The sequence below is a fragment of the Vibrio sp. 10N.247.310.98 genome, assembly GCF_041467395.1.
Taxonomy (GTDB): Bacteria; Pseudomonadota; Gammaproteobacteria; order Enterobacterales; family Vibrionaceae; genus Vibrio; species Vibrio crassostreae_C.
Genome location: NZ_JBFSUL010000013.1, coordinates 1 through 57,671, shown reverse-complemented (window position 1 = coordinate 57,671; position 57,671 = coordinate 1). Strand labels below are relative to the sequence as shown.

The window sequence follows — 57,671 nt, the reverse complement described above, 5'->3', positions numbered from 1 at the left end:
TGAACGAGAACATGTGGATGCTTTACGCTTCTTGTGCGTACAGCTGCATTTACCACACTATCTCTGAAGAGCAGAAGCGTCTTATCGAAGACGATCTTCTGAAGCAAATGATCGAAATGTTCGTTGTTACTTACGCACACGACTTCGATATCGTACACAACCACGGCTTATGGGCAGTGGCGGCGGTAGGTATCTGTGGTTACGCGATCAACGATCAAGAGTCTGTAGATAAAGCACTTTACGGCCTGAAATTGGACAAAGTAAGCGGCGGTTTCCTAGCGCAACTTGACCAACTGTTCTCGCCAGACGGCTACTACATGGAAGGTCCTTACTATCACCGTTTCTCTCTGCGTCCAATCTACCTGTTCGCAGAAGCGATTGAACGTCGTCAGCCAGAAATCGGTATTTACGAATTTAACGATTCAGTGATCAAGACAACGTCTTACTCAGTATTCAAAACTGCATTCCCAGACGGCACATTGCCTGCTCTGAACGATTCATCGAAGACGATTTCTATCAACGATGAAGGGGTTATCATGGCGACGTCTGTGTGTTACCACCGTTACGAGCAGACTGAAACTCTGCTTGGTATGGCTGATCACCAAAAAAATGTTTGGGTTCATGCTTCTGGTAAAACACTGTCTGATGCGGTTGATGCAGCAGACGACATCAAACCATTCAACTGGGGTAGCCTGTTTGTAACAGACGGGCCTGAAGGCGAAAAAGGCGGCGTAAGCATCCTTCGTCACCGTGATGTGCAAGACGACGACACAATGGCGTTGATCTGGTTTGGTCAGCACGGTTCAGACCACCAGTACCATTCTGCGCTAGACCATGGTCACTACGATGGCTTGCACCTAAGCGTATTCAACCGTGGCCACGAAGTGCTGCACGATTACGGCTTCGGTCGTTGGGTAAACGTTGAGCCTAAGTTTGGCGGTCGTTACATCCCGGAGAACAAGTCTTACTGTAAGCAGACGGTTGCTCACAACACAGTAACGGTTGATCAGAAAACGCAGAACAACTTCAACACAGCATTGGCTGAGTCTAAGTTTGGTCAGAAGCACTTCTTCGTAGCAGACGACCAGTCGCTACAAGGTATGAGCGGCACAATTTCTGAGTACTACACTGGCGTAGACATGCAACGCAGCGTGATTCTTGCTGAACTACCTGAGTTCGAAAAACCGCTAGTAATTGATGTGTACCGCATCGAAGCTGACGCTGAGCACCAGTATGACCTACCAGTTCACCACTCTGGCCAGATCATCCGTACTGACTTTGATTACAACATGGAAAAAACGCTTAAGCCGCTAGGTGAAGACAACGGTTACCAACATCTATGGAACGTGGCTTCAGGCAAAGTAAACGAAGAAGGTTCTTTAGTAAGCTGGCTACATGACAGCAGCTACTACAGCCTAGTAACTAGCGCGAATGCGGGCAGCGAAGTGATTTTTGCTCGCACTGGTGCTAACGATCCAGACTTCAACCTTAAGAGTGAGCCTGCGTTCATCTTACGTCAGTCTGGTCAAAACCACGTGTTTGCTTCTGTACTAGAAACGCATGGTTACTTTAACGAGTCTATCGAAGCCTCTGTAGGCGCTCGTGGTCTAGTTAAATCAGTATCTGTTGTGGGCCATAACAGTGTCGGGACTGTTGTTCGCATTCAGACTACTTCTGGTAACACTTACCACTACGGTATCTCAAACCAAGCTGAAGACACGCAGCAAGCAACTCACACTGTTGAGTTCGCGGGTGAGACATACTCGTGGGAAGGATCATTTGCTCAACTGTAAATGATTGACACGCAAGTTATTTAACGATGGCTTGTGTTGATGTGGTGCTTTGCGGGAACGAAGCGTCACATTGAATTCAGTCGTGATTGCAAAATCGTTCGTTGATACCAACAACGACTGAATACATCGGGAATAAGTCAAACCGAGTAACTCATTGCGAGTTGCTCGGTTTTTTTATGCGTGTAGGAAACAGAATAGAACGTTTCAACAAACGAAAAGCCTACTCAGTGAGTAGGCTTTGATCTTAGCTAACCGTCTATTTGACGTTGTTTTTAGTATTTAGATAAGGGCTTTTCTTGCTTTGGCTGCCACCCATTCAGAGAAGATGACCGTCACTAGAATCGCACAGAAAATGACAGTCACTTGAGGCCATGCCAGCATTGCCATCGACTCTTGCAGTTTTAAGCCGATACCGCCAGCGCCCACCAAACCTAAGACGGTAGACTCACGAATATTGATATCCCAGCGGAACAAGCTCGTGCCGATGAAACTTGGCATCACTTGCGGAAGAATACCGTAGTTCAATACCTGCAGCGGAGAAGCTCCAGTCGATTGGATTGCAGACATCTGTGTTGCATTCACTTCTTCAATCGCTTCATACATTAACTTCGCCACAAAACCAATTGAACGTAGCGCTATCGCAATGATACCGGCCAACAAGCCTGGGCCGATGATTGCTACCAATAACAATGCCCAAATTAACGAGTTAATTGAACGACTTGCCGCGATGATGAACAGCGCGATAGGTCTGATAAACGTCATGCTTGGCGTTGTATTACGTGCCGCTAAGAACGCTACTGGAAACGCGAGTACGATCCCTAACAGTGTGCCAAGTGTCGCGATGTTAATGGTGTCCCACAACGGGCTCCAAAGTTAATCTAAGTAGCTCCATCTCGGCGGCCACATACGTGAAGATATATCAGCAAGTTGATTCGGTGAGTCAGTCACAAAGTACCAAATCGTATCTTTGTTCATGACTTGCCATGCGAATACTGTCAAAGCAACAAAGCAAAGCCAGCCTAGCCAAAGCATGAGGCTCTGTTTACTGTCGTAACGCTGCCATTGGGTACGATTGATGGCGCTTGTCGGTGTTTCATTTAGCGTGCTCATTGGTCGTTCCTTACTGCACATGCTTACGGATGATGGTTGAAAGGTATTCACACAACATCATAATCACGATAATAATCAATAGAATAGCGGCTTCTGCACTGTATTCGTAACGGTCCATTGCTGTGTTTAACGTTGCGCCGATACCACCTGCGCCAACAATGCCAATCACGGCTGACTCACGAAAGTTGATGTCGAGTCGGTACATCGAAAGTCCGATGAAGCGCGGCATTACCTGCGCTTGAATCGCGTAATTGACCTGTTGTAACCAACTCGCGCCCGTTGCGCGCATTGCGGTGAGTGGTGCTGGGTCAATGGCTTCAATTTCATCAGCAAACAGTTTTGCGAGAAAGCCGATGGTGGCGAAGGTGAGCGTGACAAAGCCCGCAAACGTACCAAAGCCAAATAGAGCAACACACAGAATCGCTACGATGATTTCTTGTAAGCTACGCGCAACCGAAATAAACGCACGACAGAATAAGTAAACAGGCGTAGGGGCAAGGTTTTTCGCTGCGCCTAATCCGAATGGGATTGAAAGAAGGACACCCGCCACGGTCGATGTCAGGGTCATGGTTAAACTTTCAATCAAACCTTGTGAGATGTTGTTCCATCGTCCACCAAAATCTGGGTTCATGAAAGCCAAAATGAACTGCCAGCCGCGTTCGCTGCCTTCGTAAATTCGAGTCCAGTTGACGTGTACCGATTGAGTCGCAAAGTACAAGTAAACTGCGACAATGATGATTAAGCTCCAGCGTAGCCATGGGCTAGAAATCAGTGGCGGCTTTGTCCACTGTGTCGGGTATTGTTTGGAATTCTGTTTTCCTGACTTTAAATGTTGTTGTGCTGACTTTAAATGCTGATGAGCTTGATTTGGATATGGTTGAGTCATATTGTTGCCTCAGACAGGCGAGGGCTCGTGATGATGAGGTCATCGGCCTCTTCTTCTGCTTGTTGACTCCAGTCTTCTTCACCGTAGATTTGCGTTAAAACATCTTCAGTGAGCAGGTTTGGTTTGTCATCAAATACGACACAACCTGCATTTAATCCGACCACACGGTCAACAAACTGCTTTGCTAATTGAACATCGTGAATATTGATGATGGCAGGGAGCTGTTGCTCTGAACAAATCTCACTGATCAGTCGCATGATTTGGCGCGCTGTACGTGGATCAAGTGCGGCCGTTGGTTCATCAATCAACAGTAATTTCGGTTTCTGAGCAAGTGCACGTGCAATACCAACACGTTGACGCTGACCACCCGACAGAGCATCGGCCCTTTTATTGGCGTGTTCTAACAACCCAACACGGTCGAGTAGCGCATAAGCGGCTTGGATATCCGATTCAGGGAAACGACGAGTAAAGCTCTGCCTGAAGTTCACGTAACCCAAACGCCCTGAAAGTACGTTTTCCATCACCGTTAAACGCTCAATCAGCGCGTACTCTTGGAAAATCATCCCGATTTCACGGCGTGATTGTCTCAGTTGTCGCTTAGACAGCGTTTCTAGATTGGTATTGGAAAAGATCACTTCGCCGCTGGTGGGCTCGGTGAGCCGATTAATACAACGGATAAGCGTTGATTTACCCGCACCAGATGGACCAATTAAACCAACCACTTCACCGGCATTGACCGACAAGCTAACGTTGGTAAGGGCTTTATCAGAACTGGAGTAGTGCTTGGTAAGCCCTTTAAGGGTAAGAGTAGACATAGAATTCCTATAAGAGCGGTGTACTAAGAGTTCGCCTGAGACAGGCATGGAAAGTAAACCGGAAAGAGTGGTGAATAACTGCAGGCGATTACACCTGTAGTTAGTTTTATCGGTGTGTGATTGGCTTTTTAGTTCGGTTGAACTTAGCTACACGTGTAAGAGACTTTATTGGCTGTATCGATAGTGCGGATCACTTCCCAGTGCTCTTGGTAAGTGATCGGAACGAACTTCGCTTCACCGTTACGCTCAAATTCTTCTTGAAGCTTTGTGCCTTCCCAGTCGAAAGTGAAGAACGCTTTTTGAATCTTCTCTTGAAGCTCTGGTGTTAGGTTGTGCGCTGTGCCGTAAGCTGTTGTTGGGAAGGTTTGTGACTTGTAGATGCTCTTGATTTGACCTTCTTTAACGACTTCACGTGAAAGCATACGGTTCAATACTGAGTTAGCGACGGCTGCTGCGTCATAATCTTTGTGTGCCACACCCAAAATAGAGTTGTCGTGCGCGCCAGAGAAAGCCGGTTTGAAATCACGTTCAGGTTGAAGCTGGTATTCAGCATCCAGAATCGCAGAAGGGGCTTTGAAACCAGAGTTTGACGTTTGCGATGTGAATGCTAGGTTTTTGCCTTTTAGGTCTTCAACCTTTTCGATGCCTGAACTTGGGTGCGTGATGATTTCCATTTCGTAACCGAAAGAGCCATCTTCAGCCGCCATCATGGTGAATGGAGCAAAGCCAGCACAGTTAACTGCTAGTGGCGTTGAACCTGTGTTGAAACCTGCGATATGCAGACGACCTGAACGCATTGCTTCAATTTGAGCTGCGTTATTTTGAACAGGGAAGAAACGAACCGTTTTTTCCGTTGTTTTTTCAAGGTGGCTCAAAAACTCGCTCCACACATCAGCGTATACTGCTGGATCTTCAACTGGCGTGTAAGCAAAAATTAGCGTGTTTGGATCCACCCATTGTGATTCATCTTGAGGTACATCGGCGACCAAGTTACCAGAGCGGTCTTCGTATCGTGTATCCATTGCTAATGCAGAACCAGAAAAAATCAGCGCAGCAGTAATAGCGCTCTTAAGCGTGAGATTTGTTTTTGTCGGTTTCATTATTTCAGTCCAATTGAGTGATTTTTTGGGAAGGGAGTATAGAAATCGAGGATGACAGAACCGATGCGTTTTAATGACGGATTTATGAATGGTGTAACATAATGTTTCTAGCTGTGTGGAGTTAGATGCTTTATAAGTGTTTGATTCATTGAGTAAATTAATAGAACGCGACTCGTTGCTAATTTACTCAATTGGCGCTAGGTTGAAATCCTGTTATAGTGATCCTTAAATAATACATAAACATAACATATAAAATAAGTGAACTTATGGTTAGCACTTTTAATTCAATCTCGGGCTCGAAGCGCAGCCTGCACGTGCAAGTAGCGCGTGAAATCGCTCGTGGAATCTTGTCTGGTGAACTGCCACAAGGTTCTATTATTCCTGGTGAAATGGCGCTGTGTGAACAGTTTGGTATCAGCCGTACGGCACTTCGTGAAGCAGTTAAACTACTGACTTCTAAAGGCCTGTTAGAGTCCCGCCCGAAAATCGGTACTCGTGTAGTGGATCGCGCATACTGGAACTTTCTTGATCCTCAACTGATTGAATGGATGGATGGTCTAACCGACATAGACCAATTCTGTTCTCAGTTTTTAGGCCTTCGCCGTGCGATTGAACCTGAAGCGTGTGCATTAGCTGCAAAATTTGCGACTGCTGAGCAACGTATCGAGCTTTCAGAGATCTTCCAGAAGATGGTAGAAGTGGATGCTGCTGAAGTATTTGACCAAGAAAGTTGGACAAACATCGACATTCGTTTCCACAGCTTGATCTTCAATGCAACAGGTAACGATTTCTACCTGCCATTCGGCAATATTCTGACGACCATGTTCGTTAACTTCATCGTGCACTCTTCTGAAGAGGGCAGCACATGTATCAATGAACACCGTAGAATCTATGAAGCGATTATGGCTGGCGACAGTGAAAAAGCTCGTACAATGTCAGCGGCTCACTTGCAAGATGCTAACCACCGTTTAGCCACTGCAAGCTAAACACGGTTTTCAACTTCATTTGAACCAGTCAAAAAGGTATGCCAAGTGCATGCCTTTTTTTTTTTTAGAAAGCGTGTTGCACCATGTGTGGCACTGTTTTGGTTCACCCCCGCTTAACTCCTTCTTAAGTCAGTTCCTTCTTGTATACGCCTAGCGGTCGTTCTCTTTACCATCAAAATAAAAATAATATTACGCTCGATATTCGTTTTAGACACTCGAGCTCCCCCCAAATAATTATGCGTCATCCATGATTTTTCATTTTTGTATATTTTTAATCCGCCATCGTTTGAACAGGATATGCCGCTTCAATATGGATTAATTTAAGTTGAATTCTAATGAAATTGTCCACTCTCAATAGATAAAAACACTGGTTTATTGTGTGATAAATGAGGGGGATTTAGCTCAGATTTGGCTTTTATTATTTTTGAGAATTTTATATTTATATGTGTTTGGTTGTATTTGTTAATAAGTGTGCAAAGTCTCGCTTTTTTATAAGTCTTTGATTTTAATGGGTGTGATGTTCTTTGGTCTTGGTTTTTTGAGTTTTCATCTCAAACACCAGTAATTTCCTTAATGGATTGGCCATATTCCATCCTATGTCATATATATAATTAACTTAATCAATCAAAATAAGATCGCCATCACTTATTTGGATTATTGTACTACAAATAAAGTTTGAGATTTCCTATAGTCCTCGTAACAAAATACAACGGACAAAGGATACACGATGGAACTCAACACGATTATTGTCGGCATTTATTTCCTATTCTTGATTGCGATAGGTTGGATGTTTAGAACATTTACAAGTACCACCAGTGACTACTTCCGCGGGGGCGGTAACATGTTGTGGTGGATGGTTGGTGCAACCGCCTTTATGACCCAGTTTAGTGCATGGACATTCACCGGTGCGGCAGGTAAAGCGTATAACGATGGTTTTGCAGTAGCGGTCATCTTCGTAGCCAACGCATTTGGTTACTTCATGAACTTCGCATATTTTGCTCCAAAGTTCCGTCAACTACGTGTAGTAACGGTAATCGAAGCAATTCGTATGCGTTTCGGTGCGACTAACGAACAAGTGTTCACTTGGTCTTCAATGCCAAACAGTGTTGTTTCTGCCGGTGTATGGTTAAACGCACTAGCAATCATCGCTTCTGGTATCTTCGGTTTCGACATGACAGCAACTATCTGGATTACCGGTTTGGTTGTATTGGCAATGTCTGTAACGGGTGGTTCATGGGCGGTAATTGCATCTGACTTTATGCAGATGGTTATCATCATGGCAGTAACCGTGACATGTGCTGTTGTTGCTGTTGTTCAAGGTGGCGGTGTTGGTGAAATCGTGAATAACTTCCCTGTAGCGGAAGGCGGTTCTTTCCTTTCTGGTAACAACATTAACTACTTAAGCATCTTCAGCATTTGGGCATTCTTCATCTTCGTGAAGCAGTTCTCTATTACTAACAACATGCTTAACTCTTACCGTTACCTAGCGGCTAAAGACTCAAAGAACGCGAAGAAAGCAGCGCTACTAGCGTGTGTGCTAATGCTTTGTGGTGTATTTATCTGGTTCATGCCTTCTTGGTACATTGCAGGTCAAGGTGTCGACCTAGCAGCAGCTTACCCAGATGCAGGTAAGAAAGCGGGTGACTTTGCCTACCTATACTTCGTACAAGAGTACATGCCAGCAGGTATGGTTGGCCTTCTAGTTGCGGCGATGTTTGCAGCGACAATGTCTTCAATGGATTCTGGTCTAAACCGTAACTCGGGTATCTTTGTTAAGAACTTCTATGAACCAATCGTTCGTAAAGGTACGGCTAGCGAAAAAGAACTAGTAACGGTTTCTAAGATTACTTCTGCCGTGTTTGGTATTGCTATCATCCTTATTGCACAGTTCATCAACTCGCTTAAAGGTTTGAGCCTGTTCGATACCATGATGTATGTAGGCGCACTGATCGGCTTCCCAATGACAATTCCTGCATTCCTTGGCTTCTTTATTAAGAAGACTCCGGACTGGGCTGGTTGGGGTACGCTAGTGGTTGGTGGTTTTGTTTCTTACTACGTGGGTTTCGTTGTTAACGCTGAAATGGTCTCTTCAATCTTCGGTCTAGAAGAGCTAACAAGCCGTGAATGGTCTGATGTTAAGGTTGCTATCGGTCTGATTGCTCACATTACGCTGACAGGTGGTTTCTTCATCCTATCAACTCTGTTCTACAAGCCATTAACTGAGAAGCGTCAAGCAGACGTTGATAAGTTCTTCGGTAACCTGTCTACTCCATTAGTTGCGGAGTCAGCAGAACAGAAAGTACTGGATAACAAACAGCGTGAAATGCTTGGTAAACTGATTGCGGTAGCGGGTGTCGGTATCATGCTAATGGCTCTACTTACTAACCCAATGTGGGGACGTCTAGTCTTTATCCTTTGTGGTGTGATTGTTGGTGGTGTTGGTGTGCTATTGGTTAAAGCGGTCGATGACGGCGGCAAGCAAGCGAAAGCAGTAACCGAAAGCTAATATAGAGAAAACGTTTATAATAGAATGCGACGACTCGAAAGGGCGTCGCATTTTTTGTTCTGCGAAACGGAAAAACTGTCAGGTGGAAGATATCTGACCTAAATCACGAAAACTGTACAAAATGGTTCAATCGAACCGAAATAGATTCAATTGTCCTACAATAAGACGTATATTATTGCTAATTCCTTTCAATCAACTTGAAAAATAAGTGAGTTAGAATGAGCGACCAAAAATCTCTTGATGCAATCAGGAAGATGAAGCTGGAGAATGATACTTCAGCAGGTAATCTTGTAGACCTACTCCCTATCGAAGTCCAAACACGTGACTTCGACCTATCATTCCTAGACAACTTGAGCGAAGCACGTCCACGTCTTCTTGTTCAAGCAGATCAGTTAGAAGAATTCAAAGCGAAAGTGAAAGCTGATGAAGCTCACTGCATGTTTGATGATTTCTATAACAACTCGACAGTTAAGTTCCTTGAGACTGCTCCTTTCGAAGAGCCTCAAGCGTACCCAGCTGAGACGGTAGGTAAAGCTTCTCTATGGCGTCCTTACTGGCGTCAAATGTACGTTGATTGCCAAATGGCACTGAACGCGACACGTAACCTAGCAATTGCTGGTGTTGTGAAAGAAGACGAAGCGCTAATTGCTAAAGCAAAAGCTTGGACTCTAAAACTGTCTACGTACGATCCAGAAGGCGTGACTTCTCGTGGCTATAACGATGAAGCAGCTTTCCGTGTTATCGCGGCTATGGCTTGGGGTTACGACTGGCTACACGGTTACTTTACAGATGAAGAACGTCAGCAAGTTCAAGATGCTTTGATTGAGCGTCTAGACGAAATCATGCACCACCTGAAAGTGACGGTTGATCTATTGAACAACCCACTGAACAGCCACGGTGTTCGTTCTATCTCTTCTGCTATCATCCCAACGTGTATCGCGCTTTACCACGATCACCCGAAAGCAGGCGAGTACATTGCATACGCTCTAGAATACTACGCAGTACACTACCCACCATGGGGCGGTGTAGACGGCGGTTGGGCTGAAGGTCCGGACTACTGGAACACACAAACTGCATTCCTAGGCGAAGCATTCGATCTATTGAAAGCATACTGTGGCGTAGACATGTTCAACAAAACATTCTACGAAAACACAGGTGATTTCCCGCTTTACTGCATGCCTGTTCACTCTAAGCGCGCGAGCTTCTGTGACCAGTCTTCAATCGGTGATTTCCCAGGTCTAAAACTGGCTTACAACATTAAGCACTACGCAGGTGTTAACCAGAAGCCTGAGTATGTTTGGTACTACAACCAACTGAAAGGCCGTGATACTGAAGCGCACACAAAATTCTACAACTTCGGTTGGTGGGACTTCGGTTACGATGATCTTCGCTTTAACTTCCTTTGGGATGCACCTGAAGAGAAAGCACCATCGAATGACCCACTGTTGAAAGTATTCCCAATCACGGGTTGGGCTGCATTCCACAACAAGATGACTGAGCGTGATAACCATATTCACATGGTATTCAAATGTTCTCCGTTTGGCTCAATCAGCCACTCTCACGGTGACCAAAACGCATTCACGTTGCATGCATTCGGTGAAACGCTAGCGTCAATCACTGGCTACTACGGTGGTTTCGGTGTTGATATGCACACTAAATGGCGTCGTCAAACGTTCTCTAAGAACCTTCCACTATTTGGCGGTAAAGGTCAGTACGGCGAGAACAAGAACACGGGCTACGAAAACCACCAAGATCGCTTCTGTATCGAAGCGGGCGGCAACATCTCTGATTTCGACACTGAATCTGATGTGAAGATGGTTGAGGGTGATGCAACGGCATCTTACAAGTACTTCGTTCCTGAAATTGAATCTTACAAGCGTAAGGTCTGGTTTGTTCAAGGTAAAGTATTCGTAATGCAAGACAAGGCAACGCTTTCTGAAGAGAAAGACATGACTTGGCTAATGCACACAACTTTCGCAAACGACGTGGCAGACAAGTCTTTCACTATCCGTGGCGAAGTTGCGCACCTAGACGTAAACTTCATCAACGAGTCTGCTGATAACATCACGTCAGTTAAGAACGTTGAAGGTTTTGGCGAAGTTGACCCATACGAGTTCAAAGATCTTGAAATCCACCGTCACGTTGAAGTGGAATTCAAGCCATCAAAAGAGCACAACATCCTTACGCTTCTTGTTCCTAATAAGAACGAAGGCGAGCAAGTTGAAGTGTCTCACAAGCTTGAAGGCAACACGCTAATGCTAAATGTTGATGGTGAAACGGTTTCAATCGAACTGTAATTCGCTGAAGCAACAGAAGCTAGATACTAAAAACTCCGAGTGAAAGCTCGGAGTTTTTTTGTTTTGTTAGCTAGCAAGTTGGATACTCAGTTAAATTGTATTAGTTGGCAAAGTTGGGAACCCCATCAGGTTGAAACGAAACTAATTGGCTGAGAAATCAATCGCTTCTCGATGCCAAGTCAGTAGATCGAGGGCTAAACCTGGAAGTTGATACACACAAAGACTGTGTATGTACTTAGCCACTATGCTTAATGAAAGGTGCAGGAGTAGTATACGAGACCTATATTTATCGTTCTGTTAAAAGAATAGGGCGCCAACCCCTTTTTCGTAAAAACTGATATGACTTACTTCTGCGTGAACAGTCTAATCACTGGCTGAGTAGGGGAGTCGTGAACTATACATAGGTAAAGGCGTAGCTTGTGCTTACTAATCGTATGACATTTAACGTATGTTATTTCATCAATAGACGGTTTTTAAACTGGCAAATAGTTCCTGTAAGTACAAAGCGTGCCCCATATTTTCTCGTAAAGTGAACCCCCGTCACAACTTACGTCTAACCGTTAAATCAATGCCCTAAAACTATTGCGTAACGAGAAAGACGTAGTTATTATAATGACCATATAATCATACAATACTATATTTGGAGTTTGAACATGACTAAACCTGTAATCGGTTTCATTGGCCTAGGTCTTATGGGCGGCAACATGGTTGAAAACCTGCAAAAGCGCGGCTACCACGTAAACGTAATGGATCTAAGCGCTGAAGCTGTTGCTCGCGTTACAGATCGCGGCAATGCGACTGCATTCACTTCTGCTAAAGAACTAGCGGCTGCAAGTGATATCGTTCAGTTTTGTCTTACAACTTCTGCTGTTGTTGAAAAAATCGTTTACGGCGAAGACGGCGTTCTAGCTGGCATCAAAGAAGGCGCAGTATTAGTAGACTTCGGTACTTCTATCCCTGCTTCTACTAAGAAAATCGGCGCAGCTCTAGCTGAAAAAGGCGCGGGCATGATCGACGCACCTCTAGGCCGTACTCCTGCACACGCTAAAGATGGTCTTCTGAACATCATGGCTGCTGGCGACATGGAAACTTTCAACAAAGTTAAACCTGTTCTTGAAGAGCAAGGCGAAAACGTATTCCACCTAGGTGCTCTAGGTTCTGGTCACGTTACTAAGCTTGTAAACAACTTCATGGGTATGACGACTGTTGCGACTATGTCTCAAGCTTTCGCTGTTGCTCAACGCGCTGGTGTTGATGGCCAACAACTGTTTGACATCATGTCTGCAGGTCCATCTAACTCACCATTCATGCAATTCTGTAAGTTCTACGCAGTAGACGGCGAAGAGAAGCTAGGTTTCTCTGTTGCTAACGCTAACAAAGATCTTGGTTACTTCCTTGCTCTTTGTGAAGAGCTAGGTACTGAGTCTCTAATTGCTCAAGGTACTGCAACTAGCCTACAAGCTGCTGTTGACGCAGGAATGGGTAACAACGACGTACCAGTAATCTTCGACTACTTCGCTAAACTAGAGAAGTAATCGACGTACGACCTCGCTAGGGTATTGCCTGTCTTTTTAGGCGGCGATACCTCAGCGAGGTTCGTTTTTATCTGCCATACCCAACCCTTTGTTCCCTCGTTAAACTCTTCTACTTCTACTTCCTCAGCTACACCTACTCAAAACTCTGTTCAACTTTGTTACTGCCTCAATTCCTATTTTTGTTTCTATATCTATATCTATATCTATATCTATATCTATTTGTAAATTCAAAGCCTTCTAGCACCAACTCACTCACTTTTCCTCGCAAGCTTAAACCAGTGCACTTAACTGATTGTTGGCGATGGCTTAACACCGCTCGTATATCGGGTCTGAAAAGAAAGTAAAAAAAACCCACACAGCTGGTGACTGTATGGGCATGTTCGGACGAGCCGTCTGGAAAAACAAATGATCAATAGAAAGTGAAAAAACGAATAACGAGATCCCCCGACAGTTTCTACGTTAAACGAGTTCAATGACCTTAAAGCGGCTGCTTCAATTATCACTTTGAACTGAACAAAAGCATCCAGAAAGAACTTAAGTTATGATTCAAATACACCATAACTTAAGGCTTATTGTATTACAAATAAATTTTAAGATTGAATGCCTTGAGTGAATGGTTGGTTAGTGAAAATGTGACCTAAGGCTCACTTTCCTAGTCAGGTGACCGAAAGTGATATGAATAATTTGAGTGGAGGCATTATCGGCGAAGTTGTGAGGTAATCATCTGAAAGTTGATCATTTTTAATTGGTTAATTATTCCTTTCTAATCATGTTAAAAGTTCAAACTCATAAATGATACCTATGTCACAGGGTGATTTTAACCAGTTTTGATATGTCAAGATTGCTCACAGAAAGTGCAGTCAATTAAACATACAATATTAATTAAATTGATGGTTGTGACGATGGAACGGCATGAACAAGTTTTGCTTCCCGTATCTTCGAATATCTAAAAAATGACCATTTCATTCGGATAAAAATAATAGACATAGGTTGATATGGATTATGAGTTTTATGAATTCAAAATTGTCTCTAGGGTTTAAAGGAAAATTGATTTTAATGGTGGCGATCGTCAGTTCCAGTGCCTTGGCATTTACGAACTGGTTCACGCTTAACTTGGCGACTGATCAAGTAAACCAAACGATTTATAACGAGATTGATCACTCGTTAACGATAGAAATTAATCAGATTGAAAGCACCGTCCAGCGCACCATCGATACGGTCAATTCCGTTGCACAAGAGTTCATGAAATCCCCATACCAAGTACCAAACGAAGCGCTGATGCATTTTGCCGCTAAGCTCGGTGGTATTGACAAGATTGTAGTGGGTTTTGATGATGGTCGTTCTTACACTTCTCGTCCTTCAGAGTCTTTCCCAAACGGTGTTGGAATCAAAGAAAAATACAACCCAACGACTCGTCCTTGGTATCAACAAGCGAAATTGAAATCAGGTTTATCTTTTAGTGATCTGTTTTTCACCAAGAGTACTCAAGTACCTATGATTGGTGTGACTTACACCTATCAAGATCGCGTCATCATGGCAGACATTCGATTTGATGATTTGGAAACTCAGCTCAAACAGCTAGATAGCATCTACGAAGCCAAAGGTATCATCGTGGATGAGAGAGGGATGGTAATTGTATCCACAATAGAAAACGTGCTTCCACAGAGCAATATATCTTCTGCTGACGCCTTAATGAAACTCAATGAAGCTATTGAACTACCTGACCAATTCATTGAAGGTATGATTGATGGTAATCAGCGAATCTTGATGGCTAAGAAGGTCGATATTGGCAGCCAGAAAGAGTGGTACATGATTTCTAGTATTGATCCTGAACTTGCGCTCGATCAGCTGAATGGTGTGATGTCGGATGCTCGAATGCTGATTATTGCCTGTGTGTTGGGGTCGGTCATATTGATGACTTTAATCCTGAATCGTTTCTACCGCCCAATCGTGTCATTGCGTAAGATTGTTCACGACCTTTCTCAAGGTAATGGCGACCTGACCCAAAGGCTCGCAGAGAAAAGTAATGACGACCTAGGACACATCGCCAAAGACATCAACTTGTTCATCATTGGCTTGCAAGAGATGGTTAAAGACGTGAAATTCAAGAACTCAGATCTTGATACCAAGGTATTAAGTATTCGAGAAGGCTGCAAGGAAACCAGCGATGTACTGAAAGTTCATACCGATGAAACGGTTCAGGTGGTCTCTGCGATTAATGGATTGTCCGAGGCTTCAAGTGAAGTCGAGAAGAACTCACAGTTTGCGGCAGAAGCAGCGCAAGATGCGGCCGTGTCCAGTGACGAGACTAAGCAAATTAACACTGTGACCGAAACGTACATCAGTGATCTTGAGAAGCAAGTTTGTACGACGTCGGATGATATTCGTTCTATGGCCAATGAAACACAGAGCATCCAGTCGATAGTGTCTGTGATTGGTGGTATTGCTGAGCAAACCAACTTGCTTGCGCTGAATGCATCCATTGAGGCGGCGAGAGCAGGCGAGCATGGTCGAGGTTTTGCTGTCGTGGCTGACGAAGTCCGTGCGCTAGCAAACCGAACTCAAATCAGCACCTCTGAAATCGAAGAGGCGTTATCTGGGTTGCAATCTAAATCGGATGGCTTGGTTAAATCGATCGAGTTAACGAAGAGCAATTGTGAGATGACTCGTGCTCAAGTTGTGCAAGCGGTAAACATGCTAGCGAAGCTGACGGAACAGATGAAAACCGTGAGTCGTTTCAACAACGATATCTCTGCTTCTTCTGTCGAGCAAAATGCCTTGATTCATAGTATCGCTAAGAACATGCATAAGATTGAAAGCTTCGTTGAGGAACTCAATAAGCTAAGCCAAGATCAACTGACAGAGTCGGCTGAAATCAAAACACTGAATGGCAGCGTTAGCGAGCTAATGAGTAGCTTTAAAGTCTAACGTTTCTATTAATAAACACTAAAAATCAATGTTTTAATTGTGGCTTTTAGCCTGAGAGCCACTCCAAACCTGTCGAGTTTAGAGTGGCCTTTCTGCGTTGTTTTTGTCTCTAAATCCTCGGTAGCGCCACCTCATATCACCTCATTTGTCGCATCTCACATTATGATAAATAGATAATTGACATAAAATAGTACAAATATATCTTATCACTCTACTCTTATGGATAAGTGAGATAAATGTGAATAAGCCAACCCTCATCGTCGCTCTCGCTTCACTCACCTATGGCTGCGGTTGAAGCAGTTCAAATAGCTCAAGTGATAGCGATGACCCTTCTGATAACACCAGTCCAGGAACGTCTTATGGCGTTGTTGCGCCTTATGATATTGCTAAGTATCAAAACATCCTCTCCAGTTCTGACCTTCAGGTATCGGATCCTAACGGCACAGAGGGCAACAAAACCTCTGAAGTGAAAGATGGCGATTTCGATGGTTACATCAGTAATTACTTTTACGCAGATGAAGAGACGGAAAACCTAATTTTTAAAATGGCGAACTATAAGATGCGTTCTGAGGTTCGTGAGGGAGAAAACTTCGATATCAATGAAACGGGTGTAAGACGAAGCTTGTATGCGGAAATAAGCTTACCTGATATCGAGCATGCAATGGCGAGTTCACCTGCCGACCATGATGAAGTGACGTTGCTGCAGATACACAATAAGGGGACTGATGAGAGTGGCACCGGTTACATTCCTCATCCATTATTGCGTGTGGTATGGGAGCAGGAGAGGGACGGCCTTACCGGTCATTATTGGGCGGTCATGAAGAGCAATGCGATTGATTGTAGCAGTGCGGCTGACTCTTCGGATTGTTATGCCACGTCATACAATCGCTACGATTTAGGTGAGGCGGAATTGGACAGTTTTACCAAATTTGATCTTTCTGTTTATGAGAACACACTGTCGCTCAAAGTGAATGATGAAGTAAAAGTGAATCAAGACATCGCTTACTGGCAGCATTTATTGAGCTACTTCAAAGCGGGTATCTATAACCAATTTGAGAATGGTGAAGCGATTGCTTACTATCAGGCGTTGAGATACACCACGACTCAAATCGATGGATCAAACGATTGGGACATTAATGATTGGAAGCTGACTATTCCACCGAGTAAGAATGATTGGTATGGAAGCGGTGGTGACAGTGCTGCTGAGTTAGAACCAGAACGTTGTGAATCGAGTAAAGATCTTCTTTCAAATGACAGCGATGTGTACGACAGTGATATTGATCTTTCTTACTTCAATACTGATGAAGGAAGAATGCACTTTAGAGCGGATATGGGATACGGCACCTCTACCCAAAACTCTAGCTATATTCGCTCTGAGCTCAGGGAGTTGTATCAAAGCAGTGTTCAACCGGATTGTAGCACCAGCGATGAAGATACAAGTTGGTATTTGGACGACACTAGAACGAACGCTACCAGTCACGAGTTAACCGCAAGCTTGCGAATTGAAGATTACCCGAACATCAACAATCAAGATCCAAAAGTGGTACTTGGACAAATCCATGGTTGGAAGATCAATCAAGCATTGGTGAAACTGTTATGGGAAGGCGAGAGTAAGCCAGTAAGAGTGATACTGAACTCTGATTTTGAGCGCAACAACCAAGACTGTGATCATTGTGACCCGTTCAGTGTCGAGTTAGGGACTTATTCGGCAAGTGAAGAGTGGCGATATACGATTCGAGCCAATCCAGAAGGTATCTACTTGGCGACTCATGATTTAGATGGAACCAACACCGTTTCTCATTTAATCCCTTGGGGACAAGATTACACAGATAAAAATGGGGACACGGCCTCGTTGACGTCAGATTGGACATCGACAGATATTGCTTTCTATTTCAAAGCGGGCATTTACCCTCAATTTAAACCTGATAGCGGCTATGCTGGTGAGGTGTTCGATGTCAGCTTTAGTTCTCTTAGAGCGGCACACTATTGATTGAGTCGAGATTTAAGCCGCCCCTACATTAAATTAAAAGATCACATTAGCTATTGGTAATGTGGTCTTTTTGGTTTTTAGGGAGAGATAAATCGGCGTTTTCTGATTGCTGGGAACTCGTCTTATTGAGTTTATAGCGCGCACATTCTGTGGAGGAGAGCCGTAGATGACGAGCCTATTTTGTATTCTAAATTTCTATATATTGTCTTTTATCAATAGGAAGTGTGATCCAGTTAAAGTATGAAAGATCGGAAAGTGTCCTCAGTCTCATTTATTCAACGAAATGTTTTATTTGTATTATAAGACTACGTAATATTTTCATGTTATCGCAAATACTGAGAGGGGAATCGCCTTATAGCTCGTGTTTGCTGATTGATGCTTTCACTTACGAACGCTGTCTTTGTATTATAATAATGGATTAAATATGAAACAAATCACTCTAAAAACCTTACTCGCTTCTTCTATTATGCTTGCCGTTGGTTGCGCGACTACAAGCACAACCAACGCAGACTTCCCTAACAACAAAGAAACGGGTGAAGCGCTTCTTACTCCGGTTGCTGCTACCGCTAGCAGTCACGATGGAAATGGCCCAGATCGCCTCATTGACCAAGACCTAACAACACGTTGGTCGTCAGCGGGTGACGGTGAGTGGGCAATGCTAGATTATGGTTCAGTACAAGAGTTTGACGCTGTTCAAGCATCCTTCAGTAAAGGTAATGAGCGCCAATCTAAATTTGATATTCAAGTGAGTGTCGATGGTGAAACCTGGACGACGGTACTTGAGAACCAACTCAGTTCTGGTAAAGCTATCGGCCTTGAGCGTTTCCAATTTGAGCCTGCGGTGAAAGCACGTTACGTAAGATATGTTGGTCACGGCAACACCAAAAACGGTTGGAACAGTGTGACTGGGTTAGCAGCGGTTAACTGTAGCATCAACGCTTGTCCAGCGAGTCACATCATCACTTCAGACGTGGTGGCTGCAGAAGCGGTGCTTATTGCTGAAATGAAAGCAGCGGAAAAAGCGCGTAAAGCAGCACGCAAAGATCTACGCTCAGGTAACTTCGGCGTAGCAGCAGTTTACCCTTGTGAGACTTCAGTTAAATGTGACACTCGCAGCGCGCTACCTGTTCCGACAGGCCTACCAGCGACACCCGTTGCCGGTAATGCACCGAGCGAAAACTTCGACATGACTCACTGGTACCTGTCTCAACCATTCGACCATGACAAAAACGGTAAGCCAGATGATGTATCCGAGTGGAACCTTGCAAACGGGTATCAACACCCAGAAATCTTCTATACCGCGGACGACGGTGGTCTAGTGTTCAAGTCTTACGTGAAAGGTGTACGTACATCTAAAAACACTAAGTACGCGCGTACCGAGCTTCGTGAGATGATGCGTCGTGGTGACCAGTCTATCAGTACGAAAGGTGTTAATAAGAACAACTGGGTATTCTCAAGCGCACCTGAAGCTGATTTAGAAGCTGCGGCTGGTATCGATGGCGTTCTAGAAGCAACATTGAAAATCGATCATGCGACAACAACGGGTAATGCGAATGAAGTAGGTCGCTTTATCATTGGTCAGATTCACGATCAAAACGATGAGCCGATTCGTTTGTACTACCGTAAACTGCCAAACCAACCAACGGGCGCAGTTTACTTTGCACACGAAAGCCAAGACGCGACCAAAGAGGACTTCTATCCTCTAGTGGGAGACATGACGGCTGAAGTAGGTGAAGATGGTATCGCACTTGGTGAAGTGTTCAGCTACCGTATTGACGTTAAAGGCAACACGATGACGGTAACGCTAATGCGTGAAGGCAAAGACGATGTTGTACAAGTGGTTGATATGAGCAACAGCGGCTATGACGTTGGCGGCAAGTACATGTACTTCAAAGCCGGTGTTTACAACCAAAACATCAGCGGCGACCTAGACGATTACTCACAAGCGACTTTCTACCAGCTAGACGTATCGCACGATCAGTATCAGGAATAATGAATAAGTTGAATTTACAACTAAAATGGCAGCTATTATTAGCTGCCATTTTTTCATTACCGATAGGACTACTTTTATTTAATCCTAAGGCTTCGCTCTACAAGTTTTGGGTTTAGGATACTTCGTCAATAAAAAAGGTTCAACGCGGATTAGCGGGAACTAAAAAAAACGGCAGTAAGTGATATGGTTTAGTCGCCAAACAAAAACCATACACAAACGACCGTTTTCATGCCGAATCATACTTTCCTACCTTCATTCTGGGAAGGTTTTCAAATAATAAAGTCTCATCAGACAGCATCACTTATTACCCTGATTCTTAAACCTAACTCTGAGGCTAAGTGCCTTTGTGGTATCGAGGCCGAGGCTATTCATGAGTATCAATGGCGTCATGTAAAAGAGACCATGTTGCTCGGTGTTCTTGTTGAACTTTCTGTTTAAACACGAAGAATTAAGTGTCGTAACTGCGGCATAAAAACAGAATCTCTATCTTGGTTGGAGCTTTAAGCTCGTATAACGGAGTGCCTAAAAAGATATATAGAACAAATGCTTACTGAAGATAAAAGCGGCTTTCCCCGGAAAGCCGCGATGAACCATAAAAAAGGCTTAGAAATTTATAAGCCTTTTTAAAGAATGGATAGTCACAATGTTTAAAATGAGTATGTAACACCAACGCGTGTTTTTAACTGACGTTCATTCTCTTCCGCTGAGCCGTAATCTGATGTCCAAAATTCAACATAAGGTCTTAGGTTATCGAATTTATAGCCGATTTTTACACCTAAATCCCATTCCCAATCTTCACCATTCGCTTTGACTTGATCTTCGTAGCTTTTGACGTAGTTCGCCTCATAACTTAATTGAAGGTTTTTTAAATCTTCGTCTTGGAATTTATAAGCGCCAGTCAATGTAAATTTACCTTGCTGAACAGTCTCACCAGCTAATGCTATTTTGTCGCCGTTAACTTTTGTGAGAGAACTGCTTGAACTGTCTGTGTAGTTTTGGAATTCATGACGGTAACGAAGAGCCGTTGTTAGACCGAAGTCAGCTTTATACCCAACACGAAACTGTGGTTTAAATGTTGTTTTTTCATCGCCGAACGTAATAGGCATACCTGGCTGCAAATACCACTTTTCATCTAACGCATAACGAACACCCCAATCAAACTCAGAATCTCCGCGTTCCAATTGGTTATATATATCGCCTTCTGCATTTGGAGCGAACTTTTGTTCAACGCTAAAATATAGCTTTGTCTCGTCTGCTATTTTCGTACTTCCGCCAATTTTAATACGATGCGCGTATTTATCGTCTTCATGCTTATGTTCTGCACGGTAATCAAGAGTTGCGCCAGTCGCTGTGCCTGCAAGAAGAGTTGTAGCAACAATTGCAGCAATTTTTGTAACAGAGTTCATACCTTTGTCTCACTATTATTTTTTTATTCTGGATACATCCAATGTACCCGTGGCTCACAAACCAATACCTTACATGGTATTAAATTAATGTATGACAAATATGGTATTTATTATTGAGTCAGATTTCTGTGAGATCTATCAAAAAGTTCTGACTAATGGCCCAAATATATAGCTAAATGTTATGAATATCTCAATTTAGGGCTTGTGTATTAAATCAATCATGACGTACTTCTCATATTCACAAACCTTAGAAACTCACTTTTTTGCATGTGTTAAAATAATACAAATATTAAGTGTTTCTATATGTTAATAATGATTATTTTAACCATCGTGGCTTAAACATAGGGAGCATGTTGAGAGGCATAAATATAAACCATAGCCAGATGTTTAATAAAAGTTACAAAATGGCTAAATGTAAATTCTATTTATCGGTTGGCTTATTTAAGTCGAAGAGAAAATATTTAGTACTAATTCGTGTTCAAAAGTGGTTTCTGTACTGAGTGTGTACTCGGTATCTGTTAACAATAAAGGATGAGTCATGTTTAAGAAAAACATATTAGCAGTGGCGCTATTAGCGACTGTACCAATGGTTACTTTCGCAAATAACGGTGTTTCTTACCCCGTACCTGCCGATAAATTCGATATGCATAATTGGAAAATAACCATACCTTCAGATATTAATGAAGATGGTCGTGTTGATGAAATAGAAGGGGTAGCCATGATGAGCTACTCACATAGTGATTTCTTCCATCTTGATAAAGACGGCAACCTTGTATTTGAAGTGCAGAACCAAGCGATTACGACGAAAAACTCGAAGAATGCGCGTTCTGAATTACGACAAATGCCAAGAGGCGCAGATTTCTCTATCGATACGGCTGATAAAGGAAACCAGTGGGCACTGTCGAGTCACCCAGCGGCTAGTGAATACAGTGCTGTTGGCGGAACATTAGAAGCGACATTAAAAGTTAATCACGTCTCAGTTAACGCTAAGTTCCCAGAAAAGTACCCAGCTCACTCGGTGGTTGTTGGTCAGATTCACGCTAAAAAACATAATGAGCTAATCAAAGCTGGAACCGGTTATGGGCATGGTAATGAACCACTAAAGATCTTCTATAAGAAGTTTCCTGACCAAGAAATGGGTTCAGTATTCTGGAACTATGAACGTAACCTAGAGAAAAAAGATCCTAACCGTGCCGATATCGCTTATCCAGTGTGGGGTAACACGTGGGAAAACCCTGCAGAGCCGGGTGAAGCGGGTATTGCTCTTGGTGAAGAGTTTAGTTACAAAGTGGAAGTGAAAGGCACCATGATGTACCTAACGTTTGAAACCGAGCGTCACGATACCGTTAAGTATGAAATCGACCTGAGTAAGGGCATCGATGAACTTGATTCACCAACGGGTTATGCTGAAGATGATTTTTACTACAAAGCGGGCGCATACGGCCAATGTAGCGTGAGCGATTCTCACCCTGTATGGGGGCCAGGTTGTGGCGGTACTGGCGATTTCGCTGTCGATAAAAAGAATGGCGATTACAACAGTGTGACTTTCTCAGCGCTTAAGTTGAACGGTAAATAGCACATAGCATAACCAATAGGCTAGCTAGACGCAGTCCTTAAGGAATATTTTCGAAGACCACTTAACCGAATGTTGAGTGGTCTTTTTGTTTTATATGAGTTTTAAGATGACCTTGGTATTAATGTGACCTTGGTATCAATGAGGGTGTGCTGAAGCCTACCAATGAATGGTACAGCTAAAACAATACAACCTTGTCAAAAGACAAGGTTGTATTCAGAACGCGTGGGAAGATTTTAGGACGGCAACTCGATACGGAGTTTAGTCATACATCAACTCTTTAGCTTTGTCGGCATCAAACTCTTTAAGAGACTTTCGAGCCAAATGACGGAATGGGAAAGCTTTAACGACTTCTTCGAATGGTTGGATAGCGAAAGCCCAAAAGATAGAACCGTCTAATCCAAAGATGATCAATGCACACAATGGAATTGAAATTACCCATTGACCAGTAAAGTTGATTTTGAAGACTGCGGTCGTTTTTCCTAGTGCTCTTAATACATTCCCATGAACCGTGTTGTAGCCACGGACAATCGGCAAGAAGATGTAGAGTGGGGCGATAACGGCCAATGCTTGATAGGTAGATTCATCCAAGTTCGGGTAAATGTCACCAATGACCAGACTTAATCCTGCGAATAAGAGTGCACAAACGAAAGAAATGACGACTGCAATATCGATACTGGTATCGACGTTTTTGACTAGGTCATCCATCTTTTTGGAGCCAATCGCTTGGCTGATAGTAATCGCGGAAGAGTGAGCCCAAGCGGTAATAAATTGAGAGACAGCCCTGATCCAAGGCATCACCAAAGTAATCGCTACGTAAGCGTTGATGTTAAGTTGCGAATACAACAATTGATATATCGTTGCGCCAATCAAAAGCATGGTCACGTTCGCTGCTACAGGGAATATTTCGATAAAGTGACGGCGAACGTTGGTAAAGAATTCAGAGCGCTGAGCGTCTAATTTGAGTGAAATCGCTGAGCTTAAATGCACGCACAAAACCAAATACAGCAAGCGGATCGTTATTGCAATAATGCTGCCTAATGCAGCGCCTTGTACTCCAATCCCTTCAAAATTAGAAAAACCATGAATCAGCACATATGAGAGTACAGCATTGATAGGCAGTTCAATTAAGTAACCTTTGAATGGGACTTTAGTTCTGCCTAGCGCATTAAATAAAGCAATGATCACCTGCGTTAACGCGGTAAAAATAACGATGTATTTCGAGATGTCTAGATAGCGGCTGATTTCTAAGTGAAGGGAAGCGTCATCTGTTAAAGCTTGAATCAAGGGTTGTTCGAAAAAAGTAAGTAGAAGCCAAAATAGTGTTGCTACGCCAAGGTTGATAAATAACCCTGCCCAAAATGCTTTAGATAATGATGCGGCGATGCCAGAGCCCACTGCGCGGCTTAATACTAACTGAGTACCGTTTGCCAGCGCCATTTGAATTCCCAGTACAAAGGCAACGATAGTCGTCGCAATCCCCATTGCAGCTAAAGGGATTTCACCAAGAGGAGAGACAAGCAGTGTGTCGATCATCAACATCGACTGCATCAAGATACCGTTTAAGGCGAGGGGCCAGGCGAGAGAGAAATTTTTCCTTACGTACGATTGTGAAGACACAAACAACACCTTATGTGTATAACCGTAAGCTTTCTCTGAGGTGGCGGAGTAGAGCGTTTAAAGAAGAAAACACTACGGTAGTTGATGGTTAAAAAATGGGTGCTAAAACAAGACTGACTTGTGTCTTTGAAAAACAAGTCAGTTTGGTTAATCTCGGTTATGCGATGGCTAATTCAACCCTAGAGAGCTTTTGGTTCTCATCGTCTAGCAGGACTTGAGAAGCAATTCGAGCTTGCTTGGCATCGCCAGACATTATTGCGTCGTAAATCGCTTTGTGTTCTTCTAAACAGAAGCGACCGCCTTCAGCGGAGTGGTCGATAAACTGCTTGAAGATAGTCGACAGAATGTTCGCGAATGGAATGTAAAATTGATTACCTGTCGATAAGAAAATCGTTTGGTGAAACAGGTGATCGTTGGTCGTCCACTCTTCATAATCGAAGCTATTTGCTGCGATGGTCATTTTCTGGAAAAGAATCGAAAGCTCTTTGCGTTGCTCTACAGTTGCATTGGTTGCAGCGAGCGCACACGCTTCCGGGTCAATCGCTTTTCTTAAGCCTAAAAATTGAGACAAGAAGGGTTTAGTATCTTCTAAATCTTGGATCCAGTACAGCAATTGCGGGTCCAAGAAGTGCCACTGTGTTCTCGGTTTGATACGAGTGCCCACTTTTGGCTTCGACTCGATTAAACCTTTTGCCGAAAGTAGCTTAGTTGATTCTCGAAGGGCAGTTCTGCTCACTCCAAAGATTTCGCACAGCTCCATTTCGCTGGGTAACTTTTGATTTTCTTCTAACTCGCCTGACAAGATCTTGCGAGCAATTTGTCTCGCCACTTGAACATGAATTCGGCGGCTTGAATCTTCCACCAATGTAAATATTGACATTTAAACCACCTGAAATTGAAACTTTGAAAACACTAAAAGCCAGACGAATCTGGTGTTTAGTGTCAGTGTATACGTCGAATTTAGTGTGAGGTTTTCCCTCATCTACTCGGGTCTGTTAACCTTATATAGTGTGGCGAACTTAAATCGCTGAGTGAGCTTATATAAACCAGCTAACTAGGGCGTTATTTGTCCGCCGTTAACATCTAGGATTTGACCTGTGATGTAACCGCTGCAAGCGTGCGATGCAAAGAAAGCGAATGAAGGGGCAACTTCATCAATATGGCCAAAGCGTCCCATTGGAATGTTGTTAGCAATGGTCGCTTTCAAATCGTCGCTCTTGCCATCGTGAAATGCGGTGTCGATAGTGCCCGGTGAAACAATGTTGAAACGGATATTGTCTTGCGCGAACTCTTTCACCCAATTGCGGTGAATGTCGTGTAACCAAGCCTTAGACGCGGCATAGATGCCTGCACCAACACCACCGCCTTCGCGAGCGGCGATAGATCCTGTGCTAATCACACAAGATGTTTGCCCGGACTCAGCAGCAGAGGCGCGTAAGTGCGGGATAGAGAACTTGGTTGTCATCAGCGCAGAGCGAACATTAAGGTTCATTACGCGCTCATAAAACTCATCATCGATATTTTCTAGATTGGCGCGACCACCAAGGCCACCGGCGTTGTTAATCAACACGTCCATGCCACCAAAATGATCAGTGAACTCTTTGACTAACCTTTCGCACTCTAATGTGTCCATTAGGTTTGCAGGAAAAAAGGCAACATCGCCACCCAGTGCGGTAAGTTCAGATAGAACGTCATCGACTTTTGGGCTGAAAGCACGACTATTGATGCCGACTTTTGCGCCGTATTTTGCAAAGACACGTGCGGTAGCTAAACCCATACCAGCAGTAGAGCCAGTAATTAGAATGCGTTTGCCTTTTAAATCGTTAAACATCAGAGCCGCCTATATTGTAGATTATTCACGCCAATAAATCATACAATAACACTTGCTATATTCAAGGGTGTTTATCTAAAAACGGGTTATTACCGACATAAATAGTGAGAGTAAGGGTGGTTTTGTGAGTTCACGCATACATTGAAATAGTAAATGAGAACTATTTGTATGAATTAATAGGTTGAATTGGTTTTATAAACCTAAAGATGAGCAGGTTTGTGAAATATTGCTCCAACCTTTACTGGTAGTGACCTCACGTTATTCTGATGCTGTGTTGGTGAAGATATAAATCAGTGCTATAGTCCGAGTTAAATAATACATATCTAATCGGTAAGTAGACACATGGCTGGCTCTTTCAATTCTATTTCAGGCTCTAAGCGAAGCCTTCATGTGCAAGTTGCACGTGAAATCGCCCGTGGTATTTTGTCGGGCAATTTGCCTCAAGGTTCTATTATCCCTGGTGAAATGGCTCTGTGTGAGCAATTTGGTATCAGTAGAACAGCATTAAGAGAAGCGGTTAAGCTTCTGACTTCAAAAGGCCTATTAGAATCTCGTCCTAAGATCGGTACTCGCGTTGTTGACCGTGCATTCTGGAACTTCTTAGATCCACAATTGATTGAATGGATGGACGGTTTGGCCGATACAGACCAATTCTGTCATCAGTTTTTGGGTTTACGCCGCGCGATTGAACCAGAAGCGTGTGCTTTAGCTGCTCAGTTCGCGAGTGCAGAACAACGCATTGAGCTGTCTGGTATTTTCCAACAAATGGTAGAAATTTCTAGCGAAGAAACGCTTGATCAAGAGCGTTGGCTAGATATCGACATGAAGTTCCATAGCCTGATCTTCAATGCAACAGGTAACGACTTCTATCTTCCATTTGGTAACATCTTAACGACCATGTTTGTTAACTTTATTTCTCACTCTTCTGAAGAGGGAAGTACTTGTATTAACGAACACCGCCAGATTTATGAAGCAATCATGGCAGGTAATAGTGACAAAGCACGCCACGCGTCAGCAAGTCACCTGTTAGAAACAAACCACAGATTACCAGCCGCTAGTTAATTGTTTTCACTGTTATTTTAGCTTTGATCGTTTTGCATTATCGACGAGAGGGCATTCTCGTAAAACTAGGGTAGTCAAAGTTAAAATTACGGTTATTCAAAAGCTAATTTCAGCAGTGACCTCTAAAAAGCACGTTTGATACGTGCTTTTTTTGCATCCAAATTTGATGAAAACCTGACTGGTGTCCAATATTTAATCTATTATTTGCTGTTTCGTTAAAAGCACTAGTAACCAGTATTTTAAGTTATATAATAATACTAATTAAATTATTGTGAGTGTGATTATGCCCCAGTCTCTACTGCCAAATATTCTTCAATTCATAGGTCAAATCGACCCATTCGATAAGATCCCTAAACAAGCACTTCGCGAACTTGCCTCTAACGTGCAAATTACTTATCTCGGCAAGGGAGATGTGGTCGATTTGTGTGAGTCTGGGAAGGAAAAATCGCTCTATATCATTCGAACGGGCTCTATGGAGCAACGAAAATCGGATGGTGTGCTTCGTGCCCGTCTAGGCAGTGAAGATTTGTTTGGCTTTACGTTCTTAGATTCTGAAGTCAACGACGAAAAAGGCTATAGAGCTGTCGCAATCGAAAACACCTTACTTTATGTGATTCCACACTCGGCACTTCAAACGCTTTTCAAAGCCTTTCCAAGTTGCGCAGAACACTTTGCTTCACAGGCGCAGGTTCGCTTGAAGTCGGCACTGGATGTGGTCTGGTCGAATAAAGAGAAAGGCCTGTTCATTCGTAAAGTTGAGGAAGTGGCAAGCGGGCAGGTGGCAATTGTTAAGTCTGAGCAAACCATCCAGTCGGTTGCGGTTGAAATGCTTCATCAACGCTCACCGTGTGCCGTGATCTATGAAGGTGAAACCATTGTTGGTTTGATCACCGACCGAGACATGACTAAGCGAGTGATTGCCCACGGCGTGAGTACTGATAGCCTGATCTCAGAGGTAATGACGCACTCTCCACTTACTGTAAAACCGGATGATCTGGTGCTGCATGCGGCCTCTATCATGATGCAATTTAATATCCGTAACTTGCCCGTTGTGAAAGAGAATAAGGTCGTTGGTCTTCTTACTACGTCTCATTTGGTTCAAAACCACCGTGTTCAAGCGATATTCTTGATCGAGAAAATCAAATACGCGGGCAGCGTGAAAACCATGTCTTCGTTCACCTCAGAGCGACAAGCTATTTTTGAAGCGCTGGTGGAAGGTAAAGTGGCGCCTGAAACCGTCGGCAAGGTAATGACCATGATTATGGACGCCTACACCCGTCGATTGATTCAAATAGCGATTGATAAGTTAGGCCCACCACCGTGTGATTTCTCTTGGATCGTAGCCGGATCGCACGCACGTAATGAAGTGCACATGTTGTCGGACCAAGACAGCGCGATTGTTCTTGCTGACGATGCAACCGACAGTGACCGTATTTACTTCAAACACTTAGCGATGATGGTGACCAACGGCTTAGCAAGCTGTCACTACCCATTATGTCCAGGTAAATTCATGGCTGCGACGCCAAAATGGTGTCAGCCACTCAGTGTATGGAAGCACTACTACAAGAAGTGGGTGGCTAACCCAGAGTACGAACGCTTGCTTAATATCAGTGTGTTCCTAGAAATTCGTACTATCTACGGCAACAGTGAGTTCGAAGGTATTCTGCGCGATGAGCTGCATAGCAATATTCGCGGTAACCGTGAGTTTTTAAGCACGCTAGTGAAAGACGCGGTCAATACCAACCCGCCACTTGGCATCTTCAATAGCTTAGTGCTAGAGAAGTCAGGTGAGAATAAGAAAACGTTGAACGTGAAGAAGTACGCGATCAACTTGATTATCGACTTAGCGCGTATTTATGGCCTTGCTGTGGAGTGCGATTTGTCGGCGACTGACGAACGTTTCGCTGCTGCCAATGAAAAAGGCATGCTGAGCGACGATGCATTCAAGAACATTCTGGGTGCTTACCAGTTCATTCTCTCTTTCCGTTTTGGCCATCAACTTGAAGCGCTGAAGAACGGGGATGTGCCTGACAACAACATCAACCCAGATAGCTTTGGTAGCTTTGAGCGTAAACACTTGAAAGATGCCTTTAGGATCATTGCTGACCTTCAAGAAGCGGCGAAAATTCGTTTCGGAGCACGTTAATGAAGCTATGTTCAACTAATAAATGTTTAAAACGAATGCTAAACTATTTTCACCCGCTTGAACGAATTAAACGCAAGCGTAAGCAATATTTGGGTACGGTTAAGCTGCCAGAAGCGTTACATGATCTGGTAGAACAGCCTTGTCCTGAAATGACGGATTTGGCCAAAGACAGCGACTATATCGTGTTGGATCTCGAAACCACAGGCTTAGACAGCGAACAAGATCTTATCTTGTCTATGGGATGGGTCGATGTGGTGAAAGGACGAATCGATTTGGCTTCTGCCAAGCATATCTACCTGAACAATGATTCTCAGATTAACGCTGAAACTGCGGTGATTAACCACATCACACCACAGATGCTGGAAGAGGGCGCATCTATTCATGATGCGATGCTCACTTTCTTCGAAGCAGCGAAAGGCAAGATTATCGTCGCGCACGCGTGTGTAGTCGAAGAGAAGTTCATTAGCCAATACCTTCTTCGCTGCTACGGTTTAAGAGCGATTCCTCTGCTTTGGCTTGATACCTTGTGTATTGAGAAAAGCATGGAGAAAGCGATCAGCAATCATGAAGAAGTCGATTTAACCTTGGCAGGGACTCGCGAAAGGTACGGGCTTCCTGAGTACAACAGCCACAATGCATTAGCCGATGCCGTTTCGACAGCGGAATTGTTTTTGGCTCAGCAGAAGCGAGTTGTGCCTAACGATAATGTGACCGTTGCCTTTCTCTATCGGATTAGTCACTAGGAAAAAGAGCTGCAAGTGCGCGGCTCTTATTTTACTGATTTTAAAGGAAAAAAAGCCAGCGATTAAGCTGGCTTTTGTTTAGGTCTTAGAAAATTAGGACAGTAATTATCTTAGATTATTCATGTAGCTATCGATTAGAAGCTGTAAGTAATACCTACACGGCTACGCAGTTCACGAGTCGCTTTAGTTGATGAAGTGCTCACATCACCAAACTCTACATATGGTGCCCATTGACCCATAATATGGCGAATGCTTGCGTTCAACTCGTAGTTGGTATCGTCGTTGTCGTAGATGTCATAGCCATCAGCTTTGTAGTAGTTACCTTCTAGACCAAAGCGCCAGTTTTCCATTGAGTAGTTAACGTTTGCCGTTAGACGGTGACGACGTTGATTAGAAACGTTTTTATCAACCGTGATTGGAACACCGTCACTATCAACAATAACATCACCATTGTCATCGAATTGATACTCTGAGCTGCTAGTGTTCTGTCTCATATCGTAACGGTAACGAGCACTTAGGCTTAGACCATCAACGCTATCCACTTTGTATGTTGCACGAACTTGAGGCTTGTATGTAACGCCAGATTCACGACCTTCAATTGGCATACCGTAAGTCATTGTCCAGTTATCGTTTAGTACATGACGGTAGTTTAGACCAAGCTCCCAACCATTGTTCTTCAAATCTTCCATGAATTTACCGTCTTCTCCCTTGAATTTCGCTTCGATATCTACAAGGAAGTTGCCAATGCTATCGCCAAGTTTTACACGAGTAGCGTGTTGATCTGTATGACTCTTGTATTCGTGTCTCATATCGAAAGACGCAGCAGATACAGAGCCAGCAGCGAGTACAGATGCCACAGCAATCACGATTTTAGTTTTATTCATGGTATTAATTCCATATTTATAGGTTGAGTATTGGCCATAATTACAAGCCAAATAGAGTAGTTCTTGTCTTAAATGCATTTTGTTTTTGAAATTATTTCTTGGTTATTTCAAATTTATTTTGCATTTAAATAATACAAATATGGTAGCGATCCGAGGCGTGATGATCTGTGAACTTGATCGTGTTGTTAGGACAAAACCACTATTTACAAAGGGTTACAAAATCGAGTTGTTTCGTTAAGTTGATGTTTTTTAGTGATTTGTTTGGCTGTTGATAATGGTTTTGAAGAGTTTTGTTCATCAATAAATGTGCGCTACAGCAAAAAATTGAACCTTTAGATATCATTTTTATTTGTAATACATTATTATTTACTAACTTTCTGTAGCAATACATAACTTTGCTGTGTTGATTGCATGAACAGACGGTGTGAAGCCGAATAAGTAAGAGTGGTCTTGAAGCTAAATGGATTAAATCCAACCGCTTTAAGAGCATGAGGCATTTACTTGAGGTGATTTAAAGCTCAATCAGAGAAGGTTTGAAATGTAGTAGGCAAGGTAGTGACATAGCCTGCTATATAAGTATGAACTGGGTTCGAATCGTTACCCGTTGTTCTCATCAGCGACAAAGAAGAAATCGTTGAAGTGCTTGCGAAAGTATTTTGATTATTGCTCCCAACTATTCTAATTATAACTTCTGCTTTCATCTAGAAAGGTAGGAGATGGTAGTCGAAGATCTACCCTTGCGCTCATGTTGATACAGGCAACATGAGCGTTTTTTTATTTGAAATTTGAGTAGAGAGTCGTGTGCGGCTCAATAAGCGTGTAAACCGCGGCTTAAGAATAGGCTTTTAGGTTGATGACAACACGCTCAAGTGAGTCTGTTACAGCATCAAAGCCACGAACATTCACGCTTAATCACATGAATGTTCGTTTCCCTTCTCTTCTCTTGTCTCTTAGTTGCAGACGTGTAGCTGCAAACTTTAACAGCAGGCGTTTAGTTATATCAAAGAGCTCCGTGAGAGCTGTTCTTGAGGCTTAGCTTTCTGTAGGCATCCACACCTGTTTAGAGGTGACTTTGTGATCTTTAAAGGTCAGTTCTTCAACTTTGTCACCGTTAGTATTCCAGCGAGTAAGTTTTCCGTTCGCGACTTCACCTTCATCAAACTTCGCTTGGCTGGCCTTATTACCGTTCGGGTAGTAGTCCGTTACCAATCCATCTTTTTGTCCGTCGCTGTATTCAGCTGTCAGGCTTTGTTCCCCATTGGGATACCAGCGAGAGGCGGTGCCTGATAGTTCATTGTCTTTATAATTGAGTTCTGCTTTTTTCTGTCCGTTTGGATACCAGGTTTCAGCTTTGCCTTGCAGTTCACCTTTTACGTAATTCACTTTAGAAGCGACTTGGCCATTCGGATACCAGTTAGTTTCTAGCCCAAGTTCTAAGCCATCGGCAAACTGAGCTTGGGTCGCGACTTGGCCGTTATCGAACTTCTCTTCAAATTGACCAGTGAAAGGTTTTGAATGGTTTACTTGGTAAGCCACGCCTTTACGCATCTGTAAGTAGTCAACAGCATCTTCACGCGGTGTTGCTGCATAGCTCATAGAAGATACCGTACTAAGAGCAATTAAGATTGGAACGTATTTCTTCATAATGACACCTTTTTATTGGACGGGGAAAGTGTAACGGGTGTGTTAAAAGCATTTCACTTCCGTGTATCCCTGTCAGTATCTAATAGTGGTTTTCAAGTTTTCATTATTGGCTGCCTAATATAGGGAACTTTTAAAAGCAAATTATCGATCTTATTTGTACTACAAATATATTGGTTTAATTCATTTTTATAAATTATATCTAACGATATTTTTGCTGCTCTTCTTTAAGCTTTGATCGTCAAGAATAATAGTTTTTAACGATGAATCTTCGATTTTTAGAGACTTTGTTCATGTTTTTCGGGGTTTTGGTCGAAATTTAGTGCGGATAACTGCACTGACTTGAGGAATTGCGCTCCTAGGTGGTGCAACTTTGAACTCGATCACTTGTATGATTAATTGAGTGTCAGACTGTAAGATCATTGTCACGCATTTGGATTATTGTAGTACAAATATACTTGCCATTTATTTATAGTGACCTCAACAAAAAAACATAAATAAAAGGTCTAACGATGGAACTCAATACCCTGATAGTTGGCATCTACTTCCTATTCTTAATTGCGATAGGGTGGATGTTTCGAACGTTTACAAGTACGACAAGTGATTACTTCCGTGGGGGAGGTAATATGCTGTGGTGGATGGTAGGTGCAACCGCATTTATGACCCAGTTCAGTGCTTGGACATTTACTGGTGCAGCAGGTAAAGCCTTTACCGATGGCTTTGCCGTAGCGATTATCTTCATCGCGAACGCATTCGGTTACCTAATGAACTACCTTTACTTCGCTCCGAAGTTCCGTCAACTGCGTGTTGTGACGGTAATTGAAGCGATTCGTATGCGTTTTGGTAAGGTGAATGAGCAAGTATTTACTTGGTCTGGTATGCCAAACAGCGTTATCTCTGCAGGTATTTGGTTGAATGGTCTAGCAATCATCGCATCGGGTATCTTCGGCTTTGATATGACAACAACGATTATCCTAACGGGTCTGGTTGTACTGATTATGTCAGTGACGGGCGGCTCTTGGGCGGTAATCGCATCTGACTTTATGCAGATGGTTATCATCATGGCAGTAACGGTGACATGTGCAGTCGTTGCTATTTACCACGGTGGCGGTGTTACGCAGATCATTAGCGACTTCCCAACGGATTCGTTCATCACGGGTGACAACCTTAACTACATGAGCATCTTCAGCATCTGGGCTGTGTTCATCTTCTTAAAGCAGTTCAGCATTACCAACAACATGCTTAACTCTTACCGTTACCTTGCTGCAAAAGATTCAAACAACGCACGTAAAGCAGCACTGCTTGCTTGTGTACTAATGACGCTTGGTCCAATCATCTGGTTCATGCCTTCTTGGTTCATGGCTGGTCAAGGTGTTGATTTAGCAGCTGCTTACCCAGAAGCTGGCAGCAAAGCCGCTGACTTCGCTTACCTTTACTTCGTTCAAGAATACATGCCTGCAGGTATGGTTGGCCTTCTGATTGCCGCTATGTTCGCAGCAACAATGTCTTCAATGGACTCAGGTCTAAACCGTAACTCGGGTATCTTCGTTAAGAACTTCTACGAGCCGATTCTTCGTCCTAAAGCGACAGAGAAAGAGCTAATGGTTGTTTCTAAACTAACGTCTACCTTCTTCGGTATCGCGATCATCTTGGTTGCTCTGTTCATCAACTCTCTTAAAGGTCTGAGCCTTTTCGACACCATGATGTACGTGGGCGCATTGATCGGCTTCCCAATGACAATTCCAGCATTCTGTGGCTTCTTCATCCGTAAAACACCGGATTGGGCAGGTTGGGGCACGCTAGTTGTAGGTGGTGTGGTTTCTTACTTCGTTGGTTTCGTTATCACTGCGGACATGATTCAAAACTGGTTCGGTCTAAATGAACTAACTGGCCGTGAGTGGGCTGACCTGAAAGTGGCTATCGGCCTTATCGGTCACATCATATTTACTGCTGGCTTCTTTGTTCTTTCAACACTGTTCTACAAGCCTCTTGCTGAGCACCGTGAGAAAGACGTAGACAAGTTCTTCAACAACCTAGCGACGCCACTAGTTGCTGAAAGTAATGAACAGAAGAAACTGGATAACAAGCAACGTCGTATGTTGGGTTCACTTATCGCGGTAGCGGGTGTGGGCGTAATGACTATGTTCGTACTGCCAAACCCAATGTGGGGACGCATGGTATTCGTTCTGTGTGGCTTGATTGTGTTCTCTGTTGGTCTGTTACTTGTTAAAGCAGTCGATGACAAAGTCGAGCAACAAGACGAAGTGACTCCAGCCGAAGGCTAATTTAATACGCATCCTAAATAACATCACGGCCACCTGAACGGGTGGTCGTCATTTTTATAATCCAAACTTTAATGTGAGATGTACGATGAACAAAAAACTATTATCGGTAAGCATTATTAGCGCGTTCACACTCGCTTTTGCAACAGGCTGTACAACACAAGAAAAAACAGCACCCGTAGTCAGTGTCGCTGAACAAGCTACGCCTGCTGTTAGCGAAATTGACCGTAGTTACCTATTGAGCAGTGACCGCTTAACAGAGGTAGATGGCGACACTTTAGCCGTTGCTTCGGAAGAGCAAGTGGCTGCGCTTAAAGCACAATTTGAAAACCTAAAAGATGGCGACGAAGTGGTTATCCCTGCCGGTAAATACGCGAACTTAGGTCAAGTGACGATCACGGCGAATGACATCACTATCAAGGCAGAGCAAGCAGGTTCTGCGTGGATCACGGGGTTGATTCAGTTTGAACTGAAAGGCGATGACATCACGCTTGATGGCTTGGTATTTACTGAAGGCGGCCCTAAAGAACGCTTTGGTGCAGTTCGTATGATGGGTAATGGCAATACGCTTCAAAACTCAACATTCTACTACTTCAACCACGATTACACGTACGAGCCAGACGAGCGTCGTTCTGAGTATCCAAAGTACCTTTGGGTATCTCTATGGGGTAAAGACGGCAAAGTCATCAACAACCGTTTCGAAGGTAAGCAAAAACGCGGCACTTTGATTGGTGTACAAAAAGATGACACAGCTGACAACCACCTGATCGCAAATAACATCTTCATGGATCAAAAGCCTAACCAATTCAATGAATTCGATATCAAAGAAGCGATTCGTTACAACGGCAACAGCTGGGAAGCGATCCGTATTGGTGATTCTAAAGCTTCACAGTGGGATTCAAGTTCTAAGTTCGTGAACAACCTGATGATCGATATGGATGGTGAGCGTGAGCTTATCTCGATTAAGTCGGGCGACAACACGATCTCAGGTAATACTATTTTCCAAAGCACCGCGCTTATTTCACTGCGTCACGGAAAAGGCAACACGGTTGAGAACAACATGATTCTTGGCAATGGAAAGCGCCTAACCGGCGGCGTCCGTATCTACGATGAAGATCATGTGATTCGCAATAACTACATTGCAAACACTCGAGGCCGCGATGGTTTGATCGAAGGCAACGCTGACCTACGTGGCGGCATTGTTATTAACACAGGTATTATCGACGTAGCGAATGGTGAGCAGCTAGATCAATCGGTGAAAGGCAAAGAGCTGAACAAGCAGTGGACACCGAAAAACATCACCATCGAGAATAACTCTCTAGTCGACACTGAGTGGGGCATTGTTTACGGCAACCAAAGCCACCGTGTAAGTTTGTTTGACAACGCAGAAGTGGAAGGCATTTATGCGGGCGTTGATGTGGCGTTCAAACACAACGTGGTTGATAACTCGCAATCTCCTGAGTTTGTAAGTGTGCGTGCAACGCAAGACTTCCCATTAGTCGGCGCAACCTACACAGACGAAACTTACGTAGGTCAAGTAACGGATTCTGAACTGATCGAAGGCTACTCGGTTGAGCTACCAAAAGTCGTTGTAGAAAATGGCATTAACGCTTACCAAGGTGAAGGCGCAGACGTGTCTAAACTTGCGGTTGTGACAGCTGAAACAGCGGGTCCAGACTACGTGCTTGAGAATACGACTAAGTAATTTATTAGTTAATGGCTAATGGCTAATGGCTAAAGGTTAATGGCTTGAGCTACCAAATCAATTCACGATAGCTGTCCTGACCATAACACTTAAAAAGCCTCAACAGATAATGTCTGTTGAGGCTTTATCGATCTTAGGTTGTGACTATCTCGATCTTACGTCGTGACTACTGTGATTTATACTTATGCAGCAGATCCCAAGGGATATGGCATAAGTGATGATCTTCAGGAAATAGGCTCAAATGATGCTGGTGGATGTCGTCGCTGGCAACATAATTGGTCAATGGCAACACCTCAACAGCGATACGGTCGGCGTCGTCACGAGAGGCAACATAGTGCTTAGCTTCGGTTAAGTGTTCTGCATTAGTGCTGTATACACCTGTGCGGTATTTCTCTCCGACATCGACACCTTGTTTATTCAAGCTGTAAGGGTCGATAATCTCAAACAAGTGTTCCATCAAAATCGTGACTGACGTGATGTTTGGATCAAACTCTATTTGTACGCACTCTGCGTAGCCATTGTAATCGCTTTGTGTGCCGTCGCTTTGTGTCGCTTTGTTCTCTGTTGGCTGGGCGCTTCCATTAGCACGGCCTGCTTCTGTGCTGATAACACCAGGAACGTACTTAATAAATTCTTGTACACCCCACAAGCAGCCGCCAGCTAAATAAATTTGTTCCATACTTCTCTTTGAGCTCTCTGTGTTTGTTGATGTTCGTTAGGTACCCGAATCAATACGATGATACCCGTACGTATAAAAAAGCGTCTATAAAAATGAGCGCGCAAATAAAAACAAGCGTTTAGGCATTGTAAACCTGTGCGACTGAACAAACATAAGTTTAATATGATTTGTGATTATATAAGTCAGTATTGCTTTGTCATCAACTCGAATCTCAACATCAAGTGAGCGTTACTCTAAACATGTTTGATCAAATAAAAGACTTCATTAATCCGAGCAAGAACCCAGACTTGACTCAGGCTCATGAATATCAGCGCAAGCATCTTCCGACTTTATGGTTGTTGGGTAAAACGGGGGCGGGCAAGTCATCGTTTATTCAAGCGGTGACTGGTGACTCTTCTGTAGAAGTGGGCAATGGTTTTGCGCCTTGTACCATGACGGCGATGTCTTACGAATTCCCACAAGACAAACCCGTGATGCGCTTTCTCGATACCAGAGGATTAAGCGAAGCGAATTATGATGCGAAAGAGGATCTGGAAGAGATTGGCCAGGCAGGTAATGCGTTAGTCGTTGTAATGAAAGCCGACGAACCTGAACAATCCTCAGTGCTTGCGGCTCTAAAGCAGATTAAGAAACAGAAGAAAATTAAACACTTGTTGCTTGTTCATACTGCAGTGTTGTCTTCCAGTGAACCAGATCGAGCAAGGCAGGTTCAGTTCAACACCAACCAAGTAGAGAAGGCTTGGGGTAAAGAGTTTGAATCGGTAGCGGTCGATTTCGAAACGGATGACTCGAGCAATAACGGTGGTTCAGTTTACAACTATGACATCTTGTTAGAAAAGCTGACCAGTATTCTTCCGGTGATCGGAATGATGGTGCAAGACAAAGAACATTCCACGCAAGAAGAAGCCAACTTTGATCAAGTAGAAAACGAAGTGCTTTGGTATGCAGGAAGTGCCGCAGCGAGTGACCTGATTCCGGGTGTTGGTTTGGTGTCGGTACCTGCGATTCAAGCCAAAATGCTTCACAGCTTGGCCAATCAATATGGGGTCGAATGGAATAAGAGAGTCTTTAGTGAGTTGATAGGCACTCTGGGAAGCAGCTTTGCTTTGCAATACGGAATGAAGCTGGGCACTCGACAGTTGATAAAGCTGATTCCAGTTTATGGTCAAACGGTAGGTGCGGTGGCTGCAGCGGCAATGAGTTTCGGCACCTCTTATGGTTTAGGTCGCGCGGCTTGTTTTTACTTCTATCACAAGAACAAAGGTGAAGAAGTGTCTGAACAAGAGATGCAGAAGATCTACAAAGAATCTCTGAAAAAAGGAAAGGCGGCGTCGGGTTATGAAGAAAATTAGAAACCTATTTCGATTACTGGCGGTGCTATCGAGCGGACGCTGGGGCATTGCCCTGATTTCGGCGATCTTCCCAAGCATTATCATGATGGGTTTTGGTGTCTTCTTGGCGATCAAATACGGTTATCTACTCGAAATGTCGATTGCCATTGCCGTGAGTACCTTGGTGTTCACCATTCCTTTATTCATTTCTAGCCGTTCTTCAAGCCGCTCTTCAAATAAAGAGTCTTTCTCGAATAAAGAGAGTGGCGGCCTTGGCGAGGATACTGCTGAAGCTGAATCACAGCATAAAAAAGCTGATATCAACGATGCATTGGTTAAGGCTTCGGCTGATTGGTCTCAAAAAGAACTGTCGATCTGGAATGATTCAAAACACCATGTACGCCAACAATTAATGGTCGACATAGAGTGGGGTAACCTAGACCAAACCGGTTTAGAGGTACTTGAATTTGTTGCGAAAAAGTTTGATAAGAAATCACTCGATTTTTCGATTCCTGAAGGGCTAAAGCTGTTCGAAGAGGTCAGCCGACGCTACAAATTGGTAGTGCGAGAGCATATCCCCGGCATTGAGTATCTCAAGGTTTCTTACATCAAAGCGGGCTACGAAGCCTACGATAAATACGGTGAGCTAGGACAGAAGATCTTCAAAGCGGCTATTTGGGGTAACCACCTTAAAAACTTGTATTTGAATCCACTCAAGGTGATTTCTGATTTAGGACGAGAACAAGCGACAGCAACGATGACAAGGGGTGTGGTTGATGACATGCAATACGCCGCCAAACAAGCCTTGTTAGATGAAGTTGCGGCGGTGGCGATTGACCTCTACAGCGGACGTTTCAGCATTGAAGATGAGGCACTTAAAGTGTCTGATGTTTCTGAACTCGACGAACAACGCTTTGCTCCAGAGCTAGAGCCTGTGCGAATCGTGCTGGTGGGACAAACCAGTTCGGGTAAATCTTCACTTATCAATGCACTCAAGCAAGAGTTGGTTGCAGAAGTGGATGTGCTGCCATCAACCGACACTTCAACGGTGTATAACGCGTTTGTCGACGACAATGATGTTCGCGTTGTTGATCTTCAGGGGCTTGATGGCAATCCTAAAACCGAAGCCTTAATGCTGAAAGAGATGACCCAAGCGGATGTGGTGCTATGGGTGCTTAAAGCCAATCAGTCTGCACGTGATTTGGATAAGCAATTGAAAGATAGATTTGATGCTTTCTATGACGATCCTAAGAACATCTCACGCAAGAAACCGATTGTGGTGTCGGTTGTGAATCAGGTAGACAGATTAAAGCCTGTAGACGATTGGCAGCCACCGTATGACTTAGAGAATCCAACATCGACCAAAGCGAAGATCATTGCTCAAGCGCTCGAATACAATCATATATTGCTGCAAACCGATATCGTGTTACCGCTGGCGATTGCGCCAGAAAAGGTACAGTTTGGTTTAGATACTTTAAGGCAGACGTTGATAGAGCGTATCGCTGACGCAAATAACGTTCAGAGAAACCGCCAACGTTTAGAAGCCATGAAAAGAGGCTCGTCGGTTAAAGGCCAACTGAATAAAGCAGTCAAAGTGGGTAAGAAGGTGGCACCCAGCGTATTGAAAGCGGCGACACCAAAACTGGCTGAAATGGCCATCAAGCAAGCCGTGAAGAAGAAGTAAGTCATTCACTGCGAATACGGTTCTGGTGAGGTTTGAGCCTCATCAGAATTTATCTTTTCTAGATCGGCGAGTTTTGGATCTTGGCTTTATTAGATGATGGCTTTTTTAGAAAACAGCTATCTTCGCCCCTTATTAGAGAGGTGTTGATTTCAAAAGGGATTTGATATTATTAAGGTTCTCGCTGAACTAGTTTAATAGTATATAAACAGCTGTGATTCACATTTTATATAACACGCTATCGTATTTAATCATCATTCTAAATATTGATCACATTTATACTTTTTTAAGCTGTATTTATAAAACAATTGCACTATATTTAAACTTCGGATCATCTTGATTTCAACGTAGGGATATATTGTGAACATGTATCTGAAATGGCAATCAACAACTTGGCTAACCTTGTTAGCTTGGTATACCTTAGATCACCAACTCTCGTTCCACCTTTCTTCAGAGTAGTACCCTCTAGGCGTCACGCGCCAGCAAAGCAGCGAGCTTTGTTTACCTATCAGCAGCTTTGATAACCTTTGAACGTATGAATGTCGCACTTATTATTCCGTGTAGGGTATTCGTTTTTTGTCGTTATCGCTAATTATCTTAGCCTCTGTTTAGGTTTGATTAATAAGTCATTATTTAATTTGTTTATTTTCACTGTTAATTTTCTGTGTATCTTTATACGGAACTATTAATTTAATAGTGAGGACTCGTGACATCTAAAGAAAATACATTTCGACCTGATCGGAATGTATTGAAAGGTATTATTATGGAAAACTTCAAACATCTACCAGAACCGTTTCGTATTCGTGTTGTAGAGCCAGTAAAAAGAACAACTCGCGCCTATCGTGAACAAGCCATTGTCGACGCGGGCATGAACCCATTTTTGCTCGACAGTGATGATGTGTTTATCGACTTACTGACAGACAGCGGAACAGGATCTATCACTCAGCGTATGCAAGCCGCGATGTTAATGGGTGATGAAGCTTACAGTGGTAGCCGCAGTTACAACGCATTGTCGAATGCGGTTAAGGATATCTTCGGTTACGAGTTGACGATTCCAACACACCAAGGACGCGGTGCAGAGCAGATCTACATTCCGGTTCTTATTAAGAAGCGTGAAATGGAGAAAGGGCTCGATCGCAGCAAAATGGTCGCCTTGTCGAACTACTTCTTCGATACAACACAAGGCCACACCCAAGTGAATTGCTGTGTGGCGAAGAACGTTTATACCAAAGAAGCGTTCGATACCTCAGTGAACGCGGATTTCAAAGGCAACTTCGATGTGGTGAAGCTGGAAGAAGCGATCTTAGAAGCGGGCGCAGCCAATGTTCCCTACATTGTGAGCACCATTACTTGTAACTCTGCTGGTGGACAGCCAGTGTCTATCGCCAATCTAAAAGCCGTGTATGAAATCGCTCAGAAGTACGATATTCCTGTGATCATGGACTCGGCACGCTACGCAGAAAATGCCTACTTCATTCAACAACGTGAAGCGGGTTATCAGGATTGGAAAATCGAACAGATCACGCGTGAGTCTTACAAATACGCGGATGGTTTAGCTATGTCTGCCAAGAAAGATGCCATGGTGCAAATGGGCGGCTTGTTGTGCTTTAAAGACGACGCTTTCATGGATGTGTACACAGAGTGTCGAACCTTGTGTGTGGTGCAAGAGGGCTTCCCAACCTATGGTGGCTTAGAAGGTGGCGCGATGGAGCGTCTTGCGGTTGGCCTTTATGACGGCATGCGCCAAGATTGGTTAGAGTACCGTATTGGCCAGGTTCAATACCTTGTTGATGGCTTAGAAGCGATGGGCATCGTGTGCCAGCAAGCAGGCGGTCATGCTGCGTTTGTCGATGCGGGTAAATTGCTGCCTCATATCCCGGCTGGTCAGTTTCCCGCACATGCTTTGGCGTGCGAACTCTATAAAGTCGCGGGTATCAGAGCGGTTGAGATTGGGTCTTTGCTGCAAGGACGCGACCCAGCAACAGGTGAACAACACCCATGTCCTGCTGAGTTGTTGCGCCTTACCATTCCTCGCGCGACCTACACACAAACACACATGGACTTCATTATCGAAGCATTCGAAAAAGTGAAAGAGAATGCAGGACAAGTGAAAGGGCTCGATTTTACCTACGAGCCGCCGGTGTTAAGACACTTCACTGCGCGCTTGAAAGAGGTTGAAACCGTTGAAAAACAGACAGAAAAAAAGAATGAACAAACGCTCGAAGAAGCATTTTAAAATAAAAACATAAGCGAATAGTCACTAGAAACATAATCAAAGGCTCCCTCGGGAGCCTTTTCTTTTTTTGGATGGTAGGGGAGTTAGGCAGTTAAGCCTTTAAGTAGTTAACCCGTTAAAAGCTGAACTACGCTTGTTTGTTTTTCAGGGTAGACTTCAACATTTGGAATAACCACTGATTCAAAGGTGCGTCTTTTTGCGAGCGGCGGCAGCTCATCACATAGCTCACATCTATGGTTCATGTTCGATTGTTAAAGTTACTCCAACAAAAACACAGATACCAAACGAACAAAGAATTAGAAATACAACGAGGTGATGTATGAACAAGTTAATCGCACTTGGATTGATGGCTTTGTCTATGAACACGGCTTTCGCGGCTGACGGTACTTATGCGAGTACTCTCGATATGATGAGAAGCGAAGGTAATCAAGTAAAGGCTGAGCGTGTTGAATCTGACTTAACACTGGAAGGAAGAAATGAAGCGTCTAACGGCGGAATAAAATTCCACAAGAGCGTCGATCAAGACCAAACGATCCAGCTTACAGGTCGTCTTGATTAACGTTAAAACGTGCTTACCATTGTCATGAGAAATGCTGCGCCCTTGGGTGCAGCATTTTTGTGTTGGGATTTGGGTTATTTTATAAAATCCAGCGTTCTAGCCTTGGCATGTTGTGTAACGTGTGGCATTTTGTTGTTCTCTAATTTAGATCGCTATTGGGTGTTGGTTAAGCATTACAAACCAGTAAGCGAACGACTCGAAAGGACAAGGAATGACTCAAAAAGAAACGGGAATGATTCGTCACATTTTACTGATTAAGTTTAAAGAAAACGCTGAGGCTTCAGAGGTTCAAAAACTAAAGATGTTGTTCGAAGCGATGCCAAACAAAGTTGAAGGGGTCACTTCAGTCGAGTGGGGGCTAAATGACAGCCCTGAAAACAAGAATCAAGGTTATACCCACTCGGTGTTAATGACGTTCGCCGATGAAGAAGGCCGTCAGAATTACCTTCCGCACCCTGAGCATGATGCGCTGAAAGATGTGTTTCGTCCGCTTTTAGAAGACATCATTGTGTTTGATTACTCCCTGTAATTAGGTTCTGAGTAGGTCTCTTGTGTTTTACTTACCTTCGATAATGAAGAGTTAGGGCCTAGCGATTAAGCCCTAACTCAATAAGAAACGACTTACTCTGTTGGCGAAATAGTGACTGGTGCAAACGATGCGACAGCATTCCCGCCTGCGCCCCAGCGGTAGCGAGGCCAGAAGATAACTGTCTGATTGGGGTAGTACGTCTGTTTGTCGTAGTCCAGATAAGGCATCTCAACGAGGTCTATCTGTGGTTCTAAACGACCTTTATGTCATCTACTGTTTACGCTCATTTTTATTCCGTTAACCTGCCAATAGGCAGTAAAGTTAACGCAAAGCGTGAATAAGAATGGCATTACTTTTAAATAATGCCGTTGTGCCACGGTTAAGCTCTAGTCAATTTGATAGCCACTTCTGATTCCAGTTCACTTAATGGTCGAGGTTTACTGAAGTAATAACCTTGCAGCAGATCTATCCCCAGTCCGTTTAGGCGTTGGTTATGATCAGCAGTTTCCACCCCTTCAGCTACAACACGATAGCCCAAGCTTTTACCCATCATGATCATAGTGTTGACGAAGTCTAAGTTGGTCTGCCCTTGAGTTATGTCAGAGATAAATGAACGGTCGATCTTTACTTCACTTAGTGGAAGTTGCTTTAGTAGAGATAGAGAAGAGAATCCCGTGCCAAAATCGTCAAGAGAGATAGAAATTCCTACATCGTGTAGTTCTTTAAGTGAGTTTATGCATAACTCGTAATCGACAATTGCTGCTGACTCGGTTATCTCAATACAGAATAACGTCAAAGGAAGCTGGTATTGGCGAATAGTTCGAATGATTTCTTGAGCGAAGTGAGGCTGTATCAGCTGTTTTGCACTGATATTAATGGAAATATGGCTCATGGTTTGTAGCCATTCAGATCCTTCAACATCCTTACAAACTCGATGAATGATACATTCACCAAGCTTGCTGATTAGGCCAGCTGATTCAGCAACCTCGATAAACTGGTCAGGAGGGACATCCCCCAATGTTGGAGATTCCCATCTTGCTAGTGCTTCAACAGCAGTAATCTTTTCATCTTGCCCACAATATTGAGGTTGGTAGTGCACCTTTATTTCTTGTTGAGCGATGGCACGACTGAGTTGGTGCTCTATTTCGATTATGTTTTCCGTCTCTTTTGCCATTGACCTTTGAAAGTTGAGATAGCTTTGTCCTCCCAGCTTTTTAGCTTGATACATGGCAATGTCGGCCTGCTTAATTAATTCTTCGGCACTTACGCCATCATAAGGATACATAGCGATGCCTAGGCTTCCTTGGCTGATAATCTCAATATCATCAACGATCAATGGGTTTTGAACGGCATTTAAAATCTGCGTGGCGAGTGCGTTGATGTCTGCTTCGGAACTGACATTACACAAAAACAAGAATTCGTCACCTCCCAAACGTGCGACAAGGTGTTCACTTGATAGCACGTTCTGAATATGTTTGGTCACGTGGCAAAGAAGTGCATCACCGACGTGATGACCAAAAGAGTCGTTGATAATCTTAAAACGGTTAAGATCCATCAACATGACCGCGCGTTTTTGGTTAGGTCGATTCACAATGTGTTGCGCGATGCTTTCCATTATTTTCCGGCGATTAGCGATGCCAGTAAGCGCATCATAATACGCCATGTGTTGAATCTTTTCCGCATCTTCTCGCTCTTGAGTTACATCCGTCATTGAGCCAATGAAGCGCACAGCCTGCCCTTCTGCATTATGAACCGCTGAGCCATTGGCATGAACCCAGATATATCCGCGATGTTGCGTCTTCATCCTGAATTCACATTTGAACGGTACTTCTTCGTTTAAGTGGTTATGAATGGCGGACTCGAGAAGTTCTAAGTCTTCTGAGTGTATATATTGGAACAGATGGTCACATCCTAACTTACGATCAGAAAAGGTATCTTGACAGCCAATCATTTTGGTTAACCGACTGTTCCAGACAAGAGTATTGGTTAGTAAGTCCCAATCCCAGATACCATCGTTTGAGCTGTTAGATACTACTTTGAGCTGTTGCAACAACTGTTGGGAGTTCTTCTGACGATTGTTACTTGTATTGATAAGCTCGTCGCGCTCGATGAACAGTGCGAGCATATCTAAATAATTGTTGAATACCGATTGTGTACCGATATCTTGGTGATCTTGCAATGAATCAACAACAGCGACGAGCTTCCATTGATCTTCTTGCCCTGAGTTGATAGGAAGAATGGAAGCAACGAAATGATCATAGCGTTCGAAAAATGGGAAATTGCGAATATCGTCTTGAATATCTGTTTGTTGCGGTAGGGTAGTTGGCTGAGTCATGCCTTTTTCTACCCATTTCCTAATAGTGTATTGCTCCGAATTACACTCAGCGAGACAGGCCCAGTCAAGATTGTTTCCGTAAAGGCTTTGAGCATCTCTAATTGAGTCAAAACCTCCTTGTGCTTGTGAATAGAAATTTTCGAATATCTCAGCGGGAGAACGCCCTTGCACATTTAAGAGGATTTGGCGAGTTGAGTTGATATCTTCTTTATGTTCGAGATCTGGGTTTGTGTTACCGCAAGACTGATGAACGATGAGCTTTTGCGGGACACTGTTATTGGCATTATTAAAAGGCTTCCCAGAAATACGTTCCAACACGCGGTGAAATACTTGCGTCGCTAGAAGCTCAAGCTGTTGGTCTACTGTTGTTAACTTGGGATTGAATTGTTGACCGACGAAAATATTATCAATGCCTACGATGGCGACATCGTCAGGTACCGAGATATTGCTGTGAGACAGTTGCTCCATCATACCTACAGCATTGTGGTCAGTTGCGCAGATAACCGCAGTGCATTTGGATTTACGCTGTATAAATTCTATTGCGGCTTCTCGTCCCCCAGATAGAGAACAATTCGACACGCGGAAGAAATGGCGTTGGTTGAATGAGCCTTTATGATCAATCACCGTGCGTTGATACGCTTTGAAGCGAGACCTGATATCATTAACAGTGAGATCGCCACAAAAGCCGATTTCTTCGTGTCCTTGACTTTGTAACCATTCATAGAGCTTAGTGACACCATCGCTTTGCACACTATAATACTGCTCAACGGGCAGCGGCGCATAGCTTGCTCCAATAGAAATGACTGGAATGTTTGCGTTTATAGCTTCTTCGATCAACTTTACTGTCGCTGCATGGAGAACGACCACAAGGGCATCGAGATGATTAAAATATATAGGAAGTTTAAAATCTCTTCGCTCACCCGAGCGGATGAAGATCAGATTGACTTTATGGTTTTTCGCAAGCCTTCTAAGGGTTGCATTTAGCTCGCCCATGTAGAAGCCACTGAGCATAGGCAGCACAATGCCAACGGTAGGACGTTTTTTAGATGTAACAATAGTCATGTTATTAGCCGGTCGAAAGTTGTGTTGTGTAGAACTGTTTTCGGGGGAGAATAGGTATCTTTTTATTATTTCTTCCATGCTCTACTAAGCGAGCTTGAAAATAAACTTACGGCAAAAGGAAATGCAAAACCACGCACAATCCGAGTAAGTCTAACTCATATATTTGAGAGGTTACTCAGAAGCGGTCCTCAATTTATGGACATGACTTAAGCGACTGATCTGTTCTGACAGTACCTAGAATAACCGGAACGGATTATGAATAGAAACGCAGAAACCACTCTCCTGAATTTAATTGCAACAATAAATGGCATACAAACGTAGAGGTAGCGCACAGAATCGAAAAAGGGGATATCGTGATCACATAATCATTGATCTAGCCGAGAGTGAGATAGTGGCGAGAGTTCGATAATTCGTTGTCGGATCTAAATTAGAACTGTAAATCTAATTTCTAAGTAGTTGTTATCTCAGGAAGAGTTTTTGTGCTATGCGCCCCTATATTAAATACATTATCCCTATTTTAATTCCTTTCATTATCCTCGTCATGCCGCTATCAGCGTTTCCATTTGAAGGCCTTACGATTATTCAACAACGCGTTATTGCGATCTTTTTGTTAGCGGCATTGTGCTGGGTGTTCGAGCCTATCCCTATTTACGCGACGTCTGTTGTTATTATCGTTCTGCAATTATTGATGTTGTCGGATAAAGGGCTGATCTTTTTAAGGTTTGAGCATGGGGAAGAACATTTTGGTGAGCTGTTAAAATACAGCGATATCATGGCGACATTCGCTAGCCCAATCATCATGCTGTTTTTGGGTGGTTTCTTCTTAGCAATGGCCGCCACTAAATATCGATTAGACGTAAACTTAGCTCGCGTGTTGTTGAAGCCATTTGGACAAGACCCAAAGTTTGTGATGCTCGGCTTAATGTTGATCACTGGTATCTTTTCGATGTTTATGTCTAACACGGCAACAACGGCAATGATGCTCTCTATTTTAACGCCGGTACTGGCTGTGTTTGGTCCGAAAGACCCCGGTCGTGTAGCGTTTGCGCTTTGTATCCCGGTTGCCGCTAACATCGGTGGCATTGGTACCCCGATCGGTACCCCTCCGAACGCTATCGCACTTAAATATTTAGTTGGCGATAACCTCATTACGTTCGGTGAATGGATGGCATTTGGTGTGCCGTTTGTTGTGATTATGATGGCGTTAGCGTGGTTTTTAATAGGCTTTATGTACAAAGCTGACCAAAAGAAAATCGAGCTAAGCATCAAAGGTAAATTCCTTAAAACGCCTAAAGCCATTGCGGTGTACGTCACTTTTGCGCTGACCATCATTCTTTGGTTAATGGGTTCAAGCCATGGCATGAACTCTTACACCGTCGCTCTGATTCCTGTCGCTGTGTTCTCACTCACAGGGATCATCAATAAAGAAGACCTGAAGAAAATTTCTTGGGACGTATTGTGGCTTGTATCAGGTGGTATTGCGCTTGGTTTAGCGCTCGATAAAACTGGCTTAGCAAAGCTCGTGGTACACAGTATTCCGTTTGATAGCTACTCACCCTATGTGGTGTTGTTCGGAGCGGCGTTCTTGTGTTTGGTAATGGCAAACTTTATGTCTCATACCGCAACGGCTAACTTGTTAATGCCAATTATGGCGGCATTAGGTTCGTCTATGGCTTCACTCACGCCACTAGGCGGTGAGCTAACGTTAATTTTGGTTGTGACTTTTGCCGCTTCATTAGGTATGTCGCTGCCAATCAGTACGCCACCGAATGCGTTGGCTCATGCCACTGGTCATGTGCAAAGTAATCAAATGGCCAGAATCGGTATTATTTTGGGTGTGGTTGGTGTGCTACTGAGTTTTGTTATGGTGTGGGTGCTACATTCAATTGGTCACATAGGATAACGATACGTGTATCAACAAAAGCTAGAAGCACTGATCGAGCGCTATTTTAACCAAACAGAACGTCGGGTGACGTGCTGTGCCGGTAACACCATTATTGAACAATCAGCGTTAAACACTCGTTTATATTATGTGTTTAGTGGAGAACTGGAAGGGTTTTATACCGATGCGAATACACCGCAAGTGCGAGTATTTAGCGCGGGTAGTGGGGCTTTTATAGGCGTTCATAGCTTCTTTTCAGGTAATTGGACAGCATCTTCAACGGTTGTTGCTAAAACCGATGTTGAGTTAGCGTGGATCGATAAAGACACGCCTGCAGAAGATGAACGTAAATTTGGTCCTCTTACCGCACAGTTCACACCTGTAATTGTCAATGAGTTGTCGCGTCGTCAACGCCGCGCAACACAAGAAGCGATAGCGAAACAAAAAGCGCTAGAGAAGTTACATACTGCTGAGCAAATGACGACCTTGGGTCAATTGGCTGCAGGGATTGCTCATGAGCTTAACAACGCTATTGGTGTCGTAAATAGTAAATCTGGTCGACTTGAAACGGTCATCATGGATCTGCTTGAAGAAGTGCATCCAGAAGCCAGTCAATTTTTCGATTTTGGGTTAATGCATGGTCAGAAAACGTCGTCGTCAGAAGCACGAACACGTGGGCGACAATTTGAAAGAAAATATGGTTTAGACAAAAACATTGCTCGCTCTCTTGCAAAGGCGATTCCAATTGATGCTTTATCTGCAACAGACGTTATTTCAAAGCATTGGCTGAAAAAACCAGAAGAAGCGATTCGTTTTTGGCAGATGGGTTGTGATTTACATGATTTGCGTTTGGCATCTAGACACACCGTCGGCATCGTAAAATCGGTTAAACAACTTGGCAGAGTTGATATTGACACCGAAGAAGCGGTTGATATTAATGACTCCATTAACCATGCCTTATCGTTGTTACAAAGTGAGTTGCGTCGAGTGTCTGTGCGATTGAGCCCTGCATATTTGCCGACTTTTAAAGGCTCGAAAACAGAGCTCGTTCAGATTTGGGTCAACATTGTAAAGAATGCTTGTGATGCAATGTCGAATTCAGACGATGCCGCAATAGAGATTCAAACCAGATTAAGTAAGAAAAGGATATTAGTTACGATCGCGAATAACGGCCCTGAGATAGACGAGGCGACTCGTAGAAAGGTATTTCAGCCCAACTTCACCACTAAAAAAGGTGGTTTATCGTTTGGATTGGGCTTGGGTTTATCAGTAGTTAAGCGGATTGTGGCAGGTTATGGCGGAAGTATTATTGTGAAAAGTGATGCTTCTAAAACGGTATTTAGAATCAAGTTACCAATAGAGGGTGAACATGGAGAAGCTTAATTTAATCTGTGTCGATGACCAGAGAGAAGTACTGAGCGCAGTGATACAAGATTTAGAGCCGCTGGCGAGTTGGCTGAATATTGAAGATTGTGAATCAGCGCAAGAAGTGCTTGATCTCATTGATGAACTTGACGCAGAAGGCGAACACATTACCGTCATCGTGTCTGATCATGTGATGCCAGGGAAAACGGGTGTGGAGTTACTCACTGAAGTGTTCCATGACAGTCGCTTTCCGAATACCAAGAAAATTCTTCTTACGGGGCAGGCCACTCATACTGATACCATCAATGCGATTAATGCAGCAGGCATCGACCGTTACTTTGAAAAGCCTTGGCAAGCAAGCACATTGGTTGAGTGCATTCGTACTCTTGTCACTGAGTACATATTTGATCAAGGGCTTGATTACACGGACTATCAGAATGAGCTCGACCAGCAGGTTGTGTTGAGACGCTTGCGTTAGCCTCTTATGTTAGCGACTTACATTATTCACTAGTGTAAGTCGCTTGAAATTCTATGCACCGAAGGACGCTTTCTGAAGGGTTTTTCTTTGAAAGATGTAATCTTTCGCTGCTTATTTTACCTACCTCTTTTAGTCGTTCAGGTTTTGGTACTCAGTTATTAACACACTGGTTGCTGGCTTTAGTCTAAAACTCATACGCTACGCCAACGCCAACGGATGCATTGTGTTTTCTTCAGGAACGATTCCCTGAACATACAGCAGAGCTAAAATGTGTCGCAGAGTTCCCGTGTCGTTTGTTAGAAAAGTAAGTCGAAATTATTCAAAAGTGATTCCTAACGCGTGGGACGTGGAGTTCTAAGCCAAATCGGTACTTACAACGTAAAGGACTAGGCTTTTGACGGCTTACTGCGTAATAATGCATTCGCCCACAAGTGGGGGTTTATAGTCAGTAGGATTTTAAAATGAGTGAGATTGCTCGCTTTATATCTGGTGAAGCGCCGGACAAATTTGGTCGAAATATAGAACAGTTATTGGCTTACAATCATTTTTGGTTGGAGCATGACCATAAGTACATTCAAGTGTTCTTCCCAATAGATGAGGGGACTAAGTTTAATCAACATGCCCCGTTGGTTACTCAAGAAGATAAGGTGCTTTTTGCTAATTCAGAAGCGCTCCGCACAGCTCATCTACAAGCGCTTGACCTGATGCTTGAGTTTTGGGGTATGCAGCGAAACGGGAGTGAAATATCTTCATCGTTACCACTTAGCCCGGCTAATCACGTATGGTTAAAGAATCATGACCATAACCAGCTAAGGTTAACGCGAGCCATTCGCAGTTTGTACTTGTTGGGTAATGAAGAGGTTGCGGCTCGGTTATGTGACTTTTTAGTATCAGCGGCGACCGAGACAGGGTTGGTGTCGGATAAAACCGTTCAGTATTGGCGCAATGCCTTGGAAGGTTAGGGGTTTTCTGTGCAGAGCTTCCGGCACTGCTCATAATTGATTCTCAATGCGCGGTATTTTGTACGATGCCGCTTTCTCTATATTCAACATTTGAATGCAATTTGTGGAATATATCAAAGTTAATTAAACTGATGGTAAGTTATTACTTTTCATTATGTTAGGGTTCTTTTCTTAAGGTCAGCGGATTAGGAAGAGGCTAATGAAAAAGGGATTTGTGATAGCGATATCAATCGGCTTTGTTGTCTTCTTCCTTGTTGGTCGTGAGCTTCAGTGGTTCGGGTCCAGTAATTCCGAGTCGTTTCCTAAACTTCCTGATAGTCCCCAATTTGTTCCTTCTATCGATTTCGACGGTGAGTGGCTAGGCCGCCGTATTAACACCACTGGCAATAATATGTGTGAACGCACAACCATCACCGGAACTATTCGTGAGGGTAAGGCTACTCTAAGGCTTACCTACAATGGAACACCGTTAGAGGGTTGGGTGACGGAAAACGGCGACTTACGTTTATATGCTAAACATCGCCAATGGGATTATCGTTTTTCCGCACGTGGCAGTGGCAGTAGATTTGACGGCCGATGGCACTTAACCAATGGGCCGTGCCAAGGAAGTTGGTTTCTAGAAAAGGTCGATGGCAAGTAGGGTTGTTACTACAAGACGCCGTTTAAAATTAACCAGCACAAGGTTCTTTTAGGAGAGATAAGTGATCAGATTAATCGCCGTGTTCATTGTGGCTTTCGGGCTAGGTGCATATGCGAGCTTACATGTTTTGACAGACTATGTTGTGAGCATTGAAGACAGTCATAAAGCTGCGGTGCGGCAAGGTTTTGAAACCTATAAATATGCAAATACAAAAGACCTTGCCCCATTAATTAAAACATCGAACTTGTTAGCTCGTTATAGTGCTTGTGAATTAGAGGGAGATGAAGGCGATGCGATTGCATTAGCCCTGTCTATTAACGCTATTTCCTTTGGGATGTTATCGAAGCAAGCGTCTGACCTCGATCAAGACACCTTTAGGACTGGTTTGATGATGTACGGAAAACTCAAAGACAACGAAAAAGCGTCTGGTCAGTTAACTGAAATGCTTACTGCGTACTGTAAAGATAGTCTTCGCTATCTATACGACTGTGAAAAACTTTCTAATTTGTTAGGCGAAGAATGGGATACACAATGGAAGGAAGTGAAACCAGTATGTACCTAAAAATGATTCAACATATACGGCATTTTGCTATGCCGTATTCAGATGTGATTTGAAAACAAAGGACACAATATGGATGTAAGGTTGGTCAAAGGTTCAGAGCCTAAGTTCGCTGAATCGATCACCAAAACGAATATGGCGAGTTACTATCAAGCTCGTGGAATCGCTTGGGGTCATAGCCAGTTTTTACGCAGCTGGGATGAGCTGGATAACTATGAAATTTATGTGGGGGATCGCCGTATTGGTGTTGTTCGCTTCAGTTACGCTAGTGGTACAACGTTTCTTAGGGACTTGCAGATATTAGCTGACTGTCAAGGTCAAGGTTTTGGCTCTAAGTGTCTCGATTTGGCTATTGAACATGCGAACAATCAAGCATCGGCTCAGTTAGTGTTGCGCGTGTTCAGTGAGAACCCCGCCATTAAGCTTTATCAATCAAAAGGTTTTACTCAGTTGTCTGAAGTGAAAGGGCTCGTTGAAATGGAGCTGCCTTTAGGGTCATCATTGAGAGAGTGTCATGGATAACCGTATCCAACTAAATTTTGTTAAATACTTATTTTCAGAGTTGCTGTTTATTGTTATTGCACTAGGTCTTGCCTATTGGATATTAGATGGTGATCGTTCATCGCTGCTAACCATAGGGCTGATAATTTGTGTTCCTCCATTAATAAAAATTCTAATGTTGTGGTGGAAGCTTCGCGATAGCTCGTTTGAAATCACGAACGGTCATGTACGTTTAAATGGCGTTGCTTGTGATGTGACTTTACAGCGTAGCTTTCTTCCGTTTGAAATTGGCTCATTCATCAAGCTTTCATACACGAAAGGTGCAATGCAGAAACACAATATTTACCTTTCTAAAGGCGCAATGAGCAAAGAAGAATGGAGCCGTATGTTAGCGTGTCGAACTAGGTCGCCATAAAGAAGCGACATCGCTGTTACTTGAGCTTTTAGTTTCCACGACGAATAGCGATGCGATTAAAGAGTACCAACGAGCGATCTCTTTATATGCTCAAGACCTAGATAAAACCTGGTAAGCAACGCGTAAAGCTCATTAACTCACATAACAAAAAGCCTAAGCATCAATATGATACTTAGGCTTAAAGGCATAGTTTTTGTTCTTTAGGAAAGCGTTACGCTGAAAGCTCTTTACGAACGATCTCTGCGCCAGCACTTAGCGCATTAAGCTTCGCTGAGGCTATCTCGCGAGGTAGGGGAGCCATGCCGCAGTTGGTGCAAGGGTAGAGCTTGTCGGCATCAACGTACTTAAGTGTTTCACGTAGAGTGCTAGCCACTTCTTCCGGTGTTTCAATCGAATCGGTTGCAACATCAATCGCACCGACCATTACTTTCTTGCCTCGTACGAGCTCAAGCAGCTCAAGAGGTACATGAGAGTTGTGACACTCTAAAGAGATAATGTCGATATTCGATTGCTGCAGCTTAGGGAAGACTTCTTCGTATTGGCGCCACTCGGTGCCTAATGTCTTTTTCCAATCCGTATTCGCTTTAATGCCGTAGCCATAACAAATATGGACTGCTGTTTCGCACTTAAGCCCTTCAATGGCTCTTTCCAAACAAGCGATGCCCCAATTGTTCACTTCATCAAAAAACACGTTAAACGCAGGTTCATCGAACTGAATAATATCCACGCCTGCCGCTTCAAGTTCTTTGGCTTCTTCGTTGAGGATCTTTGCAAATTCCCACGCCAGTTTTTCACGGCTTTGGTAATGCGCATCATAAAGTGTATCAATCATGGTCATAGGCCCCGGCAGAGCCCATTTGATCGGTTGGTCGGTTTGCTGACGTAAGAACTTCGCATCTTCAACAAACACAGATTTCTGACGAGAAACTGGGCCTACAACCGTCGGTACACTCGCATCGTAACGGTCGCGGATTTTAACGGTTTCACGCTTTTCAAAATCAACGCCATTCAGGTGTTCAATGAAGGTCGTTACAAAGTGTTGACGTGTTTGTTCGCCGTCACTCACAATATCAATGCCTGCTTGCTGTTGCTCGTGCAGAGAGACACGCAGCGCATCTTGTTTGCCGTCTGTGAGTTCATCGCCTTGAAGTTTCCATGGCGACCAAAGCGTCTCTGGTTGTGCAAGCCAAGACGGTTTCGGCAAGCTGCCCGCTGTTGAAGTCGGTAATAGTGTTTTCATAATAATATTGCCTATCCTTGGGTGGTTTGAGAGCGCAATAGACGATTAAAGTGCGTAATTTGCCGACCAGTTCTCTAGAACTGATTGGTATGGCTTAATGAACTTCTCTTCTGCGAATTTACCTTGTTCAACAGCTAGCTGGCTTCGTTCTTCACGGTCGTACACGATTTGAGTCAGCGAGTGATCCAAGTTTTTCAAGTTTGGTTGGTAACAGTTACCCGCAACCGCGTTCGCGTTGTAAATCTCAGGTCGGTAGATTTTCTGGAACGTACCCATGGTACTGATGGTGCTGATAAGCTCTAGGTTAGAGTAATCGTTCAGCAGATCACCAAAGAAATAGAAGGCCAAAGGTGCAACACTGTTAGGCGGCATGAAATAACGAACCTGTAAGCCCATCTTTTTGAAATATTGTTCAGTTAAAGAAGACTCATTCGGTTGGTATTCAAAACCTAATACTGGGTGTTGGTTTTCAGTGCGGTAATAGGTTTTATTATCTGACACGCTTAAGCAAATAACAGGTCGTTTATTAAAGTTCTTTTTGTAAGCGTCAGAGTTAACGAAATATTTAAAAAGCTTACCGTGTAAGTCACCAAAATCTTCTGGAATGCTGAATTTATCTTGGCCTTTATTATGATCCAATAGACGTACGCTAAAGTCATAATCTCGAACATAAGAAGAGAAGTTATTTCCGATAATGCCTTCAATACGCTCGTTAGTTTTACGGTCTACAATATTGGTTTTCAGCACTTCAATTGAAGGGAATGCTTCGCCGTTGCTTTCAATATCCATATCAACAGAAATGATTTCAAGCTCAACAGAGTAGCGGTCGCCCTTAGGGTTATCCCAGTGCGCTAACGCGTTGAAACTGTTATCGATCATTTGTAGTGCATTGCGTAAGTTCGCTTGACGGCTGTCACCGCGAGCCAGGTTAGCAAAGTTGGTAGTGATACGCGTGCTGTCTGCAGGCTGGTAGTTTTCGTCGAGGCTAATGCTCTTAATCGTAAAATTAAATTCTTTATTCATGCTGATTTGGTATCCCAATTTTTTTTCTGATTCTCTCGGTCTTTAGTATTAAAACGGCTTTTATTTTTTGCTTGTGACCGGATTAAGAATCGAAGGCTATGCTGTCTGAAATTAATGCTTAGTAGAATTAATGTCGTATAAAGTTAATCGCTTAAGGTTTTTATACGTTGATAGGTTGACCATTAACAATGGTATTACTTCACATTCAACATGAGGAATATTCATGATCTATTCTGTTTGAATATTTTAGTCGGTGTCAGTTATATTAATTAGCTTGATGGAAATATAACCGCATTAATAGTGTGTTATTTAAGACGATTAATTTAATTAAGAGATGGATGAAATGAGTGAATTGCTGTTGTTGATTTTCTACTGTGCGTTACTGGGCAGTGGTGTTGGGTTTCTAGCCGGTTTGTTAGGTATTGGCGGAGGGCTGATCATTGTTCCTGTGTTAAGCAGCATTTTACTGTATTTAGAAGTTCTACCATCCGACCAAGTTGTTGTCGCGGCGATTGCTACCTCGTTGGCATCGATACTGTTCACTTCAACATCTTCTGCACTCGCTCACCACAAGAATGGCAAAGTGCCTTGGGATCTGGCGCCTTGGATCATGCTCGGTGTTGCTCTGGGTGCATTGGTTAGTGGTTTTATGGCGGCGTTGTTACCGGAAAAAGTCGTTCGTATTGTGTTTGCTGTGAGTGTGGTTCTTATTGCGATCAAGATGTTCTTAAGCAGCAAAAATGATGCGCCTAAGGAACGAAAACTGCCGAACAAAGGTGTGCTCACTGTGCTGACAACCATTACGGGTGGCTTATCTGCCATGATAGGTATTGGTGGCGGAGCATTGCTGGTTCCGCTATTAACGTTCTTCTCTGTCGGTATGAAAAAGGCCATCGGTTGTGCCTCGGCTTGTGGCATTGTGATCGCGTTGTTTGGCTCGATAGGTTACATCAGTTCAGGCAGCAGCCACTTTGCTCTATCAGATGGCTTTGCTGGCTTTGTTTATCTGCCTGCGCTGTTGGGTATTGTGTGCACGTCTTGGTTTACGGCTCCGTTAGGCGCAAAAGCCACCAACCATTTACCGGTTCCAACGATTAAGAAAATCTTCTCAGTACTGCTGGTGGTTATCGCAGCAAGCATGGTTGCTCGTTAATAAAAGATCGTTCAAGTGTGAATATACAGAACAAAAACGAATAAATTGATCAACCACCAATAATTAGAAAAGGGCAGTTTCATAACTGCTCTTTTTTTGTTTATCGGTCTATGCTTATACAACTATGTACATGAGTATATTGATAAAACCGTTTGGCTCTTCTCCGCTTAGATGAGCTTGATTTCTGGGTAAATGGTAGAGTGAGTTTC

41 protein-coding genes and 4 pseudogenes (1 of these 45 running past the window's edge) are annotated in these 57,671 nt (G+C 43.5%); 29 read left to right on the top strand and 16 right to left on the bottom strand.

Annotated features, from left to right (window positions below; genetic code table 11):
• On the top strand, window positions 1-1,793 hold the 3' portion of the coding sequence (locus AB6E78_RS07635) for a heparinase II/III family protein (RefSeq protein ID WP_065583811.1). It extends 361 nt beyond the left edge of the window; only the last 1,793 of its 2,154 coding nucleotides appear in the window; its start codon lies off the left edge, out of view; it ends in the stop codon at window positions 1,791-1,793.
• A 279-nt stretch (window positions 1,794-2,072) separates the two neighbouring features.
• Here the strand turns inward: AB6E78_RS07635 and phnE (AB6E78_RS07630) are convergent.
• The 4 genes and pseudogenes from phnE (AB6E78_RS07630) to phnD form a co-directional block, all read right to left on the bottom strand.
• Window positions 2,073-2,903, bottom strand: a pseudogene (phnE, locus tag AB6E78_RS07630) (phosphonate ABC transporter, permease protein PhnE).
• A gap of 10 nt (window positions 2,904-2,913) precedes the next feature.
• Window positions 2,914-3,789 carry a phosphonate ABC transporter, permease protein PhnE gene (phnE, locus tag AB6E78_RS07625; RefSeq protein ID WP_372133527.1) on the bottom strand — a complete coding sequence of 292 codons (876 nt, stop codon included), beginning with the start codon at window positions 3,787-3,789 and terminating at the stop codon, window positions 2,914-2,916.
• Window positions 3,786-4,604 (bottom strand): phosphonate ABC transporter ATP-binding protein, encoded by an 819-nt coding sequence (phnC, locus tag AB6E78_RS07620; RefSeq protein WP_372133530.1) that lies wholly within the window; start codon window positions 4,602-4,604, stop codon window positions 3,786-3,788. Before phnC ends, phnE (AB6E78_RS07625) begins: the two co-directional genes overlap by 4 nt.
• 143 nt (window positions 4,605-4,747) lie before the next feature.
• On the bottom strand, window positions 4,748-5,704 hold the full coding sequence (gene phnD, locus AB6E78_RS07615) for a phosphate/phosphite/phosphonate ABC transporter substrate-binding protein (protein WP_372133533.1): 957 nt from the start codon (window positions 5,702-5,704) through the stop codon (window positions 4,748-4,750).
• A gap of 266 nt (window positions 5,705-5,970) precedes the next feature.
• On the opposite strand from phnD, the gene AB6E78_RS07610 reads away from it, so the two are divergent.
• From AB6E78_RS07610 to AB6E78_RS07575, 8 genes and pseudogenes are all read left to right on the top strand, one after another.
• Window positions 5,971-6,690, top strand: coding sequence for a FadR/GntR family transcriptional regulator (locus AB6E78_RS07610; protein WP_017069949.1), 720 nt, complete (start codon window positions 5,971-5,973; stop codon window positions 6,688-6,690).
• Between the two features lie 727 nt (window positions 6,691-7,417).
• On the top strand, window positions 7,418-9,196 hold the full coding sequence (locus AB6E78_RS07605; RefSeq protein ID WP_102332117.1) for a sodium:solute symporter family transporter: 1,779 nt from the start codon (window positions 7,418-7,420) through the stop codon (window positions 9,194-9,196).
• Between the two features lie 218 nt (window positions 9,197-9,414).
• On the top strand, window positions 9,415-11,493 hold the full coding sequence (locus AB6E78_RS07600; RefSeq protein WP_102394655.1) for a DUF4962 domain-containing protein: 2,079 nt from the start codon (window positions 9,415-9,417) through the stop codon (window positions 11,491-11,493).
• Between the two features lie 653 nt (window positions 11,494-12,146).
• Window positions 12,147-13,028 carry an NAD(P)-dependent oxidoreductase gene (locus AB6E78_RS07595; protein WP_004733521.1) on the top strand — a complete coding sequence of 294 codons (882 nt, stop codon included), beginning with the start codon at window positions 12,147-12,149 and terminating at the stop codon, window positions 13,026-13,028.
• A 1,056-nt stretch (window positions 13,029-14,084) separates the two neighbouring features.
• The gene (locus tag AB6E78_RS07590) at window positions 14,085-15,956 is read left to right on the top strand and encodes a methyl-accepting chemotaxis protein (RefSeq protein ID WP_372125214.1); all 1,872 of its coding nucleotides are present in this window, start codon (window positions 14,085-14,087) and stop codon (window positions 15,954-15,956) included.
• Between the two features lie 238 nt (window positions 15,957-16,194).
• A pseudogene (locus AB6E78_RS07585) lies at window positions 16,195-17,946 on the top strand (polysaccharide lyase family 7 protein).
• A gap of 424 nt (window positions 17,947-18,370) precedes the next feature.
• On the top strand, window positions 18,371-19,939 hold the full coding sequence (locus AB6E78_RS07580; protein WP_372112231.1) for a polysaccharide lyase family 7 protein: 1,569 nt from the start codon (window positions 18,371-18,373) through the stop codon (window positions 19,937-19,939).
• Window positions 19,940-20,167: 228 nt separating this feature from the next.
• Window positions 20,168-20,377: a hypothetical protein gene (locus tag AB6E78_RS07575; RefSeq protein WP_372118025.1), complete on the top strand. Its 210-nt coding sequence runs from the start codon at window positions 20,168-20,170 to the stop codon at window positions 20,375-20,377.
• Window positions 20,378-20,586: 209 nt separating this feature from the next.
• Here AB6E78_RS07575 and AB6E78_RS07570 read toward each other — a convergent pair whose 3' ends face one another.
• Window positions 20,587-21,345 carry an oligogalacturonate-specific porin KdgM family protein gene (locus tag AB6E78_RS07570; RefSeq protein ID WP_114633649.1) on the bottom strand — a complete coding sequence of 253 codons (759 nt, stop codon included), beginning with the start codon at window positions 21,343-21,345 and terminating at the stop codon, window positions 20,587-20,589.
• Window positions 21,346-21,883: 538 nt separating this feature from the next.
• Between AB6E78_RS07570 and AB6E78_RS07565 the strand changes: the two genes are divergently transcribed.
• Window positions 21,884-22,921, top strand: coding sequence for a polysaccharide lyase family 7 protein (locus AB6E78_RS07565; RefSeq protein WP_004733527.1), 1,038 nt, complete (start codon window positions 21,884-21,886; stop codon window positions 22,919-22,921).
• A 258-nt stretch (window positions 22,922-23,179) separates the two neighbouring features.
• On the opposite strand, the gene AB6E78_RS07560 is transcribed toward AB6E78_RS07565, so the two are convergent.
• The 3 genes from AB6E78_RS07560 to AB6E78_RS07550 form a co-directional block, all read right to left on the bottom strand.
• Window positions 23,180-24,547, bottom strand: a complete 1,368-nt coding sequence (locus AB6E78_RS07560; RefSeq protein ID WP_081322222.1) for an MATE family efflux transporter — start codon at window positions 24,545-24,547, stop codon at window positions 23,180-23,182.
• A gap of 148 nt (window positions 24,548-24,695) precedes the next feature.
• On the bottom strand, window positions 24,696-25,418 hold the full coding sequence (locus AB6E78_RS07555; protein WP_017063624.1) for a FadR/GntR family transcriptional regulator: 723 nt from the start codon (window positions 25,416-25,418) through the stop codon (window positions 24,696-24,698).
• Window positions 25,419-25,592: 174 nt separating this feature from the next.
• Complete coding sequence (locus AB6E78_RS07550) at window positions 25,593-26,369, bottom strand: SDR family NAD(P)-dependent oxidoreductase (RefSeq protein ID WP_017069959.1); 777 nt, start codon at window positions 26,367-26,369, stop codon at window positions 25,593-25,595.
• Between the two features lie 342 nt (window positions 26,370-26,711).
• Between AB6E78_RS07550 and AB6E78_RS07545 the strand changes: the two genes are divergently transcribed.
• From AB6E78_RS07545 to AB6E78_RS07535, 3 genes are all read left to right on the top strand, one after another.
• Window positions 26,712-27,431: a FadR/GntR family transcriptional regulator gene (locus AB6E78_RS07545; RefSeq protein ID WP_017072471.1), complete on the top strand. Its 720-nt coding sequence runs from the start codon at window positions 26,712-26,714 to the stop codon at window positions 27,429-27,431.
• 283 nt (window positions 27,432-27,714) lie between these two features.
• On the top strand, window positions 27,715-29,577 hold the full coding sequence (locus AB6E78_RS07540; protein ID WP_017069961.1) for a DUF294 nucleotidyltransferase-like domain-containing protein: 1,863 nt from the start codon (window positions 27,715-27,717) through the stop codon (window positions 29,575-29,577).
• Window positions 29,577-30,320 (top strand): 3'-5' exonuclease, encoded by a 744-nt coding sequence (locus tag AB6E78_RS07535; protein ID WP_229647044.1) that lies wholly within the window; start codon window positions 29,577-29,579, stop codon window positions 30,318-30,320. Before AB6E78_RS07540 ends, AB6E78_RS07535 begins: the two co-directional genes overlap by 1 nt.
• Window positions 30,321-30,454: 134 nt before the next feature.
• Here the strand turns inward: AB6E78_RS07535 and AB6E78_RS07530 are convergent, their stop codons facing one another.
• Complete coding sequence (locus AB6E78_RS07530) at window positions 30,455-31,204, bottom strand: oligogalacturonate-specific porin KdgM family protein (RefSeq protein ID WP_372112953.1); 750 nt, start codon at window positions 31,202-31,204, stop codon at window positions 30,455-30,457.
• A 1,032-nt stretch (window positions 31,205-32,236) separates the two neighbouring features.
• Complete coding sequence (locus AB6E78_RS07525) at window positions 32,237-32,848, bottom strand: toxin-antitoxin system YwqK family antitoxin (protein WP_017061462.1); 612 nt, start codon at window positions 32,846-32,848, stop codon at window positions 32,237-32,239.
• Between the two features lie 509 nt (window positions 32,849-33,357).
• Here AB6E78_RS07525 and AB6E78_RS07520 point away from each other — a divergent pair.
• Both AB6E78_RS07520 and AB6E78_RS07515 read left to right on the top strand, forming a co-directional pair.
• Window positions 33,358-35,130, top strand: coding sequence for a sodium:solute symporter family transporter (locus tag AB6E78_RS07520; protein ID WP_171733577.1), 1,773 nt, complete (start codon window positions 33,358-33,360; stop codon window positions 35,128-35,130).
• A gap of 85 nt (window positions 35,131-35,215) precedes the next feature.
• Window positions 35,216-36,832 carry a polysaccharide lyase 6 family protein gene (locus AB6E78_RS07515; RefSeq protein WP_372133540.1) on the top strand — a complete coding sequence of 539 codons (1,617 nt, stop codon included), beginning with the start codon at window positions 35,216-35,218 and terminating at the stop codon, window positions 36,830-36,832.
• 166 nt (window positions 36,833-36,998) lie between these two features.
• On the opposite strand, the gene AB6E78_RS07510 is transcribed toward AB6E78_RS07515, so the two are convergent.
• Window positions 36,999-37,511 carry a peptide-methionine (S)-S-oxide reductase gene (locus tag AB6E78_RS07510; protein WP_372133543.1) on the bottom strand — a complete coding sequence of 171 codons (513 nt, stop codon included), beginning with the start codon at window positions 37,509-37,511 and terminating at the stop codon, window positions 36,999-37,001.
• A gap of 239 nt (window positions 37,512-37,750) precedes the next feature.
• Between AB6E78_RS07510 and AB6E78_RS07505 the strand changes: the two genes are divergently transcribed.
• The 3 genes from AB6E78_RS07505 (at window position 37,751) to tnaA (ending at window position 42,759) form a co-directional block, all read left to right on the top strand.
• A complete protein-coding gene (locus AB6E78_RS07505; RefSeq protein WP_372133546.1) occupies window positions 37,751-38,863 on the top strand; it encodes a YcjF family protein in 1,113 nt (370 codons plus the stop codon).
• Entirely contained in the window at window positions 38,850-40,526 is a 1,677-nt protein-coding gene (locus AB6E78_RS07500; protein WP_372057151.1) for a GTPase family protein, read from the top strand. The genes AB6E78_RS07505 and AB6E78_RS07500 overlap by 14 nt, the downstream gene beginning before the upstream one ends.
• A 760-nt stretch (window positions 40,527-41,286) precedes the next feature.
• Window positions 41,287-42,759: a tryptophanase gene (tnaA, locus tag AB6E78_RS07495; RefSeq protein WP_372133549.1), complete on the top strand. Its 1,473-nt coding sequence runs from the start codon at window positions 41,287-41,289 to the stop codon at window positions 42,757-42,759.
• 127 nt (window positions 42,760-42,886) lie between these two features.
• Here the strand turns inward: tnaA and AB6E78_RS07490 are convergent.
• Window positions 42,887-42,997: pseudogene (locus AB6E78_RS07490) on the bottom strand (LysR family transcriptional regulator); the annotation flags it as partial.
• 81 nt (window positions 42,998-43,078) lie between these two features.
• Between AB6E78_RS07490 and AB6E78_RS07485 the strand changes: the two are divergent.
• Entirely contained in the window at window positions 43,079-43,318 is a 240-nt protein-coding gene (locus tag AB6E78_RS07485; RefSeq protein WP_372133551.1) for a hypothetical protein, read from the top strand.
• A gap of 211 nt (window positions 43,319-43,529) precedes the next feature.
• Window positions 43,530-43,847, top strand: a complete 318-nt coding sequence (locus tag AB6E78_RS07480) for a Dabb family protein (protein WP_009846539.1) — start codon at window positions 43,530-43,532, stop codon at window positions 43,845-43,847.
• 146 nt (window positions 43,848-43,993) lie between these two features.
• On the opposite strand, the pseudogene AB6E78_RS07475 reads toward AB6E78_RS07480, so the two are convergent.
• Window positions 43,994-44,104 (bottom strand): annotated as a pseudogene (locus tag AB6E78_RS07475) (DUF3103 family protein); the annotation flags it as partial.
• Between the two features lie 122 nt (window positions 44,105-44,226).
• Entirely contained in the window at window positions 44,227-47,244 is a 3,018-nt protein-coding gene (locus AB6E78_RS07470; protein WP_372133556.1) for an EAL domain-containing protein, read from the bottom strand.
• Window positions 47,245-47,728: 484 nt separating this feature from the next.
• Between AB6E78_RS07470 and AB6E78_RS07465 the strand changes: the two genes are divergently transcribed.
• The 8 genes from AB6E78_RS07465 to AB6E78_RS07430 all read left to right on the top strand — a co-directional run bounded on the left by AB6E78_RS07465 (window position 47,729) and on the right by AB6E78_RS07430 (window position 54,046).
• Entirely contained in the window at window positions 47,729-49,147 is a 1,419-nt protein-coding gene (locus AB6E78_RS07465; protein WP_102332139.1) for a DASS family sodium-coupled anion symporter, read from the top strand.
• Window positions 49,148-49,153: 6 nt separating this feature from the next.
• Window positions 49,154-50,509, top strand: a complete 1,356-nt coding sequence (locus tag AB6E78_RS07460; protein WP_372133553.1) for an ATP-binding protein — start codon at window positions 49,154-49,156, stop codon at window positions 50,507-50,509.
• A complete protein-coding gene (locus tag AB6E78_RS07455) occupies window positions 50,496-50,969 on the top strand; it encodes a response regulator (protein ID WP_017070648.1) in 474 nt (157 codons plus the stop codon). Before AB6E78_RS07460 ends, AB6E78_RS07455 begins: the two co-directional genes overlap by 14 nt.
• Before the next feature lie 461 nt (window positions 50,970-51,430).
• Complete coding sequence (locus AB6E78_RS07450) at window positions 51,431-51,931, top strand: opioid growth factor receptor-related protein (RefSeq protein WP_372125196.1); 501 nt, start codon at window positions 51,431-51,433, stop codon at window positions 51,929-51,931.
• A 199-nt stretch (window positions 51,932-52,130) separates the two neighbouring features.
• Window positions 52,131-52,571 (top strand): hypothetical protein, encoded by a 441-nt coding sequence (locus AB6E78_RS07445; RefSeq protein WP_017062406.1) that lies wholly within the window; start codon window positions 52,131-52,133, stop codon window positions 52,569-52,571.
• Window positions 52,572-52,632: 61 nt separating this feature from the next.
• The gene (locus AB6E78_RS07440) at window positions 52,633-53,133 is read left to right on the top strand and encodes a hypothetical protein (protein ID WP_372125197.1); all 501 of its coding nucleotides are present in this window, start codon (window positions 52,633-52,635) and stop codon (window positions 53,131-53,133) included.
• A 69-nt stretch (window positions 53,134-53,202) separates the two neighbouring features.
• Complete coding sequence (locus tag AB6E78_RS07435) at window positions 53,203-53,652, top strand: GNAT family N-acetyltransferase (RefSeq protein WP_372125199.1); 450 nt, start codon at window positions 53,203-53,205, stop codon at window positions 53,650-53,652.
• Window positions 53,645-54,046, top strand: a complete 402-nt coding sequence (locus AB6E78_RS07430) for a hypothetical protein (RefSeq protein ID WP_017070653.1) — start codon at window positions 53,645-53,647, stop codon at window positions 54,044-54,046. Before AB6E78_RS07435 ends, AB6E78_RS07430 begins: the two co-directional genes overlap by 8 nt.
• A 211-nt stretch (window positions 54,047-54,257) precedes the next feature.
• Here AB6E78_RS07430 and AB6E78_RS07425 read toward each other — a convergent pair whose 3' ends face one another.
• Both AB6E78_RS07425 and AB6E78_RS07420 read right to left on the bottom strand, forming a co-directional pair.
• Window positions 54,258-55,286 (bottom strand): methionine synthase, encoded by a 1,029-nt coding sequence (locus tag AB6E78_RS07425; protein WP_017062410.1) that lies wholly within the window; start codon window positions 55,284-55,286, stop codon window positions 54,258-54,260.
• Between the two features lie 45 nt (window positions 55,287-55,331).
• Window positions 55,332-56,309, bottom strand: a complete 978-nt coding sequence (locus AB6E78_RS07420) for a DUF1852 domain-containing protein (RefSeq protein ID WP_017064213.1) — start codon at window positions 56,307-56,309, stop codon at window positions 55,332-55,334.
• Window positions 56,310-56,652: 343 nt separating this feature from the next.
• Between AB6E78_RS07420 and AB6E78_RS07415 the strand changes: the two genes are divergently transcribed.
• Complete coding sequence (locus AB6E78_RS07415) at window positions 56,653-57,462, top strand: sulfite exporter TauE/SafE family protein (protein WP_372058042.1); 810 nt, start codon at window positions 56,653-56,655, stop codon at window positions 57,460-57,462.
• Window positions 57,463-57,671 lie beyond the last annotated feature (209 nt).

Bases quoted from the DNA above. Each gene is read 5' to 3' on its own strand.
- AB6E78_RS07420 (WP_017064213.1), bottom strand. From the start codon at position 56,309: ATGAATAAAGAATTTAATTTTACGATTAAGAGCATTAGCCTCGACGAA.
- AB6E78_RS07520 (WP_171733577.1), top strand. From the start codon at position 33,358: ATGGAACTCAATACCCTGATAGTTGGCATCTACTTCCTATTCTTAATT.
- AB6E78_RS07470 (WP_372133556.1), bottom strand. From the start codon at position 47,244: ATGACTATTGTTACATCTAAAAAACGTCCTACCGTTGGCATTGTGCTG.
- phnC (WP_372133530.1), bottom strand. From the start codon at position 4,604: ATGTCTACTCTTACCCTTAAAGGGCTTACCAAGCACTACTCCAGTTCT.
- AB6E78_RS07550 (WP_017069959.1), bottom strand. From the start codon at position 26,369: ATGTTTAACGATTTAAAAGGCAAACGCATTCTAATTACTGGCTCTACT.
- AB6E78_RS07600 (WP_102394655.1), top strand. From the start codon at position 9,415: ATGAGCGACCAAAAATCTCTTGATGCAATCAGGAAGATGAAGCTGGAG.
- AB6E78_RS07530 (WP_372112953.1), bottom strand. From the start codon at position 31,204: ATGAATAAAACTAAAATCGTGATTGCTGTGGCATCTGTACTCGCTGCT.
- tnaA (WP_372133549.1), top strand. From the start codon at position 41,287: ATGGAAAACTTCAAACATCTACCAGAACCGTTTCGTATTCGTGTTGTA.
- AB6E78_RS07500 (WP_372057151.1), top strand. From the start codon at position 38,850: ATGAAGAAAATTAGAAACCTATTTCGATTACTGGCGGTGCTATCGAGC.
- AB6E78_RS07480 (WP_009846539.1), top strand. From the start codon at position 43,530: ATGACTCAAAAAGAAACGGGAATGATTCGTCACATTTTACTGATTAAG.
- AB6E78_RS07515 (WP_372133540.1), top strand. From the start codon at position 35,216: ATGAACAAAAAACTATTATCGGTAAGCATTATTAGCGCGTTCACACTC.
- AB6E78_RS07535 (WP_229647044.1), top strand. From the start codon at position 29,577: ATGAAGCTATGTTCAACTAATAAATGTTTAAAACGAATGCTAAACTAT.
- AB6E78_RS07430 (WP_017070653.1), top strand. From the start codon at position 53,645: ATGGATAACCGTATCCAACTAAATTTTGTTAAATACTTATTTTCAGAG.
- AB6E78_RS07590 (WP_372125214.1), top strand. From the start codon at position 14,085: ATGGTGGCGATCGTCAGTTCCAGTGCCTTGGCATTTACGAACTGGTTC.
- AB6E78_RS07435 (WP_372125199.1), top strand. From the start codon at position 53,203: ATGGATGTAAGGTTGGTCAAAGGTTCAGAGCCTAAGTTCGCTGAATCG.
- AB6E78_RS07505 (WP_372133546.1), top strand. From the start codon at position 37,751: ATGTTTGATCAAATAAAAGACTTCATTAATCCGAGCAAGAACCCAGAC.
- AB6E78_RS07570 (WP_114633649.1), bottom strand. From the start codon at position 21,345: ATGAACTCTGTTACAAAAATTGCTGCAATTGTTGCTACAACTCTTCTT.
- AB6E78_RS07580 (WP_372112231.1), top strand. From the start codon at position 18,371: ATGAAACAAATCACTCTAAAAACCTTACTCGCTTCTTCTATTATGCTT.
- AB6E78_RS07485 (WP_372133551.1), top strand. From the start codon at position 43,079: ATGAACAAGTTAATCGCACTTGGATTGATGGCTTTGTCTATGAACACG.
- AB6E78_RS07565 (WP_004733527.1), top strand. From the start codon at position 21,884: ATGTTTAAGAAAAACATATTAGCAGTGGCGCTATTAGCGACTGTACCA.
- AB6E78_RS07525 (WP_017061462.1), bottom strand. From the start codon at position 32,848: ATGAAGAAATACGTTCCAATCTTAATTGCTCTTAGTACGGTATCTTCT.
- AB6E78_RS07425 (WP_017062410.1), bottom strand. From the start codon at position 55,286: ATGAAAACACTATTACCGACTTCAACAGCGGGCAGCTTGCCGAAACCG.
- AB6E78_RS07595 (WP_004733521.1), top strand. From the start codon at position 12,147: ATGACTAAACCTGTAATCGGTTTCATTGGCCTAGGTCTTATGGGCGGC.
- phnE (WP_372133527.1), bottom strand. From the start codon at position 3,789: ATGACTCAACCATATCCAAATCAAGCTCATCAGCATTTAAAGTCAGCA.
- AB6E78_RS07510 (WP_372133543.1), bottom strand. From the start codon at position 37,511: ATGGAACAAATTTATTTAGCTGGCGGCTGCTTGTGGGGTGTACAAGAA.
- AB6E78_RS07540 (WP_017069961.1), top strand. From the start codon at position 27,715: ATGCCCCAGTCTCTACTGCCAAATATTCTTCAATTCATAGGTCAAATC.
- AB6E78_RS07555 (WP_017063624.1), bottom strand. From the start codon at position 25,418: ATGTCAATATTTACATTGGTGGAAGATTCAAGCCGCCGAATTCATGTT.
- AB6E78_RS07415 (WP_372058042.1), top strand. From the start codon at position 56,653: ATGAGTGAATTGCTGTTGTTGATTTTCTACTGTGCGTTACTGGGCAGT.
- AB6E78_RS07445 (WP_017062406.1), top strand. From the start codon at position 52,131: ATGAAAAAGGGATTTGTGATAGCGATATCAATCGGCTTTGTTGTCTTC.
- AB6E78_RS07465 (WP_102332139.1), top strand. From the start codon at position 47,729: ATGCGCCCCTATATTAAATACATTATCCCTATTTTAATTCCTTTCATT.
- phnD (WP_372133533.1), bottom strand. From the start codon at position 5,704: ATGAAACCGACAAAAACAAATCTCACGCTTAAGAGCGCTATTACTGCT.
- AB6E78_RS07610 (WP_017069949.1), top strand. From the start codon at position 5,971: ATGGTTAGCACTTTTAATTCAATCTCGGGCTCGAAGCGCAGCCTGCAC.
- AB6E78_RS07575 (WP_372118025.1), top strand. From the start codon at position 20,168: ATGCCGAATCATACTTTCCTACCTTCATTCTGGGAAGGTTTTCAAATA.
- AB6E78_RS07545 (WP_017072471.1), top strand. From the start codon at position 26,712: ATGGCTGGCTCTTTCAATTCTATTTCAGGCTCTAAGCGAAGCCTTCAT.
- AB6E78_RS07450 (WP_372125196.1), top strand. From the start codon at position 51,431: ATGAGTGAGATTGCTCGCTTTATATCTGGTGAAGCGCCGGACAAATTT.
- AB6E78_RS07605 (WP_102332117.1), top strand. From the start codon at position 7,418: ATGGAACTCAACACGATTATTGTCGGCATTTATTTCCTATTCTTGATT.
- AB6E78_RS07455 (WP_017070648.1), top strand. From the start codon at position 50,496: ATGGAGAAGCTTAATTTAATCTGTGTCGATGACCAGAGAGAAGTACTG.